This window comes from Mesorhizobium sp. M7A.F.Ca.CA.001.04.2.1, assembly GCF_003998485.1.
GTDB classification, from domain to species: Bacteria; Pseudomonadota; Alphaproteobacteria; order Rhizobiales; family Rhizobiaceae; genus Mesorhizobium; species Mesorhizobium ciceri.
The window spans coordinates 1-55,010 of sequence record NZ_RZQT01000028.1; the positions used below are offsets into that span (position 1 = coordinate 1).

Below are 55,010 nucleotides of genomic sequence, written 5' to 3' on the forward strand. Positions count from 1 at the left end.
GTCACGATCGCGCGCAATTCTTGCTCGGTGAGGATCGTCATCCGGCTCATGCGGCGTGCTCCTTGAGCGATGGCGCCTCGCCGCAGACGATCCTGCGGTGCGCGTCCATATCGATGTTGCGGCCGGAGAGAAGCACGACCACCGGCCCGTCCGACCTGACCTTGCCGGCGAGCAGCGCGGCGATGCCGACCGCGCCGGCGCCCTCGACGATTTCGCGTTCGCGCGCATAGGCGTGACGGATGCCGGCGGCGATCTCGTCCTCGCTAAGCAGGACGATACCATCGAGCAGGTCGCGGCACATGGCGAAGGTCAGCCGGTTGTCGAGGCCGATGCCGCCGCCGAGCGAATCCGCCAGCGTCGGCAATTCTTCCACCAGCACCGGGCGGCCGGCATCGAGGCTGGCCTTCATCGCCGCGCCACGCGCCATCGAGACACCGATGATCTTTGTGCCGGGGCTGACGCCTTTGATGGCCGCGGCAACGCCTGAGGCGAGCCCGCCACCCGACAACTGCACCAGGACGAGGGCGGCATCCGGGACCTGTTCGATCATCTCAAGCCCGAGCGTGCCTTGCCCGGCGACAATGTCGGGATGGTCGAAGGGCGGCAGCATAACCAGCCCCTCTTGCGCCACCAGCCGATCGACCTCCTGCTGGGCTTCGTCCTGGCTGTTGCCGATAATGCGAACCTCCGCGCCCAGCCGGCGGATCCCGTCGAGCTTGTTTTCAGGCACCAGCCGCGACATGCAGATCACGGCGCGCATGCCCTCAAGCTTCGCCGCATGCGCCAGCGCGCGGCCGTGGTTGCCGGTCGAGGCCGCGACCACGCCACGCGCCTTCTCCGCGGTGCTGAGCGAAGCGACGGCATTCGAGGCGCCGCGCAGCTTGAAGCTGCCGGTGGTCTGCCGGTGTTCGAGCTTGAGGTGGACGGGGACGCCCAGCCCTTCGGAAAGAGTTTGGGACAGCACGGTCGGCGTGCGCTCGACCTTGCCGGCAATGCGCTCATGCGCGGCGCGAATGTGCTCAAGAGTGACCTGTGTCATGATCATCAATCAGGCGGCAAATGGCTGCGTCATCAGACGGCCGAATTCGGGACGCGGCGTGTCATCTCCGCACAGCCGCAGACAATTCCAGGCGGTCGCCTGGTTGCTGGTCACCACGGGACGTCCAATAGTTTTTTCCATGCCGGTGACCGCGAGGGCGCTACGCAGCGCCGTGCAGGACACGAACAGCGCATCGGCGCTGGCGTCGGTCGCCTCACGCGCCAGTTCGACAAGCGTTGCCGGTGCGATGCGCGCCATCTCGCGGTCGTCCTCGAAACCGAGGCAGGTGAAGCTGACGATCTCGAAGCCGTGCGCCGCGAAATAGGCGGCCATCGGCCTGGATGTCTCGACCGTGTAGGGAGTGAGGATGCTGATCTTGCTTGCGCCCAGCGCACGCAGCCCGCGCACGCCCGCCATCGGCGGGGTGATTATCGGCACGCCCGGCTTTGCGACCTGGATCGCCGCCTCGATCTCGGCATCGCCGATCACCACCGAGGCCGAAGTGCAGGAATAGCAGACGGCATCGAGTGGCTCATCCGGCAGGATCAGGGCCGCGCCCGCCGTCAGCGCCGGCTGCATCTTGCGCAGGTTTTCGGGCGTCGTCGGGTTGGCATAGGGAATGCGCGCGACATAGACGCCGACGCGTTCGCTCGCCACCATGCGGCGGAAATCCGGTTCGCTGGTGTGGTCGGTGGCCAGGATGATCAGGCCGACGCGCCGCTCCAGCGGACGCGCATCCAGTGCCGGCCGTTTCGGATACACCTTGATCTCGGGCAAGGGTTTCATCGGCTACCTCTCGATCTTGCCGTAGCGGCGTTCCAGCCAGCGCAGCAACACGACCGAAAACAGACTGATGACCAGGAAGAAAGCACCGACCAGGGTGATCGGCTCGATATAGCGATAGTAGGTGTTGGCGACGCTTTTGGCCTGGTTCATCAGTTCCAGCACGGTGATCGCCGACAGCAGCGGCGTTTCCTTGAACATGGCGATAAAGTAATTGGCGAGCGCCGGAATCATCGGTGGGATAGCCTGCGGAACGATGATGTGGGTCCAGGTCTGACTGGCGCTCAAATTGCACGCCTTGGCGGCCTCCCATTGGCCGCGCGGCACATTGTCGATGCCGGCCCGATAGACCTCGGCCGTATAGGTGCCGTAATGCAGCCCGAGCCCGATGACACCGGCGACCAGCGGCGGCAGCAGGATGCCGATGTCGGGCAGCACGTAGAAGATGAAATAGAGCTGCACCAGCAGCGGCGTGCCGCGGATGAATTCAGCCGCCCAGCCGACCGTGCGCGACAACGCCTTGTTGGGCGAGCGGCGCGCCAGCGCAATGCCAAGCCCGACGATCGCCGCCAGCACCGAGCCGAGCAGCGTCGCCAGGATGGTGATCTTCACGCCCTGGATCAGCGTTGGCATGATTTCCCAGACGAAATTCCAATCCCATTCCATCAGTAGGCCCAATTTATCAGAAGGGAGTTGGCCATCAGGCACGCACCCCGTCGAGGCCGCGCGCCATGCGTCGTTCCAGCGAGCGCACGCCCCACGAGATGAGCAGGGCGAGGATGAAATAGATGATCAGGATGGTGGTGAACGGCACCAGGGTGTTGCCGGTCTGGGCGCGCACCACCTGCGCCTGGAAGGTCAGGTCGGTGAGCGAGATCAGCGACACCACGGCGGTCGCCTTGAGCAATTCGATGGCGTTGTTGCCAAAGGTCGGCAGCATCACCAGCAGCGCCTGTGGCAGGATGATGTGGCGCATGCCTTGCCAGCGGCCGAGATTGAGCGCTGTGCAGGCCTCATACTGTTCGCGGCCGATCGACTGGATGGCACCGCGCACCACTTCGGCGGCGTAGGCGCCGACATTGAGGCCGAGCGCCAGCACGCCGGCCTGCAACGGGGTCAGCGAAATGCCGATGAAGGGCAGCACGAAATAGGCCCAGAACAACTGCACGAAGATCGAGGTGCCGCGGAAGAACTCGATGTAGGCGGTGGCCAACCAACGCAGCGCAAAGAAGCGCGACACGCGCCCCATGCCGGCGAGGAAGGCCATGATCAGCGCCAGCACCGACCCCATCAGCGTCAGCTCGATGGTGACAAGCGCTCCCTGCAATATCAGGCCGAAATAGCCGGACCACTGGGTCATTCGGTTTCCAACGTTGGGTTTAGCATCTTCTCCCCGTTTACGGGGAGAAGATGCCGGCAGGCGGCGCGAACTTGCGAAGGTTTGGCGCCGCCCCTCATCCGTCACTTCGTGACACCTTCTCCCCGTTGAACGGGGAGAAGGAAGGATCACTTCGCCGCGCAGAGCTTGTCGCGGCTGGTCGACATCGCGGCTGCCGCCGAGAAGCCGTAGGGCTCGATGATCTTGGCGAACTCGCCCGATTTCTTCATCTTGGCCAGTTCCACATCGAAGGCGTCGCGCAGTGCCTCGTCGCCCTTCTTGAAAGCGGCGCCGTCGCAATAGACCGGTGCGCCCTGCACCGGAGCGATGACTTCGAGGTTCGGATCGTTGGCCTTCTTGACCAGATCATTGATCGACAGGACGGGCAGCGAATAAGCGTCGATGCGGCCATCCTGGAGCATCTTCACGCCACTCTGGCCATCCGGCACGACGATGACGCGATCGCGTGGCACGCCGGCATTGAGCGCGAGCTTCTCCTCGGTGCCGCCGCCCGGCGCGCCGATGGTCGCAGTCGTATCCTTGGCGACATCCTCATAGCTCTTGAAACCCTTTGGATTGCCTTTCTTCACCAGCATCGCCTCGGCGTCGCACAGCACGGGTTCCGAATAGGCGACCGCAGCACAGCGCTCCGGCTTCATGAACAGGCCGGCGGTGACGACATCGAAGCGACCGGCCTGCAGGCCGGGGATCATGGCGCCATATTCGGAGATCGAAGCGGCAACGTCGGCGACGCCGAGCCGCTTGAATATCTCGCGGGCCACATCAGGCGCGGCACCCGAAACCTTGCCGTCGGCGGCGACCGCCGTATAGGGCGGCTCGTTGGCGATGGCGAGGCGGGCGAAACCTTGCGCCTTGAGCTGCTCGAGCTTGCTGTCATCGGCCGAACCGGGGATCGAGGCGGCCAGCACCGCCGTCAGTGCAAGACCGGCAACGCCGGCCAGAATGCCAAGTTTGTTCATTGTTCCCAACTCCTTGTTTCTTGTCTTGCTTTGTTGCATGGCGGCCCTCGCCGCCTCGGGACGACTTCGTCGCCCTGGGCATTGCGGTCAGACCCGATGTCCGGCCGCGATGATCTTCTTCAGGAAACCTTGCGTGCGCTCCTGCTTGGGATTGCGGAAAATCTCGTCCGGTTTGCCTTCTTCGACGATCCTGCCGCGATCGAAGAACAGCACCCGGTCGGCGAAATCATGGGCAAAGCCCATCTCGTGGGTGACCAGCAGCATGGTCATGTCGGTCTCGGCGGCGAGCTTGCGCATGACGTTCATCACCTCCTCGACCAGCTCTGGATCGAGCGCCGACGTCACCTCGTCGAACAGCATGATCTTCGGCGACAGCGCCAGCGCCCGAGCGATCGCCACGCGTTGCTTCTGCCCACCGGACAGCTGCGCCGGCATGTTCTTGGCCTTGTCGGCCATGCCGACCATTTCGAGCAGTTCCATCGCCCGCCTTTCGGCGGCGGCACGCGGCGTGCCCTTGGTCAGCATCGGCGCCAGCGTGACATTGTCCATGACGCACTTGTGCGGAAACAGGTTGAACAGCTGGAACACCATGCCGATCTTCTGGCGCATCCTTGTCAGATGCCGCTCATCGGCGGGCAACAGCTGGCCATTGCGCTCCATGTGATAGAGCTGCTCGCCGTCGATCTGGATATGACCGCCATCGATGCGCTCAAGCGTCATCAGGATGCGCAGGATCGTCGTCTTGCCCGAACCCGACGGGCCGATCAGTGCCAGCTTCTCGCCGGGCATGACTTGCATCGACAGGCCGTCCAGCACCTTGAAGCTGCCGAAGCTTTTCGAGATGCTGTCGATCTTGATGATGGGCGCTGGTGCGGACAAATGTATTTCCCCGTGCTGGAGAAGCCTATACCCCTTAACGATGCGGAACGCGCCAAATCATGTCAATTGGGAAAATAATATCATGACAATTATTCTGATTCCGCACAATTTCCGGGCAAACCGGACCTAGATTGCGAGCAGCAGATGCTCCGGATCGCCAAGCAGCAGCTTGGTGACAACGCCGAGGCCGGCGCGCAGTTCCCCCTCGGTGGTCGAACCCAGCGAGATACGCACCGCCGGGTGCCAGGGCGCACCCGAAATACGGAAGGATGTTCCGGGCGCGATAGCCACGCCTTGCAGGCGGGCCTGGGCGACAAAGCTTTCCTCGGCACGGTCCGCGGGCAGTTGAAGCCAGACATGCAGCCCGTCTCGCCGGGCGCGATAGTCGACCCCCGCCAGCACCTGCGCTGCAATATCCTGCCGGCGCCGCAAAGCCGCGCGCTGCCAGTGGACAAGCTCCATCGCCGTGCCGTCGGTCACCCATTTGGTGGCGATCTCGGCCACCAGCGGCGTCGCCATCCAGTTCGAAACCAGATGCCGGTTGGCGACGGCGGCGACGTAGCGGTCGGGTGCGGCCAGATAGCCGATGCGCAGGCCGGGCACGGTGATCTTGGTGAAGGAGGTGACGTAGAGCGTGCGCTCCGGCGCGAACGCGGCAACCGGCGGCGGCCGGTCTTCGACCAGCGGACCCAGCACATCGTTCTCGATAATGGCGATATCGTGCTTGCGCGCGACCGCCGCGATCTCTTCTCGCCGCCGCGCATCCATCAGCGTCACCGTCGGATTGATGACCGAGGGCTGAACGAAGACCGCGCGGATGTCGGAAAGCCGGCAGGCCTCGTCCAGCGCTTCCGGAATCAGGCCGTTGTCGTCGATCGGCAGGCCTTCCAGGTTGAAGCCGAGATAGCGTGCCAACGGCACCAGCGTATGGTGGCCGATCGCCTCCGTGGCGACCGTAGAGCCCGGCGGCGCGACGCTCATCAGCGCCACTGTCATGCCGGCGGTGGCGCCGTTGGTCAGGCTGACGTTCTGCGGCGATGCATCGAGGCCGCACAGTCTCAACCATTCGACGGCGACGGCGCGGTGGCGGGGAAACACCATGTTGGGCCGGAACGAAAGTGCTGAACTCGACGGCAGGTTCTCAGCCAGCCATCCCAGTGCCTGCTTCAGCCGCTCAAGATGCATCGGCTCGCAGACCGGTTTCAGGATCGAAAGGTCGATGACTTCACCGAGCCGCTCCGGCAGATAGGGCGGCTCGGGCTCGCGGCGCTGCGTCTGGACGAAGCTGCCGCGGCCGATCTCGCCCGAAATCAGGCCGCGCCGGATCAGTTCCTCATAGGCGCGGCTAACCGTCTGCACCGAAAGCTTGAGGTCGTCGGCCAGCCTGCGATGGGTCGGCAACCGCGCGCCATTGGCAAGGCGTCCGTCATGGATGGCGCGCGCGAACTGGTCGGCCAGCGACTGATAGGCCGGCCGCCGGATAAGCGCGGGATCGGGTTGCCACAATGTCATGACTTATTAGAGATCGAAATCAGTGCAATTGACAATCGAAATAATGCGCCGTCATGGTATTCGGACGAAAAAGTGAGCCCTGATGACATCAGCGAAACTCGACCCGATCGACCTGAAAATCCTCGACGCCATCCAGCGCGACGGGCGCATCACCAAGCTGGCGCTGGCCGAGCAGGTCGGCCTGTCTCCGACGCCGTGCTGGATGCGGTTGCGCAAGCTGGAAAAGGCCGGCATCGTCTCGGGCTATCACGCCAGGATCGCCATGCGCGTCGTGGCACCCGTTGCCACCGTGCTGATGGAGGTGACGCTGGCAAACCACCGCCAGGCCGATTTCGACCGCTTCGAGCGCGTTATACGCGATGTTCCCGAGATCGTCGCCTGCTGGTCTGTCGGCGGCGGCGTCGACTATCTGTTGAAAGTAATGGCGCGCGACATCGACGCCTATCAGCGGCTGGTCGATGGGTTGCTGGACCGCGAGATCGGCATCGATCGCTACTTCACCTACATCGTCATCAAGACCGTGAAGGACGAGGTGGCGCTGCCCATCGCAGAGCTTTTGCCGGCGTCGTCATAGGAGCGGAGAGATTCTCTCGCCGGGCAACCCGATAGAGAGAGTCTCTCTACGTCAGGACTTCCAAACAGCCTCTCTATCTGCATCGGGCGGATAGTCTTCCCTTATCAGTCCGAACCGGGAGGCTTTGACCATGTCCGCGCATTTCGCCCGCTCGCATCGCCATGAAGCGCTCGACGGCCTCGCCGACCGCCGGCTGCTGCGCGAACTCGCCTATGTCGATGGCCACTGGACCGCAAGCGAGGCTGCCGAAAGCTTCGAGGTCACCGATCCGGCCACCGGCACGACCGTCGCTTTCGTCGCCGCGCTCGATGGCCGGCAGACGACAAAGGCGATCGATGCCGCGGCGCGCGCCTTCCCGGCCTGGCGGGCGCTGTTGCCGCAGGAGCGCTCGAAAATTTTACGAAAATGGTTCGAGCTGATCGTCGGCGCCAAGGATGATCTGGCTCTGCTGATGACGCTTGAACAGGGCAAGCCACTGCAGGAATCGCTGGGCGAGATCGACTACGCCGCCTCCTTCGTCGAATGGTATGCCGAAGAAGCAAAACGCCTGAACGCCGAGAGCGTCACCAGCCATCTGCCGAACGCCGAGATGATGGTGCGGCGCGAGCCGCTCGGCGTCGTCGGCGTCGTCACGCCGTGGAATTTTCCGTCGGCCATGCTGACCCGTAAGGCAGCCGCCGCCCTTGCCGCCGGCTGCACCATCGTCGCGCATCCGTCCTCGGAAACGCCGCTGTCGGCGCTGGCGCTGGCCGAACTTGGCGAGCGCGCCGGCCTGCCCGTGGGCGTCTTCAACATCGTCACCGGCAAGGCTTCGACGATCGTTGGCCGGATGTGCGATGATCCGCGCGTGCGTGCCATGAGCTTCACCGGCTCGACCGAGATCGGCCGGCTGATCGCCGCCCAGAGCGCGCCGACCATGAAGCGGCTGGTGATGGAGCTTGGCGGTCATGCCCCGCTGATCGTCTTTGCCGATGCAGATCTGGACAAAGCGGTTGATATCGCCATCGACGCCAAATTCGCCACGTCGGGCCAGGACTGCCTCGCCGCCAACCGCATCTACGTCCAGCGTCCGATCTACGATCGGTTCTGCGCCGCCTTCGCCAAGCGCATCGAGACGCTGCGGACCGGCAATGGCCTAGCCGAGAAGATCGACATCGGGCCGCTGATGCATGAGCGCGCCATCAAGAAGGTGGAGGAACAGGTCGCCGATGCCATCGCTCACGGCGCGCGCTGCCTCACCGGCGGCAAGCGGCACCAGGCCGGCCCGCTGTTCTACCAGCCGACGCTGCTGGCCGATGTCAGTGACGAAGCGCTGATCATGCGCGAGGAGACGTTTGGCCCGGTTGCCGCCGTGACGCCGTTCGACAGCGAGGATGACGTGATTGCCCGCGCCAACGCCACCGAGTATGGCCTCGTCGCCTATGTGGTGACCGAGAATGGTGGCCGGCAGCAGCGCATGGGCCGCGCGCTCGGCTACGGCATGGTCGCCATCAACCGCGTCAAGATCACCGGCGCGCCGATCCCGTTCGGCGGCGTCAAGCAATCGGGCATCGGGCGCGAAGGCTCGCGCCACGGGCTCGAAGCCTTCACCGATCTGAAGTATCTCTGTCTGGACGTCGCCTAGGTTCGTCCTGCCATCCCTCAAGGAGTTAAAAAATGCTCGACCAGTCCAACGAACTCGCCGCCTGGGATCGCGACCACTTCTTCCATCCCTCGACCCATATGGGCACGCATGCGCGGGGCGAAAGCCCGACACGCATCATGGCCGGCGGTCAAGGCGTCACCGTGTGGGACAACAATGGCAGGAAGAGCCTCGATGCCTTCGCCGGGCTCTATTGCGTCAATGTCGGCTACGGCCGCCAGAAGATCGCTGACGCCATCGCCGCCCAGGCGAAGAACCTCGCCTATTACCACGCCTATGTCGGCCACGGTACCGAGGCCTCGATCACGCTGGCCAAGATGATCATCGATCGCGCGCCGCAGGGCATGTCGCGGGTCTATTTCGGCCTCTCCGGTTCGGATGCCAACGAAACCAACATCAAGCTGATCTGGTACTACAACAACGTGCTCGGCCGGCCGGAGAAGAAGAAGATCATTTCGCGCTGGCGCGGCTATCACGGCTCGGGCGTGATGACGGGATCGCTGACCGGGCTCGACCTGTTCCACAACGCCTTCGACCTGCCGCGCGCGCCGATCCTGCACACCGAGGCACCCTACTACTTCCGCCGCGCCGACCGCTCGATGAGCGAGGAGCAGTTTTCGCAGCATTGCGCCGACAAGCTCGAGGAGATGATCCTGGCTGAGGGCCCGGAAACCGTCGCTGCCTTCATCGGCGAGCCGATCCTCGGCACCGGCGGCATCGTGCCGCCGCCGGCCGGCTATTGGGAAAAGATCCAGGCGGTGTTGAAGAAGTACGACGTGCTTCTGGTCGCCGACGAAGTGGTGACGGGCTTCGGCCGACTGGGCACCATGTTCGGCTCCGACCATTACGGCATCAAGCCGGACCTGATCACCATCGCCAAGGGCCTGACATCGGCCTATGCGCCGCTGTCGGGCGTCATCGTCGCCGACAAGATGTGGCAGGTGCTGGTTGAGGGCTCCGACAAGCTCGGTTCGCTCGGCCATGGCTGGACCTATTCGGCACATCCGATCTGCGTTGCCGCCGGCGTCGCCAATCTCGAGCTGCTCGACGAGATGGATCTTGTGACAAATGCCAAGGAGACCGGCGCCTATTTCCGCGCCGAGCTGGCCAAGGCGGTCGGCGGCCACAAGAATGTCGGTGACGTCCGCGGCGACGGCATGCTGGCAGCGGTGGAATTCGTTGCCGACAAGGACGACCGGGTGTTCTTCGACGCTTCGCAGAAGATCGGACCGCAGGTGGCGACAGCGCTTGCCGCAAGCGGCGTCATCGGCCGCGCCATGCCGCAGGGCGACATTCTTGGCTTCGCGCCGCCGCTCTGCCTGACCCGCGAGGAAGCCGACATCGTCGTGTCGAAGACCGCCGATGCGGTCAAGAGCGTGTTTGCCAATCTCTGAGATCGACTATGAATGCCATGACCAGAACCCTCCCCGCCACCATGGCCGCCGTGCTGCTTGTCGGGCACGGCGGGCCGGAAAAACTCGTCTACCGTAGCGATGTGAAAGTGCCCGCGCCTGCGCCAGGTGAAGTGCTGGTCAAGGTCAGCGCTTGCGGCATGAACAACACCGATGTCTGGGTGCGCCAGGGCGCCTATGGCACGGAAGAGGATGCGGCTGCCGTGTCGACATGGCGACGCCAGGGCAACACGCTTGTTTTCCCGCGCATCCAGGGCACCGACACCGTCGGTACCATCGCCGCCGTCGGCGAAGGCGTGTCGCCGGAGCGTATCGGCGAACGGGTGATGGTCGATTTCTCCATCTACAATCGCGACGACGATTCGCTCGCCGACATCGACTATATGGGCCACGGCCGCGACGGCGGCTATGCCGAATATCAGGCCGTGCCGGCCGAGAATGCGCATGTCGTCGATACCGACATGAGCGACGTCGAACTCGCCACCTTCTGCTGCGCTTACCTGACCGGCGAACAGATGCTGGAGCGCGCCGGCTTGAAGGCCGGCGAGCGCGTGCTGGTCACCGGCGCCTCGGGCGGCGTCGGCTCCGGCATCGTACAACTGGCACGAGCGCGCGGCGCCATTCCCTATGCCGTCGTCGGCAAGGGCAAGGAACAGGCGGTGCTGGACATCGGCGCCGAGGCGGTCATCACCCGTGGCGTCGCAGACCTGCCGCAAGCCGTGATTGAAGCGACCGGCGGCCAACCGATCGACGTGGTGGCCGACCTGGTCGGCGGCGCGATATTCAACGACCTCTTGCGTATTCTCAGGCCCGAAGGCCGCTACACGACCGCGGGCGCGATTGCCGGTCCGGTCGTGCAACTCGATCTCAGGACGATGTATCTCAAGCAGTTGCAGTTGCATGGTTCGAGCCAGGGCACGCGCGCGGATTTCCGTCGCATCGTTGGTTACATCGAGGCGAAGAAAATCCGGCCGCTGGTCGGTGGCGTCTACAAGCTCTCCGATTTCCACCATGCGCAGGCGGATTTCATTGCCAAGGATTTCGTCGGCAAGCTGGTGGTGGTGCCGGATGCCATGTGGGGTTCGGCTGGCTGAACACTCTATGCCTCAACCCTGCTGGGCCGCCCTCAACAGCATGCCGAACAGGTCGCGCGGTTCGTCGGGGTCGGCCAGCATGTCGAGTTCCTGGTAGAGGCCGGTCGACTTCAGCTGATCCCTGACATAGCGCAGCGCCGAAAAATCCTCGATGGCGAAGCCGACCGAATCGAACAGCGTGATCTGGCCGGAATCGCGCCGGCCTTGCACGGCGCCTGACATCACCTGCCACAGCTCGATCACCTCATGATCCGGCGCAAGCTGCTGGATCTCGCCCTCGATGCGGGTCTGCGGCGGGTATTCGACGAAGATGTCTGAGCGCAGCAGGATATCGCGATGCAATTCGGTCTTGCCGGGACAGTCGCCGCCGACCGCGTTGATGTGCACGCCGGAGCCGACCATGTTGTCGGTGAGGATGGTGGCGTACTGCTTGTCGGCGGTGACGGTGGTGATGATGTCAGCCCCCTCGACCGCCTCCTGCGCGGTGCCGCAGGCGACCATGTCGAAGCCGAGACCGGCGAGATTGCGGATGCATTTTTCGGTGGCCGAGCGGTCGATATCGTAAAGCCTCAGCCTGTCGACGCCGAGCAGCGCCTTGAAGGCCACCGCCTGGAATTCGGCCTGGGCGCCGTTGCCGATCAGCGCCATGCAGCTGGAGCCGGCCGGCGCCAGGTACTTGGCGGCCAGAGCCGACATCGCCGCCGTGCGCAGCGCCGTCAGGATGGTCATTTCGGACAGCAATACCGGGTAGCCATTGTGGACGTCGGCGAGCATGCCGAAGGCGGTCACGGTCTGGCGTCCCTCGCGCATGTTCTTGGGATGGCCGTTGACATATTTGAAGCCGTAGACCTCGCCGTCGCTGGTCGGCATCAGTTCGATGACACCCTCGGCGCTGTGCGAGGCGACGCGCGGCGTCTTGTCGAACAGCTCCCAGCGGCGGAAATCATCCTCGATGTAGCCAGCGAGTTCGACGAGGAAGCGTTCGACGCCGATCTTCAGCACCAGCTTCATCATATGGTCGACGCTGACGAAGGGCACGATGTTGAGATTGGGGATCATTGTTCTTTTCCTTGCCGCATGCAGGCGGTCAGTCCTGGCGATGCGCGTTGTGCGCCTTCATCATCGTTGCCAGCGCCGGATCGTTTTGCTCCAGCACCCTGATGGCTCCGCCTGTGTCGTAGAGGCGCTCATCCTGGCCCATCTTGAACTTGGCTTCGAGCCGCCCGATCGGCAGGTCAAACCCTATGATACCAGGTATGCGCCGCTCCATGCCGCCTGGTCCGAGCTCACGCATGCGCCAGCGATCGTCGCGATCCTTCTCCAGCACGTCGACAAGCTGCAGGAGATGCCGGGCGGTGCCGTGATCGTCGAGCGGCACCGGATGCCCATGACAATGCACGACGGCAAAGTTCCAGGTCGGCGCGCTGTCGCGCACCGCATTGCGCGGATACCAGGACGGCGACATTGTCCAGGGCAAAGCCCGGTGCGGCATCGGCAAAGGCCTGCGGCGACAATGTCTCGATGCGCGCGCCCTCGCCGCGGATGCGTTCGGCTGCCGACGTCCAGCTCGCCTTGTTGTCGTTGCCGCAGACCCACATCATGCCGATTTCGGTGACAAAGGATCCTTCGCCAGCGATTTCGGGCAGCGACACCAGGATCTCTCGGCCACGGATGGATAGCTGCGACAGTTCCGGCATCAGGTAGAAGGCGTGCAGCAGCGCCGACGATTTGCCCGACGGGCCGCCGGCGGGATGGGTCTGCTCGACCAGCGTGACCTTCACACCGGCTTTGGCCAGATCATAAGCCGCGCTCGATCCGACAATACCGGCACCGACGACGATGACGTCGCTTCCATTTCGCATGGCTGTTCCCCACAGTCTCTTGGCTGCTTTTCGACAAGGTAGGGCCAGCGATCGCGCAATGTCAACATCTCTTCATTGTTGACCGAGATTTAAATCTCTGTAATAAACTCGACAAAACAAGAGAACACGGATTCCGGGGAGGCCCATGGCGATACGCGATGTTCTGATGCGCGGGGATCTTGCGCTGACGCCGTCGGAGGAGAAGATCGTCCGACTGCTGTTGACGGACTATCCGACCTCCGGCCTCGGCACCGCCTCATCGCTCGCCCGGCGCGCTGGCGTCAGCGATCCAACCGTGGTGCGGCTGGTGATGAAGCTCGGCTATGAAGGGTTTCCGGATTTCCAGGCGAGGCTTTTGGCCGAAGTCGAGGCAAGACTGCACTCGCCGCTGCTGATGATGGAGGCCAAGCGGCAGAGCGGTTCCAACGACAGCGCCGTGCTGGCCTATCTCGATAGCGTCACCACGGCCTTGCAGAAAGCCACCGCCGCGACACCCGTCCAGACTTACGAGCGGGCGGCCCGCTTGCTGATGGAGGCCAAGGGCGAGATCGTGCTGGTTGGCGGCCGGTTCAGCCGCCACATCGCCGGCATGCTGGCCGGCTATCTCGTGCAGTTCCGCTCCGGGGTTCGCGATCTCGGCGTGCTCTCTCCGCAGATCTTCGACACGCTGGCCGACCTCGGCCGGCGCGACGTGCTCGTCGTCTTCGACTACCGCCGCTACCAACTCGATGTGATGGCCTATGCAAAACAGGCGGCGGCGCTCGATGTGCGCATCGTCCTGTTCACCGACCAATGGCTGTCGCCGATATCAGATCTCGCCGAAGTCACCATCGTCAGCCCGCTCGAAGTCGCCTCACCTTACGACACGCTGGCGCCGGCGATCGCACAGATGGAAGCGTTGGTCGCCCATATCGTTTCGACGCTGGGCGACGAGGCCCGCGCCCGCATCGAGCGACTCGAAAAGGTGCGGCATGCCAATGCCGTGACGCTCGACAGCGAACCGCAAGAGAACGGCGCGCGCAAGACACCCGGCCCCCGCAAGACACCGGGACCCAAATCAGCAAAGCAGGACGACAAAGCATGACCCAGGCCCTACCCAAACGAGACGAAGCCTTCCGTGCCGGCGAAACGGCACTGCTGCTCGTCGACATGCAGCGCATCTGGCTGGAGCCGGGCGCCGATCCGTCGCATCCGGAACGTGGCCCCGATCATTATTTTTACCGGCAGACATCCTCGCAGACGATCCCCAACCAGGAGCGCCTGCTGGCGGCGGCGCGGGCCAATGGCGTCGAGGTGCTGCACACCATCATCCAGAGCCTGACCGAAGACGGCCGTGAGCGCTCGCTCGACCACAAGCTGACACCGATCCATGTTGCGCCCAGTCTCCCCGAAGGACTGCCGGTGGCATCGCTGGCGCCGGTTGGCGACGAGATCATGCTGCCGAAGACGTCGTCGGGCATCTTCAATTCGACCAATGTCGACTATCTCCTCAAGAACCTCGGCATCCGCTATCTCGTCGTGGTCGGCGTGCTGACCGATCAATGCGTCGACATGGCGGTGCGCGACGGCGCCGACCGCGGCTATCTTGTCACCTGCGTATCGGATGCCTGCGCCACCATCACCCAGGAACGCCACGACATCGCGCTCAAGGCCTTCGGCGGCTACTGCTGGGTGGCCGACACCGACACGGTCGTCGACCGCTTCAACGCTTTGGGAAAACCGGCATGACATCGACTGTCGAGCCTCTGGTTGCCGTCGTCACCACGGATCTCTCCGCCGTCACGCGGGGCCGTTTCGTTGCCGAAAGCAAGTTGCAGAAGACCGCCACGACCGGCGTCGGTTGGCTGCAGGCCAATCTGTCGCTGACACCGTTCAACTCGATCGTCGATCCCAACCCCTGGGGCTCGTCGGGCGACCTGCGGCTGATCCCCGATCTCGAGGCGCGCTTTCGCACTACACGCACCGGATCGGCAACGCCATTCGATATGGTCGCCGGCGACATCGTCGAGCTCGACGGCAGCCCATGGCTCGGCTGCACCCGCACGATGCTCAAAGACGCGCTGGCCGATTTGAAAGCCGCAACCGGCCTGTCGGTCATCGCCGCCTTCGAGCATGAATTCAACGTCGCCGACGGCGGCTTCGCACAGGCGCATTCAATGTCTTTCGCCGCACTGCGCCGCGCCGATCCTTTCGCGCCGAATCTGATGGCGGCGCTCGAGGAAGCCGGCGTCGTGCCCGAGGTGGTCATCGCCGAATTCGGCGACGAGCAGTTCGAGGTGACGCACGAGCCGGCGGACGCGCTGACGGCGGCCGACCGCGCCGTCGCCATCCGCGAAATCACGCGCGAGTTGGCGCGCAATGCCGGCTGGCGTGCGAGCTTCGCCCCCAAGACAGCGCCAACCGCCGTTGGCAACGGCGTCCACATCCATTTCAGCTTCGTCGACGAGGCCGGCAAGCCGATGACTTACGATCCGGCACTGGCGGGCGGCCTTTCCGCCAAAGCGGGCGCCTTCTGTGCCGGCGTGCTGCGCCATCTGCCTGGGATGACCGCCATGACGGCGTCGAGCGTGTCGTCCTTCTACCGGCTGAAGCCGCACAGCTGGAGTTCTTCCTACACCTGGCTTGCCGACCGCGACCGCGAGGCGTCGCTGCGCATCTGCCCGACGGTGACGATCGGCGGACGGGATCCGGCGCGGCAATACAACATCGAATACCGGGCCGCCGACGCCACCGGCAATCCCTATCTGTCGCTGGCGGCGATCATCCGCGCCGGGCTGGAAGGGCTGAAGGCGGGCCTGCCGTCGCCACCTTTGGTCACCGGCGACCCGACACTGATGAGCGAGGCGGAGCGGGCAAGTCTTGGTCTGGTGCGCCTGCCCGAAACCCTGCCCGCGGCACTGGACGCGCTGCTGGCCGACGGCACCGTGACGGGATGGTTCGCGCCCGTCTTCATCGAAACCTTCGTCGGCCTCAAGCGACATGAAGCCGAGCGTCTTGCCGGTCTCGATCCGGCCTCCATCTGCGATCTCTACCGGACGCTCTATTGATGACCGCAGTGACAAAAAAAGATTGGCCCGAGGCCGTCGAGGCCCTCAACGAGCACGGCCGTTCCGATATCGTGCTGTTGTGCGAGCATGCGTCCAACCACATGCCGGTCGAGTATCGACAGCTTGGCCTCGATGCCCACCATCTGCAGCGCCACATCGCCTGGGATATCGGCGCCGCCGAAGTGACCCGCCTGCTGTCGTCGAAGCTCGATGCTCCGGCCTTCCTCAGCGGCTATTCGCGGCTGCTGATCGACCTCAACCGGCCACTGGGCACGCCAGGCAGCATTCCGGTACTGTCGGAAGACACCGACATTCCCGGGAATGTCGGCATCGATGCGGCGGAGCGGACCCGGCGCGCCGAGATCATCTTTTCGCCGTTCCATGACCGGGTGACCGCTTATCTCGACCGCCGGGCACAAGCAGGCCGGCAGACGCGGATCGTGACGATCCATTCTTTCACGCCGGTCTTCCTCGGCGTCAGCAGGCCCTGGCATGCCGGCGTGCTGCATGACCAAGCAAGAGGTCTCGCCGAAGCGATCCTTTCGGGCCTGCGCACCGATGCGGCGCTCAATGTCGCGGCCAACGTGCCCTATGTGATCAGCCGCGACGCCGACTACGCCGTGCCCATTCATGGCGACGATCGCGGCATCGCCGCCGTCCTCGTCGAGATCCGGCAGGATCTTTTGTCGACACGGTCCGGCATCGAGGAATGGGCGGACCGGCTGGCGGCGGCACTGCCGGCACTCGAGACGGAAACCGTGCCGTGAGCAATCCAAGCGAGCGCGACGCCGCGACCATCGCCCAGATCGGCAAGTTGCGTTTCTCGCCGCTCAACGTCATCGGCGGCCGGGGCAACCGGCTGATCGGCGGCTGCTGGCAATCACGTCCCGCGGCCACGGCTGCGGCAGAAATTACCCAAGCAGCCCCGCCTGATCGTTGCGCGGCATCTATTCCGCGATACGCACGATCAGCTTGCCGAAATTCTTGCCATCGAGAAGGCCGAGAAAGGCCTGTGGTGCATTTTCGATGCCATCGACGATATCTTCCCTGTAGCGGACGCGGCCGGACGATATCCATTCGGCCATCTCACGATAGAAGGCCGGGCGCTGGTCGACAAATTCACGCTGGATAAACCCCCTGATCGTCAGGCTGCGGTGCAGCACTTGCTGCATCAATACCGGCAACCGGTCGACGCCGGCATCCGCGATGACGTTGTACTGCGCGATCAGCCCGCAGACCGGCACACGCGCAAATTCGTTCAGCAGCGGAAACACCGCGTCCCAGACAGGACCACCGACATTCTCGAAATAGATGTCGATGCCACCGGGGCAGGCTGCCTTCAACTGCTCGGCAAAATCATCGGCACGGTGATCGACGACCGCATCGAAGCCGAGTTCGTCTCGCACGAAGGCGCACTTGTCGGCACCGCCGGCAATGCCGACGGCACGCGCGCCCTTGATGCGCGCGATCTGGCCAACGGCCGACCCGACCGCGCCGCTGGCGGCCGCCACGACGACCGTCTCGCCAGGCTTCGGCTGCCCGATGGTGAGCAGACCGGCATAGGCCGTGAAGCCCGGCATGCCGAGCACGCCAAGCGCCGTAGTGATGGGTGCCGCAGCGGGATCCAGCTTGCGCAGCCCGACACCGTCGGACAAGGCAAAACTCTGCCAGCCGGAATGGGACAACACGATATCCCCTTCGGTAAATTCCGGGTGGCGAGAGATCACGACGCGCGCAACGGTACCGCCTTCCATCACGCCGTCGACGTCGACGGGCCTGGCATAGGATTTCGTAGCGTTCATGCGCCCGCGCATATAGGGATCGAGCGACAGATAGAGGATCTGCAGCAGCAGTTCGCCCTCTCCCGGCTGGACGACATCAACCGTCTCGATGCGGAAATCATCCGGCTTTGGCCGGCCTTGTGGCCGCGCCGCGAGCACGATGCGGGTGTTGGACTGGATCGACATCGAAAATCTCCCTGCGAAGAAGGCTCTACTCGAAAAACCGGTTGGGCGGACGCTTCAGGCCGAGATTCTCGCGCAGTGTCGACCCTTCATATTGCCGCCTGAAGATCCCTCGCCGTTGCAATTCCGGCACCACCTTCTCGGCAAAATCATCGAGCCCGGCGGGCAGGTATGGAAACATGATGTTGAACCCGTCGGAACCCTCGCCGATCAGCCATTCCTCCATCTCGTCGGCGATTGTTTCAGGCGTGCCGACAAAAGCAAGGCCGGAATAGCCGCCCAGCCTTTGCGCAAGCTGCCTGACGGTCAGGTTCTCCTCGCGTGCCAGTTCGATGACGCGCTCGCGGCCACTCTTCGAGGCATTGGTCTCGGGGATTTCGGGCAAGGGCGCGTCGGGATCAAAACCGGACGCGTCATGTCCGATGGCGATCGACAGCGAGGCGATGCCGCTCTCGTAGTAGACGAGACTGTCGAGCTTCGCCCGCCTGGCCTGCGCGTCCTCGACGCTGTCGCCGACAACGACAAAGGCGCCGGGCAGGATCTTGATGTCGTCACGCGACCGGCCAAGCCTTTCCGCACGGCCTTTGACGTCGGCGAAGAAGCGCTGCCCGGCCGCGAGATCGGCATGGGCGGCGAAAATGACCTCCGCTGTCTCCGCCGCCAGTTGGCGTCCTGCCTCCGAGGCGCCGGCCTGCACGATGACCGGCCAGCCCTGGATTGGCCGCGCGATGTTGAGTGGGCCGCGCACCGAGAGATGCTCACCCTTGTGGTCGAGCACATGCAGCCTGGCCGGGTCGAAATAGAACCCGCTTTCGGCGTCGCGGATGAAGGCATCGTCGGCAAAGCTGTCCCACAGGCCGGTGACGACATCGTAGAATTCCCGGGCCCGCCGGTAGCGCTCGTCATGCTCGACATGCTCGTCGAGGCCGAAATTGAGCGCCGCATCCGGATTGGACGTGGTGACGATGTTCCAGCCGGCGCGTCCGCCGCTGATATGGTCGAGCGAGGCGAAGCGGCGGGCAACATGATAGGGCGCGTCGAACGTCGTCGATGCGGTGGCGACCAGCCCGATATGGTCGGTGACGGCGGCGAGCGCCGACAAAAGCGTGAACGGCTCGAACGAGGTGACCGTGTGGCTGCGCCGCAGCGCCTCGATCGGCATGTTGAGAACGGCCAGATGGTCGGCCATGAAGAAGGCGTCGAACTTCGCCGCCTCCAAGGTCTGGGCGAAGCGCTTCAGATGCGCGAAATTGAAATTGGCGTCGGCATAGGCGCCCGGATAGCGCCAGGCGCCGGTATGCAGGCTGACGGGGCGCATGAAGGCGCCGAGGTGCAATTGTTTTTGTGTCATGAAAGTCGTTTCGACCGATCGATACAGTCGAGCACTAGCGCTCGAATCCTAAACTCAGGATCGGACGGTCCGCGCAACTCGGGAAGATATCCTGTTCCTCCACACCGGCCTTTTGCAGCATAGGTTTTGCGCTGTCCGGGACCAGGACAAAAAATGGCCGGGCTCGAATGCGGCCCGGCCAAAAGAAGGTTTGAACCTTCAGAGGGGAACACCGTCCAGCGGAATGGGAGGAAACCGCTAAACGATTTTACCTTTTTGCGCCTATCTCGAAGCCTTGGCGACGAATGGCATTCCAAAAAACATATGAAACGGCAAAAATTCGTGCAGAGCTGAGTTCACGAAGCCGCCGCTCCGGCCTCGAGAAGATCGGCATAGTGGCGGCGTGCCACGTCGGGATGTGAACGCAGTCGGCTTTTGAGCACATTGGTGCCGACATCGCGAAACAACGGATTGTCCGGATCGCTTGCCGGCCCGCGCGCTTCGGCCGCCAATTCCTCGGGCAGGGTCAGAAGCGGTATGGTCGCGTCCAGCCGCGCACTGAAGAAGAAGGGAACGGAGATCCGCTCGACGCCGGCAGGCGGCGTCACGACGCGGTGAACGGTGGCACGCAAATACCCATTCGATGCCAGTTCGAGCAGTTCGCCAATGTTGACGACCAGCGTTCCAGGGAGCGGATCCACATTCACCCAGCTTCCGTCATATTCGACCTGCAGGCCCTTGTTGTCGTCCTGCAGCAGCAGGGTGAGGAAACCGCCATCCTTGTGCGCGCCGACGCCCTGGTCGCCTTCGGTCGCGTCACGGCCGGGATAACGGACGATCTTCATGCGATGGTTGGGCGAGTCCCGATAGATCGCGTCGAAGGCGTCCTCGGGCTGATCGAGCGATAGTGCGAAGGCTTTCAGCAGCCGAATGGCCACCGCGGTCGCCTTGGCCTGCCATGCAAGCAGTGCCGGCTTGAGCTCCGGCAGTGCAGACGGCCACTGGTTCGGCCCCTGCAGCCGTGTCCACGGTGCAATTCCAGGTCCCTGCGCTACGGGCTGGCGCTCGACGCCGATGTCGAGTTGCTCACGCCAGTCGGCCGCGCCCTTGGTCAGTTCGCCGCCGGCGCGGGTGTAGCCGCGAAACTGCTGGGATTTGACCATTTCGATGGCCAGCTTGTCGGCCTCCGGCAACGCGAAGAACCGTCGCGAGGCATCGAGCACGTCGTCGATCTCCGGGGCGGAAATTCCGTGGCCGCTGAGATAGAAGAAGCCAACGTCCCGGGCTGCCGTACGCAGGTCCAGGAGAAAGGTACGATACTCGGACGCACCTTGTTCGAGGCGGCTCAGGTCAAGCACCGGCACAATTCTGGGCATGGTCAGCTTCCTTCTTTTCTCTGCCCTGGCTTAGGAGAAGTAGAAGCGACCACCGGCAAGAGCTTCGAGCATGAATGCATCTCAAAGTGACACGCAAGGCGTGCCGATCAAAGCAACAGGAAGTCCAATCCGGGCCGGATGGAAGAACGTCAGCGCTGCATATTATGACCTGTCGGCAAATAATTTCCCAACAAGTGCTTTACCCGCCATGCCTCTCGTGGACCGCACTTTCCAGTGCGACAGCGTATAAGTCGCAGCGGAAGCGCAATCGCGCGTGATCGTCTGTAAATCCCGCCAGCCGACCGGCAGGACGGCTTCAAGCCAGCTCGAACCGCTCGATGGCGCGCATGATGCCGCGCAGCTCGGCGAGGCCCTTCAGCCGGCCGATCAGCGAATAGCCGGGGTTGATCCTGGTCTTGCCGATGTCGTCGGCAAGCAGATGGCCATGGTCTGGTCGCATCGGAATGCGCCAGTCGGCACGGCCTTCCCTGCGACGGCGCGCCTCTTCCTGCATCAGAGCGAGGATAACATGCGCCATGTCGGTGCCGCCTTCGAGATGCTCGGCTTCGTAGAACGAGCCGTCATCCTCGATGGTGATGTTGCGGAGGTGGACAAAGTGGATGCGGTCGGCGAATTCCTTGACCATGGCGACGATGTCATTGTCGGCGCGCGTGCCATAAGAGCCGGTGCAGAACGTCAGGCCGTTGGCGGGGCTGTCGACGGCGTTAAGGATGAAACGCGCATCCTCGGCTGTCGAAACGATGCGTGGCAAGCCATAGAGCGAGAAGGGCGGGTCGTCGGGATGGATGCACATGCGCACCCCCTCCTCTTCGGCCACCGGAATGATCTCGCGCAGGAACCAGGCAAGGTTTTGGCGCAGCTCCTTTGGTCCGATCGCATCGTAGTCCGCCAGGGCCTCGCGAAAACTGTCCCTGTCATAGCTGCGCTCGGTCGCCGGCAGGCCGGCGATCAGGTTGCGTTCGATCCTGTCGATCGCTTCGCTGCTCAATTCCTTCAGCCGCGCTTCCGCTTCGGCGATACGGGCAGCGGTATAGCCGGCTTCGGCATTGACGCGCTTCAGCACGAACAGGTCGTAGGCTGCGAAATCGATGGCGTCGAAACGCAGCGCATAGCCCGTCGTCGGCAGCCGATAGGCGAGATCCGTGCGGGTCCAGTCGACCACCGGCATGAAATTGTAGCAGACCGTCGCAATGCCGGCCTTGGCGAGCGCGCGGATTGAGTCGCGATAGTAGCCGGCGTAGCGCTCGCGTTCCGGCGCGCCGATCTTGAAGGAGTTGTGGACCGGAATGCTCTCGACCACCGACCATGTCAGGCCGGCGGCCTCGATGACACGCTTGCGCTCCAGAATGCTCTCGAGCGGCCAGGCGCGCCCGTCATAGATATCGTGCAAGGCGCTCACCACGCCGGTCGCACCGGCCTGCCTGACATGATCGAGCGTTACCGGGTCGTTTGGTCCATACCAGCGCCAGCACTGTTCCATTGCCGCTTCCTTCTGCGAGAGGATGGCAACCTATTGTTGGACCACAATGGGTGTCAAACTAGGAACCGGTTTCGGACAGCGAATGAAGGAGTTTTCCCAATGAAGGATTTGGACGGCAAGGTTGCCTTGGTGACGGGGACGACCGGGATTGGCCTCGCAACCGCCAGACGCCTCGCTGCAGGGGGCGCTGCGATCATCGCCTGCGGCATCGACCGCGCGGCCAACGCTGCGTTGAAAGCGGAACTGGAAAGCTCCGGAGCCGGGGCGCTGGTCATAGGCGCCGACGTCTCGGTGCCCGATCAGGTTCGCGACGCGGTCGCGGCCGGCGTGGAGCGGTTCGGCGGCCTCGATATCGTCGTCAATTCGGCGGCGGTGCATCCGTACGGAACCGCCGTCAGCACCGATTTCGAGACCTGGAACAAGGCGATGTCGGTCAATGTCGGGTCGATCTATCTGACCGCGCATTTCGGCATCCCGGAAATGGTCCGCAGGGGCGGCGGCGCCATCGTCAACGTCGCTTCGGTGCAGGGCTTTGCCTGCCAGCAAAACGTCGCCGCCTATGCCACCACCAAGGGCGCCATCCACACGCTGACGCGTGCCCTGGCCCTCGACCATGCGCGCTCCGGCATCCGCGTCAATTCCGTCAGCCCCGGCTCGATCCGCACCCCGATCCTGGAGAAGGCCGCCCGCGGCGAGAACGGCACGGACGCCGATGTCGAGGCCGCCTACAAGCGCTTCGGCGAAGCGCACCCCATCGGGCGCATCGGCGAGCCGGAGGAGGTGGCCGAACTTATCGCTTTCCTGTGTTCGTCGAAGGCCGGCTTCTGCACTGGCGCGGATTACAAGATCGATGGCGGCCTGACCGCCGGCATCGGCGTGAAGTAGATCGCGAATGGGGCCTGGCCTTTAGCGGGAGCGGCCGGCATCCGACAATTGGTTTGCCGAATTCTTGCAGATCAATGCTCAAGCAAATCGAACACCGCACGGGCCACGCCGAACACGAAAGGGGGCGGTGCGATCGATGAAATAATAGGCATTCTTGCCGATTGACAAAAACATCAACAGGCGACCAAGATCATATGACCATCAACGATATTGGTCCCGAGGTTGCCCCTCGGCATTGGCGTAAAGGAGAGCCAGATGCCCCTTCAGCAGAGAGTGACCCATCGTCCGAAACAACGTCCCGCCGCTCCCATCCTTGCCGCCGCACTGCTAGGCCTCGGCCTGATTACAGTGCCCGGCATCGGCCACGCCGAAGGGATCACGCTCAAGATTTTCGGCGGCTCGGCGCTCGACGAACTCGCGCCGCGTCAGCCGCCGGACGAGCAGAAGAAAATCCAGCAGCAGGTTATCGACGGCTTCCTCAAGGCCAACCCCGACGTCGCCGCGATCGAGTGGGATGCCCAGGGGCCACAAACCGATTCCATTCAGCGCGTGATGACCGCAAAACTTGCAAATCAGGAAATGGATCTGATCGCCTGCCCGGCCTTCTACACCAATGGTGCCTATGTCAGGCGCAAACTGGTGATGCCGATTACCGACAAGATCAAGCCGTTCCAGGACAGGATCGACGCCGCTGCACTTGGCGCCTTCACGGTCAACGGGCAAGTCTATGGCGTGCCGATCTCGACGCTGTCGACATCGACGATCTTCTACAATGTCGATCTCTTTCAGAAGCTCGCCATTCCTGTCCCGCCAACCTATGACGACCTGAAGGCAGCCGTGCCGAAGTTCAAGACCGCGGGCGTGATCCCTTTGCTGCATCAGGGCTCGAACACCGTGATGTGGCCGATGTGGTACTTCGAGACCTTTTCGCAGGCATCGGGCGACTCGGTCGGCAAGACGCAGAAGAACCTCGAGGGCACGGCGAAGTTCACCGACGCGCCCGATGTCGAGGGGTTCAAGCTGATCAAGCAATGGGTCGATGATGGCATCCTTTCCAAGGATTCGCTTTCCGTCGACCAGGACGGCATGCGTGCGGCCTTCGCCGCCGGCAAGAGCGCCATGTATTATGGCGGCACCTGGGAAATCCCGTCGCTCCAGTCGAGCGTCAAGGACTTCAAATGGGGCGTCTTCGCCTTTCCGAAAATGGACGGAACGCCGGGCGCGCCTGGCCATGGCGGCGGTGCCGACAACGGCATGTGCGTCGCCTCCTCGATCCCGCCCGAGAAGCTCGATGCCGCGGTCAAATTCATCGAATATCTGACACGGCCTGAAGTCGCGACGCTCTACCTCGCGCCGGAACAGCCGATCGCGGCCTCGATCAAGGGCGTGCCGCAGGTCGACGATGCCTATGCCGTCGAACTGCGCAAGCAGGCCTTCCCGAACACGATCAAGTTCCTCGACTGGATCTGGCCATCGGAGGTCGCGAGCGCCACGGCTTCGGCAATCGCCGGCATCGTCGGCGGCACCACGACGCCCGAAGACGCCGCCGCATCGATCCAGACCATCTTCGACGACCTCAAGGCCCAGGGCAGCTGGCCGCCCAAATGAGGCCCTGAAGTAGCGCCTGCAAGCGAGCGCCCATCCAGCCGGGCTGATGCGCCAGGAAAGAAGAACAGAGGCTGCCTGCTTCGGGCAGCCTCGCCCATCGGAGAGAACACATGACGACACATCGCGCCGAACGGCAGCGCTTCTCGATCGGTTACCATCTGAACAGCTGGGACCTGACCGGCCTTCCGCTCAGGCCAGCCATCAAGTTTCTCGCCGACCAGGGCTTCGGCTGGTTCGAGATCCTCGCCTTCACCAGCCTGTCGGACCAGTACGCCCGCAAATACATGCAGCTCGGCAATCAGGCGCCGATGGGGGTGACCACCGACACCGACATCTTGCGGCGCTATGCGCTGCTGTCGGAAGGCCAGAGCGAATATGGCATCAAGCTCTCCTCCTTCTACGTCAATGCGATCTTCACCAACCCCGTCGCCTGGCCTTATGAACGTGACGTGCTCGTCGGGCTGACCAGGATGTTGAAGGGCTTTGGCTCACCGGTGCTGGTTCTCGGCGGCGGTCCCTCGGAAGCCGCTGCCGGGGCGCACACGGCCGACGACTACCGCGCCTTCTGCCGGGCGCTCGAGGATATCGGCAGGCGGACGAAGGACCTTGGCATCGAGACGGTCTATCACCCGCACCTCGACACCTTCATCGAGCGCCGCGACCAGCTCGATCGCATGATGGATGAATTGGATACCAACCTCGCCGGCCTGTGCATCGATCCGGCGCATCTCGCCCACACCAATTCCGATCCGGTCGACGCGGTCAAGACCTACATTTCGGCCGTGCGCTATATGCATTTCAAGGACACCAGGGTTGATCCGGCGCTGAAGGGCTATGACCGCTATGGCGCCTTTTGCGAGCTCGGCGCCGGGGTCGTCGATCTTGCCGGCATCGCCGACGCCCTGCTGGAGGCAAACTACGATGGCCTCGCCATCATCGAGCTGGATGCGTCCAAGAAGACAGCAGAGCAAAGCACGCTCGAGAGCATCGCCTATATCAGGGACACGCTCGGGCTGGTGCTGACCCCGCAAGGCGCGAAGGCCTCATGAGCACGCGACCGCAAGAGGCGGCTCCTGTTTCGAGCCGATCCGGCACCTGGCGCTTCGACGCCGGGGACGGGGCTACGGCCTTCGTCATGATCCTGCCCGCCGCGATCCTCTTCGGTCTTTTCTACCTCTGGCCGTTCGTCAACGGCTTCTGGCTCAGCCTGCACAATTGGGACGGGTTTTCCGACCCGACATGGGCGGGCTTTTCCAACTACATGCGGCTGGCGCATGATCGCACCTTCCTCGGCGCGCTGCGCAACAATTTGATTTTCGTCGTTGCCGTCGTGGTCCTGAAAAACGCGCTCGGCCTCGGGCTGGCGCTGCTTCTGAACCGGGCGCTGCTTGGCCGCGCCTTCTTTCGCGCCGCCGCCTTCGTCCCGGTGACGATGTCCTTCGTCGCCGTCGGTCTGCTCTGGTCCTGGATCTACAATCCCGTCTTCGGCCTGCTCAACAGCGGGCTCGATCTCATCGGCCTCGCCGGGCTGAAACGATCATGGCTCGGCGACGCCGACATCGCGCTCTACTCGATCATCGTCGTCGATGTCTGGAAATGGCTCGGCTTCCATGCCGTCATCTATCTGGCCGGGCTGCAGACGATCCCCTCGGAGCTTTATGAATCGGCGAAGATGGACGGCGCCGGCCCCTTGCAGCGCTTCCGGCACGTCACCGTTCCGATGATGATGCCGATCATCTTCATCAACACCATCCTCGGCCTTTCCGGCGCCTTCGTGCGCAATTTCGACATCGTCTATGTCTTGACCAAGGGCGGCCCGAACCACGCCACCGAAGTGGTGCTCACCTACATGATGAGCAAGGCCTTCCAGGACGGCGCCATGAGCTACGCCGCTGCGATCGGCTATGTTCTCTTCATGATCGTCGGGCTGGCCAGCGTCGGCCTGCTGGCGCTGATGCGGCGGCAAAGGCTCGACGTCTGATGAGAGCCGCCAACCTTTCGCTGAACGATGGCGCCGCCGGCTCTCGCCGTCGCGGGCTCGTGCAGCGCCTCGGCATGCGCGGCATCCTCGAACTTGGCGGCATCTATGCCGCGCTCATTCTCGTGCTCTTCGAGACCCTTTATCCGCTGCTTTGGGTGCTGTTCGGTTCGCTCAAGACCAAGCAGGAAATGCTCAGCAATGTCTGGGGTCCGCCATCGAGCCTGGTGCTGCAGAACTATGCCGATGCCTGGCGGATCGCCGGCATGGGATCGCGCATCGTCAACAGCATCTTCGTCACCGGCTCGGCATTGATCATCCTGGTGGCCGTCGCGACGCCGTGCGCCTATGCGGTGGCGCGTCTTCGTTTCCCCGGACGCGGTCTTGTGGTCGCAGTCGCGGTTGCGGCCATGCTGGTGCCGCCGCAGGTGATGGCCATTCCGCTGTTCCTGGTGGCGCGCGATCTCGGCCTGATAAACAGCCGGCTCGGCATTGCCTTCATCTATGCCGCGACCTCGCTGCCGCTTTCGGTCTTCATTCTGCGCAGCTTCTTCATCACGTTGCCGGCCGACCTCGAAGATGCCGCGCGCATCGATGGCGCCAGCCGGTTCGAGATCCTGATCCACATCATGCTGCCCCTGGTGCGGCCGGGCGTGGCGCTGATCCTCATCTTCGGCTTCATCGAGATCTGGAACGATTTCTTCCTGGCCTTCCTGCTGTTGCGCGACCCTTTGGTGCAGACCATCCCGCTTGGGCTGGTCAGCTTCTTCCAGCAATACGACTCGCTCTGGACGCTCTATTTCGCCGCGTTGACGATCACGACACTGCCGGTGATCGTCGTCTTCGTCGCCATGCAACGGCAGTTCATCGCCGGCCTGACGGCCGGCGCCGTGAAGGGTTGACATGCAGGATCGCGTTATTGGCGTCGGCGTCATCGGCTGCGGCGAGATCGCCCAGCTGATGCACTTGCCTTATCTCATGGAGTTGCCGGCGTTTCGCATCGCCGCCTTGTGCGACATCTCTCCCGGCACGGTCGACAAGGTCGCGGAACATTATGGCGTCACTGCCAGATATACGGACCATCGCGCGCTGCTTGCCGATCCGAATGTCGATGCGGTCGTGATCTGCACCTACGATCATGGCGAGATGGTTGCCGATGCAATCCGCGCCGGCAAGCACCTGATCGTCGAGAAGCCGCTTGCCTTCACGCCCGAGGAGGCGCGCCCGCTGGTCGAGCAGGCCGAGCGGAGCGGCCTCGTCGCCCTTGTCGGCTACATGAAATTCTATGATCCCGGCTATGAGATCGGGCTGGAGCGCATCGCCGCCATCGGCCGGCCGAAATCGATCCATGTCCACGATTTCGCGGGCCGTTTCGACCGTTATGGCCAACTCTACACGCAGACCAGGGTCACCGACGTGCCGGCCGATGTGTTGGCGGCGGGACGCGAAACGGTCGCTCGGCGCATCGAGGCGGCGCTCGGTGTGGACCATGCCGGCTATCGCGATCTCTATCTTGTACTGCTCAGCCTCGCTAGCCACGACCTTGCCGTCATGCGCGGCGCTTTCGGCACGCCGGACTGCGTCGTGCATGCACAGCAGACCGGTCCCAACCAGCTGCTGGCCGTGCTCGATTATGGCGGCGTCCCTTGCCTCTTCGACATGGCGCTTGCCCAGTATGAATGGTGGGACGAGTGGATCCACGTGCATGGCGAGCGCGACGAGGTGCGGATCGAATTCCAGAACCCCTATTTCCGCAATGCCTCGGCGACTGTCCGGCTACGTGAAACGACAGGCGAGGCTGCATCCGAACGCGTTTTGCCTGGCGTTCCGGATACGTCGTTCCGCCGCGAATGGCTGCATTTCGCTGATTGCATTCTTGCCGGCGTTAAGCCGCGCACGCCGCTTTCGGGCGGGCTCGCCGATCTCGATCTTGCCGTTCGGATCATCCAGGCAATGCCGCCGAAAAGACTTTAGCGAAATTTCGGAAACGCACCGCCATCAGGGGCGTTGGCCCAGCTCTGCAAGGTCTGGCCGCCGTCGATCAGCCAATCCACGCCTGTGACGTGCCTCGCCTCGTCCGAGGCCAGGAAAGCCACGGCGGCCGCGACATCGTCCGGCTGGCCGATGCGGCGCAATGGAATGCGGTCGGCGAAATGCTGGACGCTGCTCTTGAATTCGCCGTCACCGGAAGCCGGCACGCCAAGCGTCGTCTCGATCACGCCGGGGCAAATGGCATTGACGCGTATGCCGTAGGGCGCGGCATCGAGCGCCGCAACCCGCGTCAGGCCGACCACGCCGTGTTTGGAAGCGACATAGCCGGCACCGCCCGAAAGGACGTCCCAACCGGCCATGGATGAGCCCATGTTGACGATCGAGCCACCGGTCCCCGCCTTGATCATCGCCCGAAGCGATGCCTGCAGGACGAGGAAGATACCGCGCAGATTGATACGGATGGTCGTATCCCAGTCCTCGACCGGCAGGTCGTGAACGGGAGCGACGACGCCGGAAATGCCGGCATTGTTGAACACCACGTCGAGGCCGCCGAACGTCTCGACGGTCGCCTCGACGGCGCGCCGCACATCCGCTTCATCGGTGACGTCGGCTTCGATGGCAATGGCGTTTTCACCCAGTGAGCGAGCCAGTTGCTGCGCCGCCGCGCCATTGCGATCGACAATGGCGACGCGCGCGCCTTCGTCAAGGAAACGCCGCACCGCCGCGCCGCCGATCGCGCCGGCGCCGCCAGTGACAAGGATCTTCTTCTGGTCGAATCGTTTCATCCCCCGGTCTCCGGCTTTGGATAGGAACGCCATGAATATTGTGGTTCGAAGCCGATCGTTTCGCGCGCATGGACCGTGTCGAGCACGGCGCCAAAGCCGGCGATCGGCCGCGATAGAGCGACATCGGGATAGACCCGGCGCACGAGCGCTTCGGTTTCCTCTTCCATGAAGGTGTCGGCGGCGCTGAGCAGGACGCGCAGATGGCCGTCGCCTTGCCATTCAAGCGCCCGCAGGAAGCCCTGCCCGGCGTCGCGCGCGTCGAGATAGGCCCACAGGTCGCGGGCACTGTCGGCCGTGGCGCGGCGCGGCCCGACGCCCTCGAAAAATGACCCCGGCGTCTGTATCCACGGCATGCGAATACTGACCGCCGAAAAAGCGCCGCGGCGCACCGCCGCGTCGACGATTTCCTCGCCCAGCCATTTCGACAGGCCGTACGGGTCCTGCGCGCCGACCGGGTGGTCCAGGTCGACCGGCAGATAGGGCGGCCGCACAGGTTTTTCGAAAAAGGGATAGCCGAAAACGCTGAAGGATGAGGCATAGATGAAGCGCCTAGCGCCGGCCATGGCGGCTGCCTCGACCACATTGTAGGCGGTCGCGATGTTGGTCTTGAACACCTCGCCGCCGGCCCGGCCGGTCGGCCGCGGAATGGCCGCGACATGCACAACGGCATCGCAATCGCGCACCAGCTGCAGTGTCGATCCCAGATCGGTCAAATCGGCGGTTGCGTGGCGCCATGCGACCTCACCCGGCACCACGGCATCGACACCAAGCACATCGTGGCCGGCCGCAACCAGAGCCTCGGCCACATGGCGGCCAAGCAGGCCGCTGGCTCCGGTGACGATGGTTTTCATATCTCGGCCTCGGCTCCGCAATTCAGCGGCTTGAATATCATTGATGGTCATACAAATCGAGCACATGCCTGACAAGCGTTGTCAAGGCCATTTCGCGATGGGCAAATAGCGCATACGCTTGTCGGAGCGCGGTGCGCAAGGCCGACCAGCACGCTTTGCGTCGAACGGGATTGACTTGGCATCCACTAGGGTTTTTTGTATGAGCATCAACGATCGGTCAAAGGAGCTCGCCATGTCCGTGGACAGTTTTTCCTCACATCGGCACGATGATGCGGTGCGCCTCGATCCACGCCGTGCGGCCATTATCGTCATCGATATGGTCAATGAGTTCTGCAAGCCCGGCGGGGCCATGGTCCTGCCTGGGTACGAGACGCTGGTCGCGCCGCAACTGGCCGTGATCGAGGCCGCGCGCGCCGCCGGCGTGCCGGTGATCTGGGTCCATGACAGCCACCGGCCGGGCATGCGACGCGAGCGCGAATGGCTGAAGCGCACACCGCATTGCCTGGATGGAAGCTGGGGGCCGGAGATCATCGAGGATCTCGGCGCCCGCGATGATGAGATCCATGTCATCAAGCGGCGCTACTCGGCCTTCTTTCAAACCGACCTCGACCTGACGCTGAAAGACATGCAGGTCGACCAGTTGGTCATTTTCGGCGTGGTCACCAACATCTGCGTGCGCTCGACCGTCCATGACGCCTTTTTCCAGGGCTATGAGGTGGTGGTGCCAAGCGATTGCTGCGCAGCAACGGGACCCCGCGAGCAGGAAAGCTCGCTCTACGACATAGCGACCCATTTCGGCGTGGTCAGCGATTCGGCTGATGTCGTCGCAGCCCTCCGCGACGGGACGTCGCTTCAACCAGCGGAGGTCGCGGCTTGAGCTTTTCCAAACCGGCGACATCCGAGACAGCGGCGATAGGAGTCCGGTGTGACGACTGAAAAGAAACCGCAATCCGAAAAAGGCGCGACCTCGAAAACGCCGAGCGGCGATGCACCCCCGAGCCGCGAGCAAGTGCTGCAGCAATACGCCGAGACCGGCTATGAACTGGACCGTCACCCGGCGCACGTCATCCGCCGGGCGCATCAGCGCGCGACACTGCGCTTCCAGCAGGTCATGGCCGGCGAAGACCTTTCGCCAACGCAATTCGCGGCGCTCGCCACGATCCTCAAGCATGGCGAAGTCTCGCAGAACCATCTCGGCCGGCTGACGGCGATGGACCCGTCGACCATCAGCATCGTCATGCGCAAACTGCTCAAACACGGGCTGATCACGCGCAGCGCCTCCGAAACCGACCAACGCCTGACGATGATCGCGCTGACCAGCAAAGGAACCGACTATACGCTGGAGCGGCTCGAACGCAGCGTCGAGGTCGGGCGGCGGTTCCTGTCGCCGCTCTCCCCGGCTGAGCAGGCGACGCTGCTTCGCCTGCTCCAGCGCATCAATGACGACGACCCAACGAATGGCGACGGCGGCAAATAAGCCTCGTCCAGTCCTTTTTTCCATAACAGCAAAAGTGAGAACCGATGTCGTCCGACCTCCAGTCGTCTGCCAACACGCTCGTCGTCCGCAATATCGGTCTCATGCTGAGTGGCGATCTCGCACAACCGATCATCGACGCCGATACCATCGTCGTGAGCGATGGACGCATATCAGGCATTGGCAAGGCAGGCGACATTGATGGCGGCAGCGCGGCGACGATCATCGATGCGATGGGCTGCGCGGTCGCGCCGGGTCTTATCGACAACCACGCCCATCCGGTGGCCGGCGACTGGACGCCCCGGCAGAACCAGATCGGCTGGATGGACTCGACCGTGCATGGCGGCGTCACCACGATCATTTCGGCTGGCGAGGTCCACACACCGGGCCGACCGCGCGATCTTGTCGGGCTGAAGGCGCTGGCGATCGCTGCCCAACGCACCTTCTCCAACTTCCGTCCGAACGGCATGAAGATCCTGGCCGGGGCACCGATCCTGGAACCCGGCCTTACCGAGGAAGACTTCCGCAGTCTCGCCGAGGCCGGCGTGACGCTTGTCGGCGAAGTCGGGCTTGGCGGCGTCAAGGATGGGCCGACCGGCCGGAAGATGATCGCCTGGGCGCGCAAATACGGCATGACCTCGATGACCCACACAGGCGGCCCGTCGCTGCCCGGCTCCGGCCGCATCGGCGCGGATGTCGTGCTGGAGGTCGACGCCGACATCGTCGCCCACGTCAATGGCGGGCCAACCGCCCTGCCCGAGGCGGAAATACGGCAGATCTGCGAGAAGGGCTCGAGGGCGCTTGAGATCGTCCACAACGGCAATCTGCGCACCGGACTGTTCGTGCTCGACCTGGCAAGGCAGCGCGGCGAACTTTCGCGCGTCATCCTGGGCACGGACAGCCCGGCCGGATCCGGCGTGCAGCCGCTCGGTATCCTGCGGACCCTGACCATGCTGGCTTCGCTTGGTGGTATCGCGCCGGAAGTGGCGTTCTGTTTTGCCAGCGGCAACACGGTGCGCGTGCGCGGACTGGATGATCGCGGCATCATCGAGGTCGGGCGCGCCGCCGACCTGATCTTCATGGATCAAGCGATCGGCGGTGCCGGCGACGGGCTGCTCGACAGCGTGGCGCTCGGCAATCTTCCAGGCATTGGCATGGTCGTGATCGACGGCGAGGTGCGGACAGGCCGCAGCCGCAACACCCCGCCGGCGATACGGGTGCCGGAAATCGTCCCCAGTTGACGAGGTTCAGGGTATGTTGAGGTTCAGGTCGCGACGAGCCGTTATATGCGCGAAGTTTTTGCTGCCTCGGCCAGCTCGGCCATCAGCTTGCTAGCGGAACGCAGTTTTTCTTTGCCCAAGCGATTGGACAGTTCCGCTTTAGCCAAGTTCCACAACGGGAGCGCATCGACGACAAGCTTGCGCCCAGATATCGTTAGGCCAATCTGCTTTCCCAAGCGGCCGCGTCCGCCCTTTGAATGAACCAAAAGTTGCCCTTCCAAGTTCTGAAGATTTCGGCTCAGGGTCGTCGGGTCGACTCCCGCGCTGTTCGCAAGATCGACGAGTGTCGTTCCCTCAACCGCTCCGATGCCCACGAGGAGGCTGAACTGCTCGGCCGTCAGCCCGAGCGGTTTGAAGCAGGCGTTGTAATAGCGCGTGACCGCACGCGCCGTCGCACGAGCCTGAAAGCCCGGACACTCCGCCGCCACGCCTTTCAACGTTTCCGGATCAAAACCGCTCACGTCCGCCCTCTAGACAATTTCATCCTCGGATAATAGTGTATATGCATTATTAGGAGAATTCCATGCCAGCGTACGTGCATATCAATCTGCGCATCATCGACGCCGCCAAACAGGCGGCTGTCGCTCCGCGCTTTCAAGCGGCTCTGCAAGAGGCCGGCGGGCGCATCTTACATTTCGGCCCTGTTGCGCAGGTTCTTGAGGGCGAGGACGCGCCGCTCCCGATGGCCGGCGTATTTGAATTTGCAACCCTCGCTCAAGCGCTGGCGTTCTACAATTCCGAGAGATACGCGCCGATCAAGGCCGAGCGTCGGGAAGCCCAAGAGGCACGGATGTTCATAGTCGAAACCGGCTAAGAACGCCCTCGTCGAGTTGCATCATTTCGGACGCCAAACAGAACTCATCCGACGGCTGGAAACTGAACTCCGGTTCTATTTCTTCGACTTTTTTGTGTGTCGCAAATATCTTTATTTCTCAGAACCGGAGCGCAGCGTACTTTCGGGTACGCGAGCACGGGAAGCGCAGGAAATCAACGTTTGCAGGCCGGCATCGCCTGAATGTCGGTTATCCTAGCTGACGCCGTCCTTGCCGACGACCTTGTCTTTGGTCAGTCCGCCGACGCGCGGGTGCGGCCTGCCGGAATCGGTGACGGCGATAGCGACGACAATCTCGTCGGCACGCGGTGCGTCGGGAATACGAACTTCCATACCGTCGAAATGGCTGCGCACCCGCGCCGCATCCTTGTGACCGAGCGGAATATCGAGCGGCACGCCGAGGCCGCCGCGCTTCTTCGATGAAGGAATGAGCGCGGCGCCCTTGCCGAGCACATCGCGGAACGGGGCGCCGAGCTTTGGATGAAGGATGGCGGCGGCATGTTCGAGCTCGCCATCGGCGCCGACGGCGGCCGCCTTGCCGAAGCTCTCGACCCGGTCGCCGGCAATGCCCAGAGCAGCGACGGCGCGCCTGGGCAAGATATCTCCCAACGCTTCGCCGATGGCGCTGAGTGCCGACAGATCCTCAACGTAGGTACCCGCATAGGGGTTGCGGATGACCGCAATGGCTGCGGCACGCCGCGTCGGCGGATCGACAGGCCGCCCGCCTTCGATCCGGGTTTCCTCGACGATGGTGATGAAACGGCGGATTTCCGGGCTCATCGCAATCCGTCCTCGCCCTTGATGTCGGCGGCGGCAAGGCCGCCGACCCGTGCATGGACGCGTGCGCCGGTGGTCATCACCAGGATGACCGCCATTTCGTCGCTGCGCGGTGCATCGGCAATGCCGATCTCGATCGCATCGAAATGGCTGCGCACATAGGAGGCGTTTATGTGCGTGATCGGGATGTCGATGCGCGTTCCGGGGCCGCCGACTTTCTTGGTCGAAGGCACGATCGCCTTGGCATTGCCGAGCAGTTCGCGCATCGCGTAGCCGCCCGGATTGTGCCAGAGCGCGCCATGTTCAAGCTCGCCGGCGGCGCCGACTATGGCACCCTTGCCATAACCTTCGATGGCCTGGCCGCCCTCACCAATGACGTCGATCAGGCGCCGAGCCATATCGAGACCGAGCGGCTTCAGGTCTTCCATGAAGCCGGTGATCTCTTCGACATAGCGTCCGGCAAAAGGGTTGGCGATGACCGCGACGATCGCGCCTCGCTTGAGCGGGCGTGCCGCGTGGGGTCCGCCCTCATGGAATATCTCTTCGATCTGAACCAGAAATTTCCTGACCACCACAGCCGGCATTGTTCTCTTCCTTCATCCCGTCGTTCATAAAACTCGTTAGAGTATCAACAATTATGCCTATCGACATTTGTCAAGCACAGACGTCGAGCAAGCGGGCGAAGGGCCAAGAAAACTGCATCGGATGACGATTGACAGCCTGTTAAGCCGCTCCTAAACTCATATGACCATCAACGAACTCGCCGTTGTCCCGGCGATGTGTGGGGGATGGTCAAAGCGTGGCTTCAAAAGCTGAAAAAAGCTGAAGGGGAATGACATGAAAAGGGCGCTCAAGAGTTTATTCCTGGCCGGCACGATGCTTGCCATTTCGTTCGGACCGGCCGCCGCACAGGCCAAGGTTTCCGTGGCCGCCATCTCGGGATACTTTGCACAGGGTTTTGGCGTTTCGATCGTCAACGGCCTCAACAAGGCCAAGACCGATTTCGGCATCGATCTCAAGCTGGTCGACACCGGCAATCGCGCGCTCGACTACCAGCAGCAGTTCGAGAATCTTGCCAAGGGCAAACAGTACGACCTGATCTTCGTGATGGGCTGGGAGCTGGTGGACTCGCTGCAAAAGGTCAGCGCCGAATATCCTGACCAGCGCTTCGTGTTCATCGATGGCGTCCTCGACAACCCCAAGATGATCTACGCCAATTTCGCCGAGGAGCAGGGATCCTTCGTCGCCGGCGCGCTTGCCGGCATGATCGAAGCCAAGGGCACCGCCTTCGACAAGATCGGCGACGGCAAGGCCATCGGCTTTGTCGGCGGCCGCGATATCCCGGTGATCCGCAACTTCCTGGGCGGCTACGAGCAAGGCGCCAAATATGCCGCGCCCGACGTCAAGGTGAACTCCGTCTTCGCCGGAACCTTCGACGACCCGGCCAAGGGAAGCGAACTTGCCCAGGCGCTTTACGGCCAAGGCTCCGACATTGTCTACAACGTCGCCGGCCCGACGGGTGAAGGCGTGATGCAGGCAAGTGCCGCGGTCGACAAATATTCGATCGGCGTCGACATCGACATGTGCGGCTCGGCCCCCGGAAATGTGCTCGCCAGCATGCTGAAGCGCGGCGACATCGCCGTCTATACGTTGATCAAGGACGAGGTCGAGGGCCGCAAGATCACCGCCGGCACCCGCACTTTCGACCTCGCCTCGGGCGGTGTCGAGGTCAAGGTCTGCGATGACATCGCCGCCAAGATCCCGGCAGAGATGACCGCCAAGCTCGACGAGATCAAAAAGGGCATCGTCGACGGCAAGATCGTGATCGCCAAGGCGAAATAAGCCAACACCAGCGCCTCCCTCCCAAGAAAGCGCTAGACTGATCCGCCGCGGCTTGCCGCGGCGGATCAGTGTCCAATCTGCGAGAGCCATGTTGTCGAACACGCCGGGGTCGCCGACCCTCCACAGCAATGCCGCGATGGCCGTCGAGTTGACTGGCATCACCAAGCGTTTTGGCGCATTCGTCGCCAATGACGGCATCGATCTTGCGGTCCGCCGCGGCGAGATCCACGCCATCATCGGCGAGAACGGTGCCGGCAAGACGACGCTGATGAACATCCTGCTCGGCCTCTTGCAGCCGGACGAAGGCTCGATCCGGCTGAACGGTGAAGAGATCGTGATCGCCGACCCGTCCGTGGCGATAAAGGCCGGCCTCGGCATGGTTCACCAGCATTTCAAGCTGGTTCCCTCGCTCTCGGTTGCCGACAACGTCTTTCTCGGCATGGAAATCCGTCGCCATGGACTTATCGACCACGCTGCGCAGGTGGCGCGAACGCGCGACCTGTCGAAGCGCTTCGGCCTGCAGGTCGATCCGACCGAGCGCGTCGGGCTGCTCTCGGTCGGCATAGAGCAACGCATCGAAATCCTGAAGGTCCTGGTGCGCGGCGCGCGCACCATCATTCTCGACGAACCGACCGCGGTGCTGACGCCGCAGGAAAGCCGCGAACTGTTCCAGACGCTGCGCAGCTTCGTGGCCGAGGGCATGACGGTGATCTTCATTTCGCATCACCTGGAAGAAGTGATGGAAGTGTCCGACACGGTGACGGTGCTGCGCAACGGCAGGAAGGTGGCGACCCGGCCGACGGCCGAGCTCAGCAAGGACCAGTTGGTGCACATGATGGTCGGCCGCGAAGTCAGCTTCGACCGCCGGCCGCGCGCTTCGCTGCACGGGGACGTAGTGCTCCAAGTCAAGGATCTGTGGGCGCGCGACGATCGCCTGCTGCCGGCCCTTCGCGATGCCAGTTTCACGGTCCGCTCCGGCGAGGTGGTGGGGATCGCGGGTGTGGCCGGCAATGGACAGACGGAGCTGGCGGAAGTGCTTTCGGGCCTGCGGCCGGCAAGCCATGGCGGGGCTTGGCTGAAGGGCCAGAATCTCACCGCTCTCTCGCCCGCCGCGATCCGCCAGGCAGGCCTCGCCCATGTTCCAGGCGACCGCATGGTACGCGGGGTCGATCGCAACGCTTCGATAGCGGCCAACACCCTGATGGGCCGCCAGCATCGCGCACCATGGAGTCGTGGCGGCATGCTCAACTGGAATGCCATAAATCAAAACGCCGAAACGCTGATCAAGAGCTTCGATATTCGCGCGCGCGGACCGGGCGATGCGGTCAAGCGGCTTTCGGGCGGAAACATCCAGAAGGTCGTTCTGGCACGCGAATTCACCAATGGCGCCGATTTCCTGCTGATCGACCAGCCGACGCGCGGCGTCGACATCGGCGCCCAGGAGGCCATTCATGACGAGATCATGCGCCAGCGTGCCGCCGGCCGCGCGATCCTGCTGATTTCCGTGCAACTCGACGAACTGGCCGCCCTTGCCGACCGCATCCTGGTAATGTTCAACGGGCGGATCATGGGCGAGGTCTCTGGCGATGACGCCGACGAGGAGCGCATCGGCATGATGATGGCAGGCGTGGCCGCGCCGGAATTCGCCGCGGAGACCGCATCATGAGAGACCATTTGCATGCCGTTTCCGGCCAGGTCATCGCCATCGGCGTGGCACTGCTGATGGGCGCGATCATCATCCTCATGGTCGGCGAAAGCCCGGTGCGTGTGTTCATGACACTGTTGCGCGGCGCCTTCGGCGATCAGGAGAAGATTGCCGGGACCTTGCTGCAGACGACGCCGATCCTGATCTGCGGTGTCGCTGCCTGCATCGGCTTGCGCGGCGGCATGTTCAACGTCGGCATCGAGGGCCAGCTGTTCCTCGGCGGCTTCGCCGCCGCCTGGGTCGGCTTTGCCATGCCCCTGCCCGCGGGCATCCACACGCTGGCAGCACTGGCGCTGGCGGTCGTGGCAGGCGCGGCTTGGGTCGCCATCCCCGCCTATTTCCGCGCCCGCTACAACACCAACGAGGTCGTCTCGACGATCCTGTCGAACTACGTGGCGGTGCTGCTCACATCCTACTTCACCATCTTCCTGTTCAAGCGGCCGGGCGGCTGGTCGGAGACGCCGCCGATCCTGGCGACATCCTATCTGCCGGAGATCTTCGCCTTCTCGCGGTTGAACTGGGGCCTGGTCATTGGCCTGGTGCTGGCGGTCGGCGCGGCCCTTGTCTTCCGCTACACCAAATGGGGTTACGGCGTCACGATGGTCGGCTCGGCGCCGAAATTCGCCGAATATGGCGGCATCAACGTGAAACGGCAGGGCTTCCTGGTCCTGCTGCTTTCGGGGGCCGTCGGCGGGCTGGCCGGCGGTGTCGAGACGCTCGGCGTCCACCACCGCTTCATGGAAGGATTTGCTCCCGGTTTCGGCTTCGACGGGCTGATCGCCGCCCTGCTTGCCAATGGCTCGCCTGTCGCCACCATCTTCACCGCACTGTTCTTCGGCGCCCTGCGCAACGGATCGCTGCTGCTCGAGGTCGACACCAGCGCGTCGCGCGAAATCATCACCGTGATCCAGGCGCTGATCATCCTCAGCGTGTCGGCCCAGGTGCTGGTGAGAAAGCGTGGCGACAGCCAGGCAGGGGAGCGGCGATGGAAATTCTAGACAAGCTCATCAACGTCGCGCTGATCGCTGCGACGCTTCGCACCACCGCGCCCATCCTTCTGGTCGCGCTTGGCGGCTCGTTCACCACCAAGGCCGGCATCTTCAACATCGGCCTCGAGGGGCAGATGCTGGTCGGCGCCTTCTTCGCCGTCCTTGGTTCGATCTGGACAGGTTCCGCACTGGCGGGCGTCGCCTGCGGCGTTGCGGCGGCGCTCGTCTTCGCCCTGGTTTTTGCTGTCCTGGTGGTGAGCTTCAAGGCAAATGAAGTTGTCGTCGGGCTGGCGCTCAACATCCTGGCCGGCGGCATGACGATCTCGCTGATGAAAGCGATCTTCGGCACGCGCGGTTCGATCGTCGGTCACGGCATCGTCGGCCTGCCGAAAGTCCAGCTGCCCGGCGCCCGCGACCTTCTCGGCTCCTGGGCGCCGCTGATCTCCGGTTTCACGCCGCTCGTCTATGCCGCCTTCATCGCCGTGCCGCTGCTGGTCGTCTGCTACAACAGGACGCGGCTCGGCCTCTATATCCGCGTGGTCGGCGAAAAGCCGGAAGCCGCCGAGGCGCTTGGCATCTCGATCACCCGCGTCCGCTACATCGCATCCCTGCTGTGCGGATTGCTGGCGGGCCTCGCCGGCGCGCATCTGTCCCTCGGCTACATCACCATGTTCACCGAAAACATGTCGTCGGGCCGTGGTTTCATGGCGGTGGCGATCCTGATCTTTTCCAACGGCGATCCGCTGAAGGTGCTGGCCGGCTGCCTGCTGTTCGGCTTCGCCGATGCCTTTTCGTTGCGCCTGCAGACGTTTGGCTATCCGTCCTACCTGGTTCTCACCGTCCCCTATGTCGTCGCGCTGATCGCATTGTTCGCGCTGTCCTACCGGGCGCGCCCGAGGATCATCGCGGAGACGCTGGAATCGATGCGGAAGCTGCTGTCGGTAGACAGGAACACTGAACCCGGCGGCAAAAATCCCCAGTGAAGGAAGCCTTTATGGAACGCATAATCCTCGACGTGGATTCAGCCGGCGACGATATTCTCGCCGTGCTGTTTGCAGCGGTCAATCCCAAGCTCCGGCTTGAGGGCGTGACCACCGTGACCGGTGCGGCCGGCCCGATCGAACAGGTCACCAACGTCGTCCTCAACACGCTGACGCTCGCCGGGCGTAACGATATCCCGGTTCACGCCGGCGCGTGGCGGCCGATCGTCGGCAACGCCAAGGCCGACATGGAGGCGCCGGTGCATTTCGAAAAACGGCTTGTCGCCCGCTTCGGCGATCGCCTGAAGAAGTTCAACCCGCCGGCGCCGACGCCGGTGCGGCAGGCCACGTCGGGACATGCGGTCGATTTCATAATCGAGACGGTCATGGCCAATCCGGGCGAGATCACGCTGGTGACGACCGGCCCGCTGACCAACGCGGCGATGGCGCTGTTGCAGGAGCCGCGATTGACCGGTGCACTCAAGCGGCTGATCGTGCTCGGCGGCAATTTCCAGACGCCGGGCAACATCACACCCCTGTCGGAGTACAACATCTGGGCCGATCCGGAGGCCTCGCGCATCGTGCTCAACGCCGATGTCGAGAAGATCCTGGTCCCCCTCGACATCTGCGAGGACAACCGCGTCGCCGACTCGATGCTGACGCGCGACGACATCGCCGACATGCAGGCCGTCGCCAGGGACAATCCCGTCCTTGAGATGATCGCCGACAGCTTCCCGATCTACATCGACATCTGGCGCGAATTCTTCGACCTCGTCGGGTTCCCGATGGATGACGTGATCACCGTGGCGCTGGCTTTCGATCCCGGCCTGGCGACGATGACCGAGCCGCTGTTCGCCGACGTCGTGCTCGACGGCAGGCTGGCGCGCGGCCAGACCGTCGCCTATCGCGGCCGGCAATTGCTGCCCGGCGGCGGGCCCAAGACCACCCGCATCTGCACCGGCCTGGACGGCCGGCGTTTCCTCGACGGCTTCAAGAAAACCATAGCGCGCTACGAGCGGGCGGCGTGAAAGACGACATGATGACCAAGCCAACTCCTATCCTGTTCGACTGCGATCCCGGCCACGACGACGCCATCGCCCTGGTCATGGCGCATCGCTCGCCGGCCATCGAACTCATCGGCGTCACCACGACCTGCGGCAATGCGGAAGTCGAGAAGACGACCGCCAATGCCTTGCGCATCCTGGAGTATATCGGCGCCGGCGACGTGCCTGTCGCGCAGGGCTGTCACCGCCCGCTGGCGCGCCCGCTGGTGCTCGGCACCGCCGATGGCCCGAGCGGGCTCGAGGGCTCGCCCTACCTGCCGCAGGCGACGATCAAGCCGGTTGACCAGCATGCCGTCGATTTCCTGGCCGACAGGCTGCGCGCCGCGCCCGAACCGATCCTGGTCGTTGCCACCGGCCCGCTCAGCAATATCGGCCTGATGATCCTCAAGCATCGCGACGTGCTGCCCAAGATCAAGGAACTGATCTGGATGGGCGGCGTGTTCTACCGCAAGAGCGAGATCATCACGCCGACCGAATTCAACGCGTTCTGCGATCCCGAAGCGCTGAAGATCGTGCTGGACAGCGGCGTGCCGATCCTGATGGTCGGCCTCGACGTCACCATGCAGGTGCTGATCGAGGCGCCGCAATATGCCGAACTCGCCACCATCGACACGCCGCTCGGCCGGCTCGTCAACGACTGGCTGCTGTTCTACGAGAAGCTGCACCGCAACTCGATGGGCGTCGGCGGCGCCATGCACGATCCGCTGGCGCTGGCGCTGGCCATCGACCCGACATTGGTGCGCACGCGCCCTGCCCATATCGGCGTCGATCTGTCCGGCACCTACGCCTTCGGCGCGACCATCGCCGACTACTGGGGCGAGCGCGGTGAAAAGGACAATGCCCGCATCGCCCATGAGGTCGACGCGGACCGCTTCTTCAAGCTGATGTTCGATCTCCTGCGGGACTGAACATCCAACGGACTGAGGGTTAGCGGAACAGATATTTCGAGACTTCCGGGTTGCCGCGACGCCACATCACATTGTCCAGGAAGTAATGGTGCACGTTGATGAATATCCACGCGATGAAGAGGAAAAGCGACGAGCCGAGCACCTGTTTGTCGTAGGGAACCAGGGCACTCAGCGCCATCGGCACCAGCCAGAAACCGAGAGCACCGAGAATTGTGCCAGCGATGATGAATATCAGCACCCGCAGCCTGTACATCGGCCCAAGAATGGACAGCACCCTGAATTCCGGATCCTTGACGGCATCCGCGCGGTCGCGCTCGACATTGGTCTGGTAACGCCAGACCACCGCCAAATACTGCAACGAATGGAGCGCCGGTACCACGAGCAGCCAAAGCGGGTTCAATCTCACGAACAGAATCCAGGCATAGAGGGTCGTGACGTAAGCGACGACGCCGTTATACGGTAGCGCGCCGCCATGTTTGCGCCAGCGATTGACGAACATCACGGCGGTGGCCGCCGAGGAGGCAGCGGCGACCGCGAGCGCGATGTTGAGGAGCCAGGGCGGGACAGCGAATGTGTAGTAGTCCAGGCCCCAGTACTGCCTTTCGGTGATCACCACGTTTGTCTGGAGCCAGGCGAACAGCCACACGGCATATCCGTTGAACAGCAGCGCTTTCTTGTCCTGGTCGCTGAAGAATTTGCGCTTCAGCACCGCGTCCACCATCAGCATGCCATAGCCTTGCTTGACGTAGTGCCAGCCGACGAAAAAGCCCATCGCGTTGGTGGCATATCCCAGCAGGCGGGCGTTGCCGGTTACGGAGCCATAGGCGAAGAAAGCGACCATGATCATTGGGACGGCAATGCCCGCGATGATGTAGCGGATCTGGAGACTTCTGTCGTATCCGTCACCGCGCACCTTGCGTGCGAAATTGCGATAGAAAATCTGGTAGGAATGGGCAAAGTGCGGCTGGTTGATGAGATGCGACAGCAAGAACGCCGCCAGCGCCACGACGCCCTCATATTTGAGCGGCACGAAATACAGGACCGGCAGGATCAGGAACGCGCTCCCGCCGAGCATGAAAAAATCGATGAACGGACCAAACAGGTATTTCTGTGGAGGCGCCGCGACCGAGACCGGAGCATCCGCCGAAAGGTGAAGTGCCATGCTGCCTTCTCCCTGTGATTGTTTATCTAGCCATCAACCTGATAGGAATTTTTTCTTGACTCCCTGCCCTCAGCTATGGTACATTTTTGTCCATGGTGCTGATTTGCGCCAGCGACCCGCCGCACAGGCGGGTTTTTCGTTTAATACTCCCTCCACCTATGCGCCTGCGAAGGCTCCGAAGGAACCCATCAACCAGAACTGCTCGCCAACACCAAGTTCTTGTAGATCAGGAACGCCAGCGTACAGATCGCGGCCATCGAGATCGGCACCCCGAACGGTACGACGCCTTTGCGATCCATATGCTGGACGTAGAGCCGGAACGCCCCCTCAGGCAGCATGAACGGGGTTTTCACCACCATCACCGTGATCAGAGCAAAGACCAGCAACAACATGGAAAACAGGACGAGACTGCTGCCCCCGATCAGGAACGGCATGACCGCCATCAGCTTGACATCGCCGGCGCCGATCTTGCGCAAGGCCCAGAATGGGAAGAGTGCGACAAACAGGAGAAGCCCGGCAAGGGCGCTCAGCCCCATGTCCCACCACGACCCGGATTGGAGCGACAGCAACAGCAAGCCCCCCGCACCCAGGCAGAGCAGCAGCAGCACGTCACGATTGGAAATCTTCTGGGCGGTGAAATCGACCCACGCAATCCTTGCCAGCAAAGGGATGGCGAGCGCCTTCAGCAGCAGTGCTTCGACGAGCAGCATGCTAGCGCTCGATATTCTGCACGCTGGACGACAGCAGCTTCAGATTGTTGGCGACGGTCGGGTCGTTGGGCGCCAGTTCGTAAGCCTTGAGGAAGTTCGAGCGGGCATCCTGCAACTTGCCGCGCAGCAGATAGGAATAGCCGACATTGTTGTAATATTCGGGCGTCGCGCCGCCCAGCTTGAAGGCCCTGGCATAGGCCCGGTCGGACAGGTCGAAACGGTGGATCCGGTCGGTGCAGGCGGCCAGCCCCATCCAGGCGTTGCCGTCATTGGGCGCCAGTTGCGTCGCCTTGAAGAACAGCGCGCCGGCATTGCCGTAATTTTCGGCGCGGAACTGGTTCTTGGCCTCCGCGACGGCCTGGTCGGAGGCGTAATACTCGACGTCGCTGACCGTTTTCAGCCCGTCGAAAGCATCGCCAAAGGACGTCACGTCGCCCTTCGACGGCTCATTCGTGCGCACGACACCGTCGGTTGTGTCCGCCGTCTGGCAGCCGGCAAGCACCGCCATGAGCAGACAGGCCGCGGCCGCGATAACCCTCTTCATAGATGTGTCCCCTGGGGTTCCCGACTCACATTAGGACCAAATGATATACCAAACTAGAAGAAAACGCCTTTCATTCGGATGATCAGCGGCAACATGATAACCATCATCACGACTGGGAAGATGCAAAGCCCGAGCGGGATCATCATTTTGACAGGAAGCGCGTTGGCACGTTCTTCGGCATGCAAGATCCGCTGGCTGCGCATCTCGTCGCTGTAGATGCGCAAGGCTTCCGTCAGGCTGGTGCCCAGCTCTTCCGATTGCCGGAACAGCACCGACAGCGCACGTGCCTCCTCCAGACCGATACGATCTGAGAGTTCCTTCAGAGCCTCACGCAGGGGTTTACCCGCTCGCAACTGCAAAGTCATGATCGACAACTGGATGCCGAGCCATTTGTGCGTGCCGGCAAGTTCGGCGCCGACGCGCTCCACGGCCGCTTCGAGGCTCATGCCGGCATCAGCACAGGTTATCATCATGTCCATGAAATCGGGGAAACCGCGGCGGTAGACCTGTTTCTGTCCATTTTCGAATCGATCGAGTGCAATGCTGGGAATGACCAAGCAACCAAGCCCGATCAATGCTGAACCGGCGAACGCCACGAAGCCGGGTATCCTTGGCGGTAGCACGGCACTCAAAATGGCATAGCAAGCGAGAAAGCCGATACATACTGCACTGAGACGAGACAACGTATAGATTATAGGCGCGCTTGGTTGATGAAATCCGGCTCGAAACAGTTTCGCTTCCAGCGCATTCGGTTCGCCGCGTTCCTTTTCCAAAGCTCGGAAATAGGCATCGACAGGCCGCTGCGCGGAGATCTTGTTGAGTTCCTGCTGCGCGTAAAGCGACCGGCGATTGGTCCCCTCAGACAAGAGGCTCTGAGCAACCAGCCTCCTTGTCTGGATGGCCGGCATGACAACCAAGGCACCCAACACAAACAGCGCCGCAGCTGCCAGGAAGACGGCAAGGGATAGAAGAATGGCTGGATCTTCGAGACTCATTAGAATTTCCACGCCCTCCTTTAGATATCGAAATTGACCATGCGGTACATGATGAAATCGCCGAGTAGCGCCCAAGATCCGAAAATTACGAAAACCGGGAAGATCAGCGGGCTACCCCAAACGTCTCCATAGAATTTCGGAGCGACGACAAGGAGAATGCAGAACATGATGACCGGAAACAACGAGATGATCCAGGCCGACATGCGGCCTTCTGCCGAGAGCGCCTTGATCTTCATGCGCAGCTTGCGCCGTTCTCGCAAAACAGACGACAGATTGGCCAGGATCTCGGTCAGATTTCCGCCGGTCTTGGCCTGTATGGAGAGCGAAACCGACAGCAAATGGAGACCTTCGAAACCAACGCGTTGCGAGAGTTTTCGGACGGCTTGCTCAAGGCTGAGGCCAAAGGTGATTTCGTCGGAGACGATTCCGAATTCTGTGCCGAGAGGGTCCGGCATTTCCCGCGCGACCAGTCCGATCGCCACAGTGGTTGGATGACCCGCCCGTAACGAGCGGACGATCATGTCGAGTGCGTCCGGAAGCTGGGCGGCGAATTTCTGGATCCGCTTGTTGCGCGCTCGCCGAAGAACGAGAAGCGGAAGGACAAGCCCAACGACCAGAAACACAATGATGGCGACAATGGCTGAGAAACCCAATAGCAATGGCAACATGAGTGCCAGGACCAGGCCGGCGAGCAGGAAAACTGCCGCGAAAGCGAGTGGGTTTCCGGTAATGCCGGACTGGGTGTAAAGGCGATTCAAGGCGATCGCGCCGAAAACAAAATCGCCCGATGCTGTAAGCCCTCGTTCTTGCAGCAAACCCTGCAGGCTTTGTTCGGCTGGCGATTCTTCACCCAGTCGCTGCAAGCGTCGATTGATAATCCCCGCTTTCGCCCGTCGGCCGGCAAAAGACAGGTAGAAGGATTCGGCAGCAAGGATCACTGACGCAGCCGCCAACACATAAATGAAGTAAAGGAGCGTCTGGCCCGTCAGCATCAGAGCGCAACCTGCGGGTTGAAGGCATCCTTGGCGAAATGGTGGCCCAGCGTCGCCGCCTCCTGGGCAAAACGCGGTCGCACACCGGTGGCGCGAAACTCTCCGATAATGGCGCCGTCGGCGGCCACGTCGCGCCGGATGAAGTGATAAATTTCCTGTAGCTGGACGACATTGCCCTCCATGCCAGTCAATTCCGATATGGAGGTGACACGCCGGCCGCCGTCCGAAAGACGCTGTGTCTGCACGATGATGTCGATGGCCGAGGCGATCTGCGCCCGAATAGAATCGTTGCTCATCGGCATGCCGGCCATGCCGACCATCTGCTCCAGCCGCGAGATCGCGTCGCGCGGGGTGTTGGCGTGTATGGTGGTCATCGATCCCTCATGGCCGGTGTTCATCGCCTGGAGCATGTCGAAGGCTTCCTCGCCACGCACCTCGCCAACGATGATGCGGTCCGGCCGCATGCGCAACGCGTTCTTCAGCAATTCACGCTGGCGCACCTCGCCTTTCCCCTCGACATTGGGCGGGCGTGTCTCCAGACGGCCGACATGCGGCTGCTGCAATTGCAGTTCCGCCGCATCCTCGATGGTGATCAGCCGCTCTTTCGAGGGAATGTAACTCGACAATGCATTGAGCAAGGTGGTCTTGCCGCTGCCGGTGCCTCCCGAAACGAGAATCGATTTGCGCGCCTGGACGGCGATCCGCAGCAGGTCGATCATGGGTGGACGGATCGAATTGAACGCCATCAAACGCTCGAGCGAATAGCGATTTTTAGAGAATTTGCGGATCGACACCAGCGGGCCGTCGACCGAGATCGGCCGCACCGCGATGTTGACGCGTGAGCCGTCCGCCAATCGTGCGTCGACCATTGGTGCGGATTCGTCGACCCGCCGACCGATCGCCGAGACGATCTTGTTGATGATCCGCAAGAGATGCGCCTCGTCGCGGAAACGGATCGAAGTTTCCTCGATAATACCGCGCCGCTCGATGAAGACCCGTTTGTGGGTGTTGATCAATATATCGGCGATGGAGTCATCCTTGAGCAACGGTTCGATCGGCCCGAGTCCCAGCATCTCGTCGGCAGTGTCGCTGGTTAGCTGATCGAGCTCTCGAGCATTTAGCGGCACGGTTCGATTTCGCACGAACTCACGCACGATGGGACGGATCTCATTCAGGATCTCGTCCTTGGAAGCATTTTCAAGGGCGGTTAGATTGAACCGATCGATAAGATGGCGATGAAGCTCGACCTTGAGCGTCAAGAATTCTTCACGGCGCGATTCAGCATCGGTGATTGGCGCAAGGGCAGGAGCAACAGGCGGCACCACCAGCGGCTCAACCTTTGTCACTGCCTGGTGTTCGCTTGACCCCTTGATGAACCGCCCCAGCATATTTGCTTATACTCCCCTTAACCCTCATTAGGGGAAACTAACTGTTAACCACGGCAGGCACAAGCGCCGAGGTGGTCGGCGTGCTTTCAATACTTTCCACATAGTTAAGATCAGAGGCCTGTAATAATGCGCTTATTTGGAATGGCTGCCGGTTCGCGGCTGGAGCGTCGATATCGCTTTCTACGCTCATCCGATTTCCCGGAACGAACCGTCCGATATGTGCAGCTAACCCCTTAGATATAAAGGAATATGCATTCTTACTAATGCTTCCTCAATCTTGCCACATCCGCGGCCGAATTGTGAACAAATGGTTAAGGCGCTGGAAAAATGAAAAGAATCAAGCCGTTGAGAAAATTCATGCGTGTAATGTTCTCGCCGAATCATGTATATGAAAGTTAAGGAACTCTTAATCTCGTTTGACTCTGCGTTTTCGCGGGACCTAGGATCGAGGTGACGGGGGATGCTTGGGTATGGATTTCATCCTTTGCTCTGTCTCGTCGGGTTCCAACCTCCAAAGGGAGAAATTGACATGAAGAAGCTCATGACGATGACCCGGCAGTTCCGCGACGACGAAAACGGCGCTGCCATGGTCGAATATACTGTCCTGCTGGGCATTATCACCGTGGCTGTTATCGCCACCGTCGCGCTTGTCGGCACCTGGGTGAGTACCGAGTGGACAACGCTCAATACCACCTTGAACACGGCGACAACTCCGGCTCCGTGAAGCTTCGAGAAGGCCCAGGTAGCAGGGCCTGGGCCTTCTCTTCCGGCCGAAAGCGATCCACTTGTGGAGTGATCGAAAATGATTGGGCAGGCTTCTTATGCGCGCTAACACCGTCATCATGATCGTTCTCGCCGGCGTGTTTGGCGTGCTGGCGGTGGTGCTCGCCAACATCTGGCTGGCCAACCAGCGCGGCGCCATGGCGCGAACCGAGGACATTCAGCGCGATACCGTTGTCGTAGCAGCCGTGGCACTGAAGTTCGGCGATACGCTGTCTGCCGACAAATTGCGTGAAGTCGCATGGCCTGCGGGCGCGGTTCCATCGGGTGCCTTCAAGACGACCAAGGAGCTCCTGACGGGCGACTCGAAGCAAGCTCTGCAGGCGATCGGAGTGAACGAGCCTGTCCTTGCTACGAAGATCACCGGCCCCGGCCAGCGCGCCACGCTTTCGGCGGTGCTCGGCGAGGGCATGAAAGCCGTTTCCATCCGCGTCAACGACGTGTTGGGCGTCGCTGGTTTCGTCTTCCCAGGCGACCGGGTCGATGTGCTTTTGACGCGAACGGTCCGCGGCGACGATGGCGCGGACAAGAGTTTTGTTGACGTGCTTCTGCAAAGCATGAAGGTGCTTGCCGTCGACCAGGTCGCCGACGAAAGCAAGGATAGCCCGACTGTTGTTAAATCCGTGACGCTCGAAGCCAGCACGAGGGACGCGCAGAAGCTGACGCTGGCGGCAGGCGCCGGCCAATTGTCGCTGGCGCTTCGCCAGGCCGCAGCCAGCAAGGGCGAGACGACCGAGCGGGTGACGCTTTCCGACCTGACCAGCGAAACGCCGGCAGACGTCGCCGCCAGGCAGGCGGAACTCGACAGGAAGGCAGCATCGGAAGCCGAGGCCGCCGCCGAGCGCAAGCGCGCCGAGGACAAGATCGCCGGGCTGACGCAGGCCGTAGAGCGGGTGGGAAGCCGCCTCGACGAACTGGGCAAGGTTAAGCCCGCTCCAGTCCCGATGGCGCAGCCAGTCGTCAAGGAAGTGGTCAAATACGTGCAGGCTGAACCTCCGGCACGGGCGACGATAGGCGTTTTTCGGGGCGTGAAGCTCGAGACATATGACGTGCCGCGACAACCATGATAAGGTGCGGCTAATAAACAGGGCTGCCACCAGCAGCGAGTGGGGAGACGGGGATGCAAGGATACTGCTCAGGGATAGCGACGGCAGCATTGTCATGTCTGACGGCGCTGTTGCTGTCGGGCCTGGCGACCAATGCGGCCGACCGCTTCATTGACGTGTCGACCCCCGCCGTCCATCGTATTTTCCTGCCGATGTCGCAATCGGTGACGATCCAGGTGAGTGCCAATCTGGGCGATATCGTCGTCGGCGACGAGAAGATCGCCGACGCCCAGCCGATGACCGACCGCACGCTCTACGTCATCGGCAAGGGCGCCGGCACCACCACGGTCAATCTGTTCTCCACCGACAAGCGTTCGCTCGGCGCCCTCCAGATCGAAGTCGGCGTCGATGTCAGCGATATGGCGCAGGCGATCCGCCAGGTGGCGCCGAAGTCGCGCATCGAGATCGGCTCGGTCAACGGCAGGGTCAGGCTCGGCGGCCATGTCAAGGACGGCGCCACACTGGCGACGATCATGGACGTGGCGAAGCAGTACGGACCCGACGACATCATCAATTCCGTCACGGTCGACGACAGCCAGCAGGTCAATCTCGAGGTGCGTGTGCTGGAAGCTAAGCGCAATGCCGGGCGCGATCTCGGCGTGTCGATCCAGAGCAGGAACAGCAGCGGCACAACGCGAGCCGGAAGCGGCATTGCCACTGTCGACAAGGACGGCGCAATGCTCGGCGCGGGCGATCTCGTGAGCGGCATTTTGTCGAATTCAAACCCGTTCGCAGCTTTGATCACCCGCGTCATCGACAGCAACATCAAGGTCGATTTGATCATCGAAGCGCTAGAGGCCAAGGGCGTTGTTCGTACTCTGGCCGAGCCCAACCTGACCACACTTTCCGGCGAAGAAGCCAGCTTCAATGCCGGTGGCCAGGTCCCCATCCGCAGTCTTGACAAGGATGGCCAGATCCAGATCGAGTATAAGCAATTCGGCGTCAATCTTCTGTTCACGCCGGTCGTGCTCGCCGACGACAAGATCCACATCCGGCTGGCGCCTGAGGTCAGCGACTTGACCGGCTTCACCACCGCCGGCGACCCGATCTTCACCAACCGCAAACTGTCGACCGTCGTCGAATTGCGCGACGGCCAGAGCTTCGCGGTCGGCGGGCTTCTATCCAGCAAGACCACCAAGCTGCAGAACCAGGTGCCGTGGCTCGGCCAGGTGCCTGTCATCGGGACGCTGTTTCGCAATTCGAGCAATCAGAAGGAAGAAACCGAGCTGGTCGTCATCGTCACGCCGCATCTCGTGCGGCCGGTGAGACCCGGCGAGCAACTGGCGACGCCGTTCGACAAGACGCGGCCCGCCAACGATCCGGAGTTCTTCGTGCTCGGCCAGCTTGAAGTGACCAAGGATATGGTCCGCAAATATGAACTGGGCGAAGGCGTCACCGGCCCCTATGGCCACATGCTCGACTTCAAATCGAAGGACAAGATGCTCTATGTCAAGAAATAGCGCCTTGATCCTCATCGTGTGTGCCAGTGCGCTGACGGGCTGCGCCGCGGACTATCTGAACCACTACGATACGGTGACCCTGGCCGCCGGCGACACGCAGAAATTCAATTCGCTGCTGCAGACGGTCGACCCGCTTAATCCGGCGTCCAGGAATACGAAGATCGACGGCGACGGTCAGCGCGCGGCATCGGTCGCCCAGAACTACCGATTTCCACCGCCGCCGCCGCCGCCGCCGGCCATAACGGTCAATGTCGGCGCACCGGCACCTATGACGAACTGAACAGAAGGATGCGGTTTCAGTGCGTCAGGCAATACGAGGACACCTGGCGTCAGGGGAGCAGAGAGTAAGGCCATGCTGCGGACCATTCGCGCGTTCTGGCACGATCAGAGGGGAATAGCGCTGATCCTCGTCAGCGTCACGCTGCCGGCGATCATCGGCTTTTCCCTGCTGGCGATCGACATGAGCCGGGTCAACAACCTGCATAATGATTTGCAAAAGGGCGCGGATGCGCTGGCTCTTGCGGCGGCTGCCGAGCTTGACGGACAGTCGGACAGCATCACACGCGGCGACCATGCGCTCGCTACACTCGTTGCCAACAAATATACGTTTTCGACATCAGGGCCACCGCAGACGCTTGCCGCTGCCGGCGTGACACGACGCTATCTTCGATCGATCCCGGCTACACTTAATCCTGGCAAATCCAGCGAAGTGGCTGGAGATGCTCGGCCGATCACCGATGTGATTACGGATGAAGTCACGGACGCAAAAGCAGCTCGGTTTGTTGAAGTGAAGGTTACACCGGTAGGCTTCTCTGCGATCTTCCCAGCGTCTTTCCTGACCGGGAATGCCGCGAACAACTCATTCGATGTTGGCGCCAGTGCGGTCGCGGGCTTTTCAACTTCGGTTTGTGACTATACGCCTGTTTTCATCTGTAATCCGTATGAGAAGACCGAAGCTGCCGGCGGCCTCACGTTGGAACAAGCCGCTAGCAGCAGGGCTCAGCGGCGGCGGCAGTTGATCCTGCGCGGCGACAAATTCTACGGCCCCGGCAACTTTTCCTTCCTGGAATCGCCCGCAGGCAATGGCGCCCCTGCGCTAAAAGACAGTCTCGCCAAGATTAAGCCTGTTTCGTGCTATTCCCAAAATGGCGTCAACACGAAGCCAGGTCAAAACAAGGGACCCGTGGAAAACGGGTTGAACGCCCGTTTTGGACTGACAAGTACTTACGTCACGTCTGATCCGCCGGCCCAGAATGTACGAATGGGCGTCAAAAACGTGACCTGCAACACGGACAAGACCGTTAAGTCGGTTACCTACAATACGGCGGCGCAGGGTACGACAGGGCTACCACGCGACGGGTGCTACCCCAATAATTGTACACCCCTTGATCCTGCTCACCCGGCTGATGCAGGCATGCTTGGAGATGGAAACTGGAACCCTAGTGGCTATTGGACCGCCAATCATCTCGTTCCGGGCAGCACCACCACTTCGAGGCCATTTCCAACAGATGGTGGATTTACTGCAACGGGTACTGAGGCGGCGACCCGATACGACATCTATAAATATGAAGTCGATCACGGAATGATCGGAGATAAGTCTACCTCCGGCGATACCGGACTCCCATTGTGCAATCAGACTCCGATTGCGATCCCCGATCGGCGGATCCTTTACGGTGCCATTCTGGATTGCAGCAAGCTTGCGCTCAATGGCAACGTCGACAACGTCCCCGTTAGAGCATTCGGCAGCTTCTTCATCACTGAGCCTATCAAAGACGGCAAGGAAATCTATGTCGAGCTCGTCGACATCACTGGCAAAGGTGGTCGCGGTACGCTTGACAATTTCCTGCGCGATGAAGCGCAGGTTTACCGGTGACCGCCGTGATCAGAATGCTGTTGCGACATCTGAACAGATTTCGAGGAGACCATCGGGGCGCTGTGCTCGTCGAAATGACGTTGATCACGCCGCTGATGCTTGTGCTGTCGGCAGGGGTGTTCGAGTTCGGCAATCTGATCCACGACAAGTTGCTGATGGAGGCCGGACTGTCGGACGGCGCCCGCTATGCGGCTCGCTGCAATAGCCAGATGTATACTGACGCCGGGCTAGCAGCGATCAATTGTGCCGATATCGCGAGCAATATCGCCGTGTTCGGGAAGGCGGTCGTGGGAGTGTCAGGCGTTCCAGATGTTCCGCGTGTTAGCGGCTGGCAAAAATCAGGGGGGACATCGAACAATGCGACGATGACCATCGCTGCCTCCGGCTCTTGCCACAATGCCGTGGAATCTGGCGTTACCAAATATCGCTCCACCACGGCACAAGTTTGTATCGTCCGTGCGGACGGCTCCTACCCATACACCGGTGTCGGGATGCTGGCTTTCATCGGCATCGGCCCGATTACGCTGCATGGTACTCACGAGGAGCGGTTGATCCGGTTTTGACCATGATCCAGCGTTTCGCAAAATCGGAAGACGGTGCGGCGATGGTGGAAATGACCATCGTCTCGTCGCTGCTGTTCGCACTTGTCTTCGGCTTCGTCGATTTCGGCTACGCGTTTTATCAATGGAACGCAGCCACGAAGGCAGTGCAGATCGGGGCCCGGTTGGCCTCCATCTCGGATCCAATCGCGCCACAGATTTCGGCAGCCGGCCCGATCGCGACGCCAGGCGCCCCAATCGCAGCGGGAGCCTTTGCCTATGTCTGCAACGGCGCTACATCGACCTGCAGCTGCACGGGTGCGTACTGTGTCGCAGGAGTTTGGTCAGCAGCAAACTTCAGCCGCATTTTCCGCGGAGATACAGCGGTTACCAGTGATGACGCCTGCCCTGCGCTGGCGGCAAATCAGCGACCCGGGATGTGCCACTTTTTCCCCGGGTTGCACCGCTCCAACATCGTCGTCACCTACACAGCCAGCGGGCTGGGATTCCAGACGAGGCTGAGTGGAACGGTCCCGACAATTGGCGTCAGCCTGCAGAATGTAACCTTCCAGTTCTTCTTTCTGAAAGGACTGATGGGTTTCAACAACATCACCATGCCCTCCATGCTGAGCACGGTCACGGGCGAAGACCTGAAAACGAGCGCGCCGTCATGAACGCCATCAACACCAAGGTTACGCCGACCAAGCGCAAGCAGGTGGCGCTGTTTTCGTCGGATCCGAATTTCAAGCGCGATGTGGCGACGCGGCTCGATGCGCTGGCGATCTATGACGTCAGGGTTTCCGAGACGAGCGATTTTCTGAAAGGACCGCCGGCGGACACACGCCCGGGCATCGTCATCCTCGATCTCGGCAATGGCGAGCTGCTCGGCAGGCCCGGCATCGTCGAGGCGCGCGCGCTGTGGGCCAGCGTGCCGCTGATCGCGGTTTCCGACGAGCTGAGCTCGGAGCAGACGCGCGTTCTGGTGCGCATGAACGCCTCGGACTGGCTGCACAAGCCGCTCGACGGCAAGGAGCTGCTCAATGCGGTGACCTTCCACGACACCGGCAACCAGGGAACGAAAAGCCGGATCATCACCTTCATCAGCGCCAGCGGCGGCGCCGGCGCCACGACGCTGGCG

At 62.4% G+C, this 55,010-nt stretch carries 57 protein-coding genes and 1 pseudogene (1 of these 58 running past the window's edge); 32 read left to right on the top strand and 26 right to left on the bottom strand.

Annotation, left to right across the window (positions count from 1 at the left end; translation table 11 throughout):
* Positions 1 to 46: 46 nt before the first annotated feature.
* From eutB to EN955_RS11600, 7 genes are all read right to left on the bottom strand, one after another.
* Entirely contained in the window at positions 47 to 1,039 is a 993-nt protein-coding gene (gene eutB / locus EN955_RS11570) for a hydroxyectoine utilization dehydratase EutB (RefSeq protein ID WP_164756388.1), read from the bottom strand.
* Positions 1,040 to 1,048: 9 nt separating this feature from the next.
* Positions 1,049 to 1,825, bottom strand: a complete 777-nt coding sequence (eutA, locus tag EN955_RS11575; protein ID WP_024502313.1) for an ectoine utilization protein EutA — start codon at positions 1,823 to 1,825, stop codon at positions 1,049 to 1,051.
* Between the two features lie 3 nt (positions 1,826 to 1,828).
* The gene (gene ehuD / locus EN955_RS11580) at positions 1,829 to 2,488 is read right to left on the bottom strand and encodes an ectoine/hydroxyectoine ABC transporter permease subunit EhuD (RefSeq protein WP_024502312.1); all 660 of its coding nucleotides are present in this window, start codon (positions 2,486 to 2,488) and stop codon (positions 1,829 to 1,831) included.
* Positions 2,489 to 2,522: 34 nt separating this feature from the next.
* Positions 2,523 to 3,182: an ectoine/hydroxyectoine ABC transporter permease subunit EhuC gene (ehuC, locus tag EN955_RS11585; protein WP_013530328.1), complete on the bottom strand. Its 660-nt coding sequence runs from the start codon at positions 3,180 to 3,182 to the stop codon at positions 2,523 to 2,525.
* A 146-nt stretch (positions 3,183 to 3,328) separates the two neighbouring features.
* A complete protein-coding gene (gene ehuB / locus EN955_RS11590) occupies positions 3,329 to 4,180 on the bottom strand; it encodes an ectoine/hydroxyectoine ABC transporter substrate-binding protein EhuB (protein ID WP_013530327.1) in 852 nt (283 codons plus the stop codon).
* An 87-nt stretch (positions 4,181 to 4,267) separates the two neighbouring features.
* Positions 4,268 to 5,059 (bottom strand): ectoine/hydroxyectoine ABC transporter ATP-binding protein EhuA, encoded by a 792-nt coding sequence (ehuA, locus tag EN955_RS11595; protein ID WP_024502311.1) that lies wholly within the window; start codon positions 5,057 to 5,059, stop codon positions 4,268 to 4,270.
* A 126-nt stretch (positions 5,060 to 5,185) separates the two neighbouring features.
* Positions 5,186 to 6,571: a PLP-dependent aminotransferase family protein gene (locus EN955_RS11600; RefSeq protein ID WP_024502310.1), complete on the bottom strand. Its 1,386-nt coding sequence runs from the start codon at positions 6,569 to 6,571 to the stop codon at positions 5,186 to 5,188.
* An 82-nt stretch (positions 6,572 to 6,653) separates the two neighbouring features.
* Here EN955_RS11600 and EN955_RS11605 point away from each other — a divergent pair, with 82 nt between their 5' ends.
* The 4 genes from EN955_RS11605 (at position 6,654) to EN955_RS11620 (ending at position 11,293) form a co-directional block, all read left to right on the top strand.
* A complete protein-coding gene (locus tag EN955_RS11605) occupies positions 6,654 to 7,145 on the top strand; it encodes an Lrp/AsnC family transcriptional regulator (protein ID WP_013530324.1) in 492 nt (163 codons plus the stop codon).
* A 130-nt stretch (positions 7,146 to 7,275) separates the two neighbouring features.
* Positions 7,276 to 8,769, top strand: coding sequence for an NAD-dependent succinate-semialdehyde dehydrogenase (locus tag EN955_RS11610; RefSeq protein ID WP_024502309.1), 1,494 nt, complete (start codon positions 7,276 to 7,278; stop codon positions 8,767 to 8,769).
* A 32-nt stretch (positions 8,770 to 8,801) separates the two neighbouring features.
* Positions 8,802 to 10,181, top strand: coding sequence for an aspartate aminotransferase family protein (locus EN955_RS11615; RefSeq protein WP_024502308.1), 1,380 nt, complete (start codon positions 8,802 to 8,804; stop codon positions 10,179 to 10,181).
* 8 nt (positions 10,182 to 10,189) lie between these two features.
* Entirely contained in the window at positions 10,190 to 11,293 is a 1,104-nt protein-coding gene (locus tag EN955_RS11620; RefSeq protein ID WP_013530321.1) for an alcohol dehydrogenase family protein, read from the top strand.
* A gap of 12 nt (positions 11,294 to 11,305) precedes the next feature.
* Here EN955_RS11620 and EN955_RS11625 read toward each other — a convergent pair whose 3' ends face one another.
* The 3 genes and pseudogenes from EN955_RS11625 to EN955_RS11635 all read right to left on the bottom strand — a co-directional run.
* Entirely contained in the window at positions 11,306 to 12,352 is a 1,047-nt protein-coding gene (locus EN955_RS11625; RefSeq protein ID WP_024502307.1) for an ornithine cyclodeaminase, read from the bottom strand.
* A gap of 28 nt (positions 12,353 to 12,380) precedes the next feature.
* Entirely contained in the window at positions 12,381 to 12,785 is a 405-nt protein-coding gene (locus EN955_RS11630; protein WP_338101304.1) for an FMN-binding negative transcriptional regulator, read from the bottom strand.
* Between the two features lies 1 nt (position 12,786).
* A pseudogene (locus EN955_RS11635) lies at positions 12,787 to 13,155 on the bottom strand (FAD-dependent oxidoreductase); the annotation flags it as partial.
* Positions 13,156 to 13,300: 145 nt separating this feature from the next.
* On the opposite strand from EN955_RS11635, the gene EN955_RS11640 reads away from it, so the two are divergent.
* From EN955_RS11640 to EN955_RS11655, 4 genes are read left to right on the top strand one after another with little or no spacing between them, the layout of a single operon-like run.
* A complete protein-coding gene (locus EN955_RS11640) occupies positions 13,301 to 14,239 on the top strand; it encodes a MurR/RpiR family transcriptional regulator (protein WP_024502304.1) in 939 nt (312 codons plus the stop codon).
* On the top strand, positions 14,236 to 14,883 hold the full coding sequence (locus EN955_RS11645) for an isochorismatase family cysteine hydrolase (protein ID WP_013530318.1): 648 nt from the start codon (positions 14,236 to 14,238) through the stop codon (positions 14,881 to 14,883). The genes EN955_RS11640 and EN955_RS11645 overlap by 4 nt, the downstream gene beginning before the upstream one ends.
* Entirely contained in the window at positions 14,880 to 16,202 is a 1,323-nt protein-coding gene (locus EN955_RS11650) for a glutamine synthetase (protein ID WP_024502303.1), read from the top strand. The genes EN955_RS11645 and EN955_RS11650 overlap by 4 nt, the downstream gene beginning before the upstream one ends.
* Positions 16,202 to 16,969: an N-formylglutamate amidohydrolase gene (locus EN955_RS11655; protein WP_024502302.1), complete on the top strand. Its 768-nt coding sequence runs from the start codon at positions 16,202 to 16,204 to the stop codon at positions 16,967 to 16,969. Before EN955_RS11650 ends, EN955_RS11655 begins: the two co-directional genes overlap by 1 nt.
* Before the next feature lie 180 nt (positions 16,970 to 17,149).
* Here the strand turns inward: EN955_RS11655 and EN955_RS11660 are convergent, their stop codons facing one another.
* The 4 genes from EN955_RS11660 to uxuA form a co-directional block, all read right to left on the bottom strand.
* On the bottom strand, positions 17,150 to 18,169 hold the full coding sequence (locus EN955_RS11660) for an NADP-dependent oxidoreductase (RefSeq protein WP_024502301.1): 1,020 nt from the start codon (positions 18,167 to 18,169) through the stop codon (positions 17,150 to 17,152).
* Between the two features lie 25 nt (positions 18,170 to 18,194).
* Positions 18,195 to 19,517 carry an LLM class flavin-dependent oxidoreductase gene (locus EN955_RS11665; RefSeq protein ID WP_013530314.1) on the bottom strand — a complete coding sequence of 441 codons (1,323 nt, stop codon included), beginning with the start codon at positions 19,515 to 19,517 and terminating at the stop codon, positions 18,195 to 18,197.
* 335 nt (positions 19,518 to 19,852) lie between these two features.
* Entirely contained in the window at positions 19,853 to 20,872 is a 1,020-nt protein-coding gene (locus EN955_RS11670) for an isopenicillin N synthase family oxygenase (protein WP_024502300.1), read from the bottom strand.
* A gap of 316 nt (positions 20,873 to 21,188) precedes the next feature.
* Positions 21,189 to 22,373, bottom strand: a complete 1,185-nt coding sequence (gene uxuA / locus EN955_RS11675) for a mannonate dehydratase (protein WP_013530312.1) — start codon at positions 22,371 to 22,373, stop codon at positions 21,189 to 21,191.
* Between the two features lie 99 nt (positions 22,374 to 22,472).
* On the opposite strand from uxuA, the gene EN955_RS11680 reads away from it, so the two are divergent.
* The 6 genes from EN955_RS11680 (at position 22,473) to EN955_RS11705 (ending at position 28,818) form a co-directional block, all read left to right on the top strand.
* Complete coding sequence (locus EN955_RS11680) at positions 22,473 to 23,258, top strand: glucose 1-dehydrogenase (protein WP_024502299.1); 786 nt, start codon at positions 22,473 to 22,475, stop codon at positions 23,256 to 23,258.
* Between the two features lie 255 nt (positions 23,259 to 23,513).
* Positions 23,514 to 24,866: an extracellular solute-binding protein gene (locus EN955_RS11685; protein WP_024502298.1), complete on the top strand. Its 1,353-nt coding sequence runs from the start codon at positions 23,514 to 23,516 to the stop codon at positions 24,864 to 24,866.
* A 110-nt stretch (positions 24,867 to 24,976) separates the two neighbouring features.
* Complete coding sequence (locus EN955_RS11690) at positions 24,977 to 25,915, top strand: sugar phosphate isomerase/epimerase (RefSeq protein ID WP_024502297.1); 939 nt, start codon at positions 24,977 to 24,979, stop codon at positions 25,913 to 25,915.
* Positions 25,912 to 26,847, top strand: coding sequence for a sugar ABC transporter permease (locus EN955_RS11695; RefSeq protein ID WP_024502296.1), 936 nt, complete (start codon positions 25,912 to 25,914; stop codon positions 26,845 to 26,847). The genes EN955_RS11690 and EN955_RS11695 overlap by 4 nt, the downstream gene beginning before the upstream one ends.
* Positions 26,847 to 27,746: a carbohydrate ABC transporter permease gene (locus EN955_RS11700; protein WP_024502295.1), complete on the top strand. Its 900-nt coding sequence runs from the start codon at positions 26,847 to 26,849 to the stop codon at positions 27,744 to 27,746. The genes EN955_RS11695 and EN955_RS11700 overlap by 1 nt, the downstream gene beginning before the upstream one ends.
* Position 27,747: 1 nt before the next feature.
* Positions 27,748 to 28,818 carry a Gfo/Idh/MocA family oxidoreductase gene (locus EN955_RS11705; protein ID WP_013530306.1) on the top strand — a complete coding sequence of 357 codons (1,071 nt, stop codon included), beginning with the start codon at positions 27,748 to 27,750 and terminating at the stop codon, positions 28,816 to 28,818.
* Here EN955_RS11705 and EN955_RS11710 read toward each other — a convergent pair.
* Together EN955_RS11710 and EN955_RS11715 are read right to left on the bottom strand one after the other, a co-directional pair.
* On the bottom strand, positions 28,815 to 29,621 hold the full coding sequence (locus EN955_RS11710) for an SDR family NAD(P)-dependent oxidoreductase (protein ID WP_024502294.1): 807 nt from the start codon (positions 29,619 to 29,621) through the stop codon (positions 28,815 to 28,817). The two genes, EN955_RS11705 and EN955_RS11710, sit on opposite strands and share 4 nt — an antisense overlap.
* Positions 29,618 to 30,472 (bottom strand): NAD(P)-dependent oxidoreductase, encoded by an 855-nt coding sequence (locus tag EN955_RS11715; RefSeq protein WP_024502293.1) that lies wholly within the window; start codon positions 30,470 to 30,472, stop codon positions 29,618 to 29,620. Before EN955_RS11715 ends, EN955_RS11710 begins: the two co-directional genes overlap by 4 nt.
* Positions 30,473 to 30,704: 232 nt before the next feature.
* Between EN955_RS11715 and EN955_RS11720 the strand changes: the two genes are divergently transcribed.
* From EN955_RS11720 to EN955_RS11730, 3 genes are read left to right on the top strand one after another with little or no spacing between them, the layout of a single operon-like run.
* Positions 30,705 to 31,349 carry an isochorismatase family cysteine hydrolase gene (locus EN955_RS11720; RefSeq protein WP_024502292.1) on the top strand — a complete coding sequence of 215 codons (645 nt, stop codon included), beginning with the start codon at positions 30,705 to 30,707 and terminating at the stop codon, positions 31,347 to 31,349.
* 48 nt (positions 31,350 to 31,397) lie between these two features.
* Entirely contained in the window at positions 31,398 to 31,949 is a 552-nt protein-coding gene (locus EN955_RS11725) for a MarR family winged helix-turn-helix transcriptional regulator (protein ID WP_024502291.1), read from the top strand.
* A gap of 44 nt (positions 31,950 to 31,993) precedes the next feature.
* Entirely contained in the window at positions 31,994 to 33,187 is a 1,194-nt protein-coding gene (locus EN955_RS11730) for an amidohydrolase family protein (protein ID WP_024502290.1), read from the top strand.
* A gap of 41 nt (positions 33,188 to 33,228) precedes the next feature.
* Here EN955_RS11730 and EN955_RS11735 read toward each other — a convergent pair whose 3' ends face one another.
* Complete coding sequence (locus tag EN955_RS11735) at positions 33,229 to 33,687, bottom strand: MarR family winged helix-turn-helix transcriptional regulator (RefSeq protein ID WP_013530300.1); 459 nt, start codon at positions 33,685 to 33,687, stop codon at positions 33,229 to 33,231.
* A 62-nt stretch (positions 33,688 to 33,749) separates the two neighbouring features.
* On the opposite strand from EN955_RS11735, the gene EN955_RS11740 reads away from it, so the two are divergent.
* Positions 33,750 to 34,040 (top strand): DUF1330 domain-containing protein, encoded by a 291-nt coding sequence (locus EN955_RS11740; protein ID WP_013530299.1) that lies wholly within the window; start codon positions 33,750 to 33,752, stop codon positions 34,038 to 34,040.
* Positions 34,041 to 34,253: 213 nt separating this feature from the next.
* Here the strand turns inward: EN955_RS11740 and EN955_RS11745 are convergent, their stop codons facing one another.
* Both EN955_RS11745 and EN955_RS11750 read right to left on the bottom strand, forming a co-directional pair.
* Positions 34,254 to 34,838 carry an amino acid synthesis family protein gene (locus EN955_RS11745; RefSeq protein WP_024502289.1) on the bottom strand — a complete coding sequence of 195 codons (585 nt, stop codon included), beginning with the start codon at positions 34,836 to 34,838 and terminating at the stop codon, positions 34,254 to 34,256.
* Positions 34,835 to 35,419 (bottom strand): amino acid synthesis family protein, encoded by a 585-nt coding sequence (locus EN955_RS11750; protein ID WP_024502288.1) that lies wholly within the window; start codon positions 35,417 to 35,419, stop codon positions 34,835 to 34,837. Before EN955_RS11750 ends, EN955_RS11745 begins: the two co-directional genes overlap by 4 nt.
* 253 nt (positions 35,420 to 35,672) lie before the next feature.
* Here EN955_RS11750 and EN955_RS11755 point away from each other — a divergent pair, with 253 nt between their 5' ends.
* The 6 genes from EN955_RS11755 to EN955_RS11780 all read left to right on the top strand — a co-directional run bounded on the left by EN955_RS11755 (position 35,673) and on the right by EN955_RS11780 (position 42,323).
* The gene (locus tag EN955_RS11755; RefSeq protein ID WP_013530296.1) at positions 35,673 to 36,677 is read left to right on the top strand and encodes a BMP family ABC transporter substrate-binding protein; all 1,005 of its coding nucleotides are present in this window, start codon (positions 35,673 to 35,675) and stop codon (positions 36,675 to 36,677) included.
* 88 nt (positions 36,678 to 36,765) lie between these two features.
* The gene (locus EN955_RS11760; protein WP_024502287.1) at positions 36,766 to 38,343 is read left to right on the top strand and encodes an ABC transporter ATP-binding protein; all 1,578 of its coding nucleotides are present in this window, start codon (positions 36,766 to 36,768) and stop codon (positions 38,341 to 38,343) included.
* Entirely contained in the window at positions 38,340 to 39,380 is a 1,041-nt protein-coding gene (locus EN955_RS11765; RefSeq protein ID WP_024502286.1) for an ABC transporter permease, read from the top strand. The genes EN955_RS11760 and EN955_RS11765 overlap by 4 nt, the downstream gene beginning before the upstream one ends.
* On the top strand, positions 39,368 to 40,354 hold the full coding sequence (locus tag EN955_RS11770; protein ID WP_013530293.1) for an ABC transporter permease: 987 nt from the start codon (positions 39,368 to 39,370) through the stop codon (positions 40,352 to 40,354). The genes EN955_RS11765 and EN955_RS11770 overlap by 13 nt, the downstream gene beginning before the upstream one ends.
* 11 nt (positions 40,355 to 40,365) lie before the next feature.
* Positions 40,366 to 41,379 carry a nucleoside hydrolase gene (locus EN955_RS11775; RefSeq protein ID WP_024502285.1) on the top strand — a complete coding sequence of 338 codons (1,014 nt, stop codon included), beginning with the start codon at positions 40,366 to 40,368 and terminating at the stop codon, positions 41,377 to 41,379.
* Positions 41,376 to 42,323, top strand: coding sequence for a nucleoside hydrolase (locus tag EN955_RS11780; RefSeq protein ID WP_024502284.1), 948 nt, complete (start codon positions 41,376 to 41,378; stop codon positions 42,321 to 42,323). Before EN955_RS11775 ends, EN955_RS11780 begins: the two co-directional genes overlap by 4 nt.
* A gap of 19 nt (positions 42,324 to 42,342) precedes the next feature.
* Here the strand turns inward: EN955_RS11780 and EN955_RS11785 are convergent, their stop codons facing one another.
* From EN955_RS11785 to EN955_RS34760, 7 genes are all read right to left on the bottom strand, one after another.
* Positions 42,343 to 43,485: a hypothetical protein gene (locus tag EN955_RS11785; RefSeq protein WP_024502283.1), complete on the bottom strand. Its 1,143-nt coding sequence runs from the start codon at positions 43,483 to 43,485 to the stop codon at positions 42,343 to 42,345.
* Positions 43,486 to 43,673: 188 nt separating this feature from the next.
* A complete protein-coding gene (locus tag EN955_RS11790; protein WP_024502282.1) occupies positions 43,674 to 44,195 on the bottom strand; it encodes a prepilin peptidase in 522 nt (173 codons plus the stop codon).
* Position 44,196: 1 nt separating this feature from the next.
* A complete protein-coding gene (locus EN955_RS11795; protein ID WP_024502281.1) occupies positions 44,197 to 44,739 on the bottom strand; it encodes a tetratricopeptide repeat protein in 543 nt (180 codons plus the stop codon).
* A gap of 53 nt (positions 44,740 to 44,792) precedes the next feature.
* A complete protein-coding gene (locus EN955_RS11800; RefSeq protein ID WP_032898852.1) occupies positions 44,793 to 45,734 on the bottom strand; it encodes a type II secretion system F family protein in 942 nt (313 codons plus the stop codon).
* Positions 45,735 to 45,754: 20 nt separating this feature from the next.
* The gene (locus tag EN955_RS11805) at positions 45,755 to 46,726 is read right to left on the bottom strand and encodes a type II secretion system F family protein (protein ID WP_024502279.1); all 972 of its coding nucleotides are present in this window, start codon (positions 46,724 to 46,726) and stop codon (positions 45,755 to 45,757) included.
* On the bottom strand, positions 46,726 to 48,114 hold the full coding sequence (locus EN955_RS11810) for a CpaF family protein (protein ID WP_024502278.1): 1,389 nt from the start codon (positions 48,112 to 48,114) through the stop codon (positions 46,726 to 46,728). The genes EN955_RS11805 and EN955_RS11810 overlap by 1 nt, the downstream gene beginning before the upstream one ends.
* 37 nt (positions 48,115 to 48,151) lie before the next feature.
* Positions 48,152 to 48,304: a hypothetical protein gene (locus EN955_RS34760; RefSeq protein WP_155924939.1), complete on the bottom strand. Its 153-nt coding sequence runs from the start codon at positions 48,302 to 48,304 to the stop codon at positions 48,152 to 48,154.
* A 339-nt stretch (positions 48,305 to 48,643) separates the two neighbouring features.
* Between EN955_RS34760 and EN955_RS11815 the strand changes: the two genes are divergently transcribed.
* The 8 genes from EN955_RS11815 to EN955_RS11850 all read left to right on the top strand — a co-directional run.
* On the top strand, positions 48,644 to 48,838 hold the full coding sequence (locus EN955_RS11815) for a Flp family type IVb pilin (RefSeq protein ID WP_024502277.1): 195 nt from the start codon (positions 48,644 to 48,646) through the stop codon (positions 48,836 to 48,838).
* 97 nt (positions 48,839 to 48,935) lie between these two features.
* Positions 48,936 to 49,961 carry a Flp pilus assembly protein CpaB gene (gene cpaB, locus EN955_RS11820; protein WP_024502276.1) on the top strand — a complete coding sequence of 342 codons (1,026 nt, stop codon included), beginning with the start codon at positions 48,936 to 48,938 and terminating at the stop codon, positions 49,959 to 49,961.
* Between the two features lie 53 nt (positions 49,962 to 50,014).
* A complete protein-coding gene (locus EN955_RS11825) occupies positions 50,015 to 51,460 on the top strand; it encodes a type II and III secretion system protein family protein (protein WP_024502275.1) in 1,446 nt (481 codons plus the stop codon).
* Positions 51,461 to 51,464: 4 nt separating this feature from the next.
* Positions 51,465 to 51,740 (top strand): hypothetical protein, encoded by a 276-nt coding sequence (locus EN955_RS11830; RefSeq protein ID WP_245265304.1) that lies wholly within the window; start codon positions 51,465 to 51,467, stop codon positions 51,738 to 51,740.
* 72 nt (positions 51,741 to 51,812) lie between these two features.
* On the top strand, positions 51,813 to 53,333 hold the full coding sequence (locus EN955_RS11835) for a pilus assembly protein TadG-related protein (RefSeq protein ID WP_024502273.1): 1,521 nt from the start codon (positions 51,813 to 51,815) through the stop codon (positions 53,331 to 53,333).
* Complete coding sequence (locus EN955_RS11840; protein ID WP_024502272.1) at positions 53,330 to 53,896, top strand: TadE/TadG family type IV pilus assembly protein; 567 nt, start codon at positions 53,330 to 53,332, stop codon at positions 53,894 to 53,896. The genes EN955_RS11835 and EN955_RS11840 overlap by 4 nt, the downstream gene beginning before the upstream one ends.
* Positions 53,897 to 53,898: 2 nt before the next feature.
* On the top strand, positions 53,899 to 54,546 hold the full coding sequence (locus EN955_RS11845) for a TadE/TadG family type IV pilus assembly protein (protein ID WP_024502271.1): 648 nt from the start codon (positions 53,899 to 53,901) through the stop codon (positions 54,544 to 54,546).
* A protein-coding gene (locus tag EN955_RS11850) for an AAA family ATPase (protein ID WP_024502270.1) crosses the window boundary here: on the top strand, positions 54,543 to 55,010 show its beginning. It continues 696 nt past the right edge of the window; 468 of the gene's 1,164 nt are visible here — the first part of the coding sequence; it begins with the start codon at positions 54,543 to 54,545; its stop codon lies beyond the right edge, outside the window. Before EN955_RS11845 ends, EN955_RS11850 begins: the two co-directional genes overlap by 4 nt.

Excerpts from the sequence above, each read along its gene's own strand:
- eutB (WP_164756388.1), bottom strand. The coding sequence starts at position 1,039 with ATGACACAGGTCACTCTTGAGCACATTCGCGCCGCGCATGAGCGCATT.
- eutA (WP_024502313.1), bottom strand. The coding sequence starts at position 1,825 with ATGAAACCCTTGCCCGAGATCAAGGTGTATCCGAAACGGCCGGCACTG.
- ehuD (WP_024502312.1), bottom strand. The coding sequence starts at position 2,488 with ATGGAATGGGATTGGAATTTCGTCTGGGAAATCATGCCAACGCTGATC.
- ehuC (WP_013530328.1), bottom strand. The coding sequence starts at position 3,182 with ATGACCCAGTGGTCCGGCTATTTCGGCCTGATATTGCAGGGAGCGCTT.
- ehuB (WP_013530327.1), bottom strand. The coding sequence starts at position 4,180 with ATGAACAAACTTGGCATTCTGGCCGGCGTTGCCGGTCTTGCACTGACG.
- EN955_RS11600 (WP_024502310.1), bottom strand. The coding sequence starts at position 6,571 with ATGACATTGTGGCAACCCGATCCCGCGCTTATCCGGCGGCCGGCCTAT.
- EN955_RS11605 (WP_013530324.1), top strand. The coding sequence starts at position 6,654 with ATGACATCAGCGAAACTCGACCCGATCGACCTGAAAATCCTCGACGCC.
- EN955_RS11610 (WP_024502309.1), top strand. The coding sequence starts at position 7,276 with ATGTCCGCGCATTTCGCCCGCTCGCATCGCCATGAAGCGCTCGACGGC.
- EN955_RS11615 (WP_024502308.1), top strand. The coding sequence starts at position 8,802 with ATGCTCGACCAGTCCAACGAACTCGCCGCCTGGGATCGCGACCACTTC.
- EN955_RS11620 (WP_013530321.1), top strand. The coding sequence starts at position 10,190 with ATGAATGCCATGACCAGAACCCTCCCCGCCACCATGGCCGCCGTGCTG.
- EN955_RS11625 (WP_024502307.1), bottom strand. The coding sequence starts at position 12,352 with ATGATCCCCAATCTCAACATCGTGCCCTTCGTCAGCGTCGACCATATG.
- EN955_RS11630 (WP_338101304.1), bottom strand. The coding sequence starts at position 12,785 with ATGCCGCACCGGGCTTTGCCCTGGACAATGTCGCCGTCCTGGTATCCG.
- EN955_RS11640 (WP_024502304.1), top strand. The coding sequence starts at position 13,301 with ATGGCGATACGCGATGTTCTGATGCGCGGGGATCTTGCGCTGACGCCG.
- EN955_RS11645 (WP_013530318.1), top strand. The coding sequence starts at position 14,236 with ATGACCCAGGCCCTACCCAAACGAGACGAAGCCTTCCGTGCCGGCGAA.
- EN955_RS11650 (WP_024502303.1), top strand. The coding sequence starts at position 14,880 with ATGACATCGACTGTCGAGCCTCTGGTTGCCGTCGTCACCACGGATCTC.
- EN955_RS11655 (WP_024502302.1), top strand. The coding sequence starts at position 16,202 with ATGACCGCAGTGACAAAAAAAGATTGGCCCGAGGCCGTCGAGGCCCTC.
- EN955_RS11660 (WP_024502301.1), bottom strand. The coding sequence starts at position 18,169 with ATGTCGATCCAGTCCAACACCCGCATCGTGCTCGCGGCGCGGCCACAA.
- EN955_RS11665 (WP_013530314.1), bottom strand. The coding sequence starts at position 19,517 with ATGACACAAAAACAATTGCACCTCGGCGCCTTCATGCGCCCCGTCAGC.
- EN955_RS11670 (WP_024502300.1), bottom strand. The coding sequence starts at position 20,872 with ATGCCCAGAATTGTGCCGGTGCTTGACCTGAGCCGCCTCGAACAAGGT.
- uxuA (WP_013530312.1), bottom strand. The coding sequence starts at position 22,373 with ATGGAACAGTGCTGGCGCTGGTATGGACCAAACGACCCGGTAACGCTC.
- EN955_RS11680 (WP_024502299.1), top strand. The coding sequence starts at position 22,473 with ATGAAGGATTTGGACGGCAAGGTTGCCTTGGTGACGGGGACGACCGGG.
- EN955_RS11685 (WP_024502298.1), top strand. The coding sequence starts at position 23,514 with ATGCCCCTTCAGCAGAGAGTGACCCATCGTCCGAAACAACGTCCCGCC.
- EN955_RS11690 (WP_024502297.1), top strand. The coding sequence starts at position 24,977 with ATGACGACACATCGCGCCGAACGGCAGCGCTTCTCGATCGGTTACCAT.
- EN955_RS11695 (WP_024502296.1), top strand. The coding sequence starts at position 25,912 with ATGAGCACGCGACCGCAAGAGGCGGCTCCTGTTTCGAGCCGATCCGGC.
- EN955_RS11700 (WP_024502295.1), top strand. The coding sequence starts at position 26,847 with ATGAGAGCCGCCAACCTTTCGCTGAACGATGGCGCCGCCGGCTCTCGC.
- EN955_RS11705 (WP_013530306.1), top strand. The coding sequence starts at position 27,748 with ATGCAGGATCGCGTTATTGGCGTCGGCGTCATCGGCTGCGGCGAGATC.
- EN955_RS11710 (WP_024502294.1), bottom strand. The coding sequence starts at position 29,621 with ATGAAACGATTCGACCAGAAGAAGATCCTTGTCACTGGCGGCGCCGGC.
- EN955_RS11715 (WP_024502293.1), bottom strand. The coding sequence starts at position 30,472 with ATGAAAACCATCGTCACCGGAGCCAGCGGCCTGCTTGGCCGCCATGTG.
- EN955_RS11720 (WP_024502292.1), top strand. The coding sequence starts at position 30,705 with ATGTCCGTGGACAGTTTTTCCTCACATCGGCACGATGATGCGGTGCGC.
- EN955_RS11730 (WP_024502290.1), top strand. The coding sequence starts at position 31,994 with ATGTCGTCCGACCTCCAGTCGTCTGCCAACACGCTCGTCGTCCGCAAT.
- EN955_RS11740 (WP_013530299.1), top strand. The coding sequence starts at position 33,750 with ATGCCAGCGTACGTGCATATCAATCTGCGCATCATCGACGCCGCCAAA.
- EN955_RS11745 (WP_024502289.1), bottom strand. The coding sequence starts at position 34,838 with ATGAGCCCGGAAATCCGCCGTTTCATCACCATCGTCGAGGAAACCCGG.
- EN955_RS11750 (WP_024502288.1), bottom strand. The coding sequence starts at position 35,419 with ATGCCGGCTGTGGTGGTCAGGAAATTTCTGGTTCAGATCGAAGAGATA.
- EN955_RS11755 (WP_013530296.1), top strand. The coding sequence starts at position 35,673 with ATGAAAAGGGCGCTCAAGAGTTTATTCCTGGCCGGCACGATGCTTGCC.
- EN955_RS11760 (WP_024502287.1), top strand. The coding sequence starts at position 36,766 with ATGTTGTCGAACACGCCGGGGTCGCCGACCCTCCACAGCAATGCCGCG.
- EN955_RS11765 (WP_024502286.1), top strand. The coding sequence starts at position 38,340 with ATGAGAGACCATTTGCATGCCGTTTCCGGCCAGGTCATCGCCATCGGC.
- EN955_RS11770 (WP_013530293.1), top strand. The coding sequence starts at position 39,368 with ATGGAAATTCTAGACAAGCTCATCAACGTCGCGCTGATCGCTGCGACG.
- EN955_RS11775 (WP_024502285.1), top strand. The coding sequence starts at position 40,366 with ATGGAACGCATAATCCTCGACGTGGATTCAGCCGGCGACGATATTCTC.
- EN955_RS11785 (WP_024502283.1), bottom strand. The coding sequence starts at position 43,485 with ATGGCACTTCACCTTTCGGCGGATGCTCCGGTCTCGGTCGCGGCGCCT.
- EN955_RS11790 (WP_024502282.1), bottom strand. The coding sequence starts at position 44,195 with ATGCTGCTCGTCGAAGCACTGCTGCTGAAGGCGCTCGCCATCCCTTTG.
- EN955_RS11795 (WP_024502281.1), bottom strand. The coding sequence starts at position 44,739 with ATGAAGAGGGTTATCGCGGCCGCGGCCTGTCTGCTCATGGCGGTGCTT.
- EN955_RS11800 (WP_032898852.1), bottom strand. The coding sequence starts at position 45,734 with ATGAGTCTCGAAGATCCAGCCATTCTTCTATCCCTTGCCGTCTTCCTG.
- EN955_RS11805 (WP_024502279.1), bottom strand. The coding sequence starts at position 46,726 with ATGCTGACGGGCCAGACGCTCCTTTACTTCATTTATGTGTTGGCGGCT.
- EN955_RS11810 (WP_024502278.1), bottom strand. The coding sequence starts at position 48,114 with ATGCTGGGGCGGTTCATCAAGGGGTCAAGCGAACACCAGGCAGTGACA.
- EN955_RS34760 (WP_155924939.1), bottom strand. The coding sequence starts at position 48,304 with ATGAGCGTAGAAAGCGATATCGACGCTCCAGCCGCGAACCGGCAGCCA.
- EN955_RS11815 (WP_024502277.1), top strand. The coding sequence starts at position 48,644 with ATGAAGAAGCTCATGACGATGACCCGGCAGTTCCGCGACGACGAAAAC.
- cpaB (WP_024502276.1), top strand. The coding sequence starts at position 48,936 with ATGCGCGCTAACACCGTCATCATGATCGTTCTCGCCGGCGTGTTTGGC.
- EN955_RS11825 (WP_024502275.1), top strand. The coding sequence starts at position 50,015 with ATGCAAGGATACTGCTCAGGGATAGCGACGGCAGCATTGTCATGTCTG.
- EN955_RS11835 (WP_024502273.1), top strand. The coding sequence starts at position 51,813 with ATGCTGCGGACCATTCGCGCGTTCTGGCACGATCAGAGGGGAATAGCG.
- EN955_RS11845 (WP_024502271.1), top strand. The coding sequence starts at position 53,899 with ATGATCCAGCGTTTCGCAAAATCGGAAGACGGTGCGGCGATGGTGGAA.